This window comes from Bowdeniella nasicola, assembly GCF_001907295.1.
In the GTDB taxonomy this organism is placed as follows: Bacteria; Actinomycetota; Actinomycetes; order Actinomycetales; family Actinomycetaceae; genus Bowdeniella; species Bowdeniella nasicola.
Genome location: NZ_MQVR01000004.1, coordinates 1 through 57671, shown reverse-complemented (window position 1 = coordinate 57671; position 57671 = coordinate 1). Strand labels below are relative to the sequence as shown.

Here is a 57671-nt window from a genome sequence, read left to right as displayed (position 1 = left end):
ATCGTTACTTCACCCGGTAGCTCGCCGCTCCCTTCGTCGACGCCACGTCGAGTCCAGCGCTGAACACAAATGTCCCCGCGGGTACCTCGTATGCCTGGGTGGCGGTGTTCCATACGGACAGCTGCAGCGCCTCCACGCTCATCGTGAGCGTGCGCTCCTCACCGGGCGCGAGGGTGACCTTGTCGAACGCGACGAGCTCCTTCGCTGGGGTTTGCAGGCCCGCGCGCTCCGGCTTCTTCACATAGACCTGGGGCGCGACCGCGCCCGCCCGGTCGCCAGTGTTACGCACGGTCACGCTGACCTTGACGGGCTCGGTCGCCGAGCCGCTCGCGGCGGCAAGACTCGGTTCGGAGACGTCAAACGTGGTGTACGACAGCCCGAAGCCGAACGGGAACGCGGGCTTTTGGCCGAGCGTCTCGTACCAGCGGTAGCCCATCATGATGCCCTCGGTATAACGCGCCTCGAAGCCAGCCTTCGCGCCCGGGAACTGGGCTCGCGTATTGGCCGGGAACTGCGAGTTCGTCGCGGGGAAGGTCTGTGGCAGTCGGCCCGACGGGTTGACCTCGCCGGTCAGCAGTCGCGCGGTCGCCTCGCCCGCGGCCTGGCCGGGGTAGAAGACGTTGAGGACGCCGCGGACCTTGTCGAGCCACGGCATGAGCACGGGACCGCCCGCCTGCACGACGACGACAGTATTCGCATTGCCCTTCGCGGCCGCGCTCACCGCGTTATGGATGTGCGGCAGGAAATCGAGGTTCGGTCGGTCGATGAGCTCGGTCGAGATCTGGGTGGCAAAGACGATGACGTAATCCGCCTTCGCCGCCTCCCGCTTGATGCCGACCGGATCCCACTCCGAGTGGTAGGCGACCTCGATCTCGGGGCCGAGGCGCTTCTTCAGGGCATCGATCGCGGAGTCGGAAGCGACTGGGCTCGTGACATTGGAGGAGCCACCTCCCGACATCGGCTTCTTCGCGCCCGACCCGACGATGAGGACGCGCGAGACGGACTTGCCTTCGAGCGTCGTGCCGATCGGCAGCATGCCGTCGTTCTTCATGAGGACCGCGCCTTCTTCGACGGCACGCTGGGCGACCGCGTTGCCGCGCTCCGGCGGCACCTCCGTGATGGTGCGCGCGCGGTCGGCTTCCTTCTCGTCCCACGGGTGGTCGAACATCTTGAACCGGAACATCTGGACGAGGGTTTCCTTCACCCGGCCCCGAACGTCATCCCACGTCATCTGGCCCTTGGAGACGGCGCGGTTGATCTGGGACTTCGTGGTCCAAAAGGATCCGGGCAATTCGACGTTCAGGCCGTTCTTGATGTCGGTCGGGGACCAGGCGGCGGGGTAGTCGGTGACGACGAAACCACCGAAACCGTGCAGGTTGCGCAGGTCATCGATGAGAGTTTCCTTCGAGCCGCACGCGGTCTTGCCGTTGATCTTGTTGTACGCGCACATCACGGCCGCCGGCTCGGCCTGCTGGATCGCGATCCTAAACGGCATCTCGTAGATCTCGTGCAACGTGCGGTCATCGACCTGCGAGTTGTTCAGGGTGCGGTTGGTTTCCTGGTTGTTCGCGACGTAGTTCTTCAGCGTCGCCATGATGCCGGTATCTTGCAGGCCACGTGTATTCGCCGCCGCCATCGAACCGGCGAGGAACGGATCCTCCCCGAAGTACTCGAACGTGCGGCCTGCCTGCGGGTTGCGGGCGAGGTTGAAACCGGGCCCGAAGATCAGATCCTGGCCGCGGTCGGCTGCGTCCTGGCCGATCGTCTTGCCGTAGGCATAGGCGAGGTCCTTGTTGAACGACGCGGCTTGGGTGATCGGGGCCGGAAGGGCGGTCGCTTTCTCGCCGTTGCGCAGGCCCGACGGGCCATCGGACATCACGAGGGCCGGGATTCGCAGCTCTGGGATCGCGCGAATATAGCCGATCGACGGTGGGCCTCCGGGCTTTAGGCGCGTGCCGATGAGGGAGGAGTAGCCGTGCAGCATGTGGACGAGCTGGTCCTCGTTCATCGCATCGACCAGCAGCTGGGCTCGCTGTTCCGGAGTCTTCGATTGATCGAGCCACGGCCACGTGGCTATCTCCTCGGCGCTCGGCTGGTATGCCGCGGCTGACACCACCGCGGTGGGTGGGGCCGTGGGACTAGCGGCGGCGGACATACCAAGACCCCCAGTCGCGAGGAGCGCGACAACCGCGGCGGTCAGCACGCGTCGGAACTTGGGGGTCGTGGGGGAGTGGAACGGGCAACCGGGTGGCGTCATTGCCGGACCTCTTCATTGCTCGGGACACGGTTAGTCATATTCAACCAACACTTGTTGGTCACCGGCAATGGAATGGGAGATTAAATCCCGAGCGAACGTTGCACCGCGAGCAGGGCCTCCGCGCTCTTGTGGAACAGGGCGTCCTCGCGCTCATCGAAGGGGAATTCAATCGTGCGCTCTACGCCCTTGCGGCCGACGACCGAGGGGACCGAAAGCGCGACTCCGGAGATGCCGCGGTAGCCGTCGAGCATCGTCGAGACGGGCAGGACCGCGTGGTGGTCGCCGAAGAGTGCTTCGACGATCCGGGCGCCTGCGACGCCGATCGCGTAGTTCGTCGCACCCTTGCCCTTGATGATGCGGTAGGCGGCGTCGGTGACCTCGTGTTCGAGCTCGTCGAGGATTTCCGGGGTGAAGACCTTATTGCCGTCGTTATCGCACCACTGCAGCAGGGGCGCCTGCCCGATCGTGGCCGAGGACCACAGCGCGAACTCGGTATCGCCGTGCTCACCGATCATCATCGAGTGCACCGAACGCGGCGAGATGCCTACCTTACGGCCGACGAGCCATCGTAGGCGCGACGAGTCGAGAACGGTTCCCGAGGACAGTACGCGGCTGCGGGGCAGGCCAGAAATCTGTAGGGCCGCGGTCGTGAGGATGTCGCATGGGTTGGTCACGAGCATGTAGATCGCGTTCGGCGCCTGCTGCAACAGTTTGGGCAGCAGGTCGGACAGGATATCGATATTCGTCCCGGCGAGATCGATACGGGTCTGGCCAGGCTTTTGCCGCGCACCCGCGGTGATGACGACGACATCGGCATCTCGCACGCACTCGATATCGGCGCCGCCGCGGATATGTGCGGCCTGGAAGAACTGAGTTCCGTGGGACAGGTCGAGCACCTCGGCCTCAACCTTTTCCCGGTTCACGTCGTAGATCGCGACCGTATTGGCGGAGCCACGGATCGCGGCCGCGTAGGCGAGAGAGGTGCCGACGGATCCGGCACCGATGACTGCGAGCTTGGTGAGTGGTGAGAGCGTCATATCTCCATCTAACACCCTGCCGTAGACTAACCTTGTGACGTGGTGGCGGTGGTTAATAGCGGGTTTCGGCGATGTTGCGCCGCGTGCCTTGAATTATCAGGTGTTCGCGAAACTTCTCATGGCAGCGGTCATCGTCCCGCTCTATGGTGTCGCCGGCATCTAACTCGCGTCTTCCGAGGGCGCGGTCACCAACGCGACGATCGTCCAGTTCCTCTTCACCTGGCGTGGCATCGTCTTTGTGTGCCTGACCCTGTTCTTGCTGCTCGTCGGGTTCGTCATCGAGACCAACGGCTATATCGTCCTGACCGCCCGAGCCCGCCACGGCCGGCCGGAGACGAGTTACCGTGAGCTGCTGCGCTACGGGCTCGTGCGCTCGAAGAACCCGGGGGCCTCGGCGACGTGTTGCTGGTGTTCTACCTCGCGGTGATCGTGCGCCGATCTCGGGGGTGGGGTTTAACCTCAGCTTCCTGCAGGGCATCAAACTGCCCAATTTCATCTCCTCGTTCATCGAGTTCTCGACGCTGTATTCGCGGTCGTCGGGATCTTTGCCCTGATCGCGATCGCCGGTACCTTCACGCTTCACCTCATCGTGCTGCTCGACTTTAGGGTGTGGATGTCAAGGTCGCCTCGCACCGTGCGGGCGGCTTCGGCACGCCCGAAGCAGGCACTGGAGGTCTTCCAGGAAAACCTGGAGCTGACCGATACCGAGTGGTTCCAGCGGATCTTCTTCGACCGTTAGCTACCGGGCGCGATCTGCATGTCGTCGGCGGTGAGGGTACCGGCGGTCATCTTGGAGAAGAACTCGACCGCGCGCTCGGTATCGAGCTTGATCGCCTGGCCAATCTTGCCGGGGCGGAAGTTATAGTCGGCGATCGGCGGATGGCCAGTGAGGCCGCCCTCGCCGGAGGCGGCGCGGAAGTACCACGCGAGCCACGCAAGGTCGATAATGCCGGTTGACTGATCGACGGTGAGGGCCTTCGTACCGGCGCCGACCGTGGAGGTTTGGGAGAACGGGTTGATCACGAAGCCGGGCGTCGCCGCCTTCTTCACGACCGCGGAGATCACCTGGCGCTGGCGCTCTTGGCGGCCGATATCGCCCTTGGGGTCGGAGTAGCGCATGCGCGCAAACGCGAGGGCCGTCTTGCCGTCGGTGTCGTGGCAGCCGGCCTTCCAGACGAGTTCGGACTTCGGATCATCGACGTCGTAGTCGAGGCACAGGTTCACGCCGCCGACCGAATCGACGATTTGGCGCACGCCACCCATCCCGATCTCGACGTAGTGGTCGATCGTGACGCCCGTGAGCCCTTCGACCGTGGAGACGAGCAGGGGAGCGCCGCCGATGGCGTAGGCAGCGTTGAGCTTGTTCTTGCCGTGGCCGGGAATCGCGACGTAGGTATCGCGCGGCAGCGATACCATCGACGTCTGCCCGTTGGGCGCGCGGTGCAGCATGATGATCGTGTCGGTGCGCTGACCCTCGGTGTCGTCGGGGATCTCGCCGTCCGCGCGCGAATCCGAGCCCGCGAGCAGGTATGTCGTGCCATCCGTGGTGGCGGCGCCGGAGAGCGCATCGATCTTATTCAGCTTCGAGTTTGCCCAGATGAGTAGGCCGACCGGCCAGGCCAGCAGGAAGACGAGCAGGAGCGCAAGGATGATCGGGATCCGGCGTCGGCGGCGGCGCCGAACTGGACGCGGCGCGGGTGCCGGCTGCTGGGAGACGGGAGCACCCATCGCGGTCTCGTTGACCGGGCGCGCCACCTGCGGAGCCGGCTGCGGGGGTGCCTGGCGGGCAGGGGGTTTGCGGGCCGGTGGAATCGAGCGCGGCTGTTCGGACTGCTCGGAGTTGCCGAGCAGCGACTGCCGCTGCGGCGCATTCGGCCTGCGGACCGGCTTGAACCGGGGCTGGTCGCCCGTGCCGTTCGCGTCGACGCGGCGCGCACCGTCGGCGCCCGGCGCTTGTGATCGCTTCTTCGGTTGGAACCGGGGAGGCAGGTCACTCATTCGGTTGCGCATTCTCTCGGGTACACGTCGGGAACTCGTCGTCCTGTTCGGCCGTCTTGCCCGGCTCGGTGCTCGCGGACGGGCTCGGGGTCGCCTTCGTCGCTGTCGGGGACGGGGACGCCGATTCGCTCGGGGACTCGGACGGGGTTTCCGCATCCGGGTCGTAGTTCAACGGCCGATCGGCCTTGATGTTGTCCCAGACGCGCTGCGCATCGGCACCGATGTAGATCTGGTCGCCTGCCCAGCGCACGGGAGTCGTAAGGAACGTGACCGAAGCCGGATCGATATTGCGAATCGAGTAGGCGAGGCCGGCCATCGTCGTGAGCGATCCGATCTGCGGGCCGGCCGACAGGGACTTCGTCGCCGCATCCAGGAAGGAGTAAAGCGACGGCAGGTTCGTGAGCAGGTTCAGCTTCAATGCTTCGCGGATGATCGCGCCGACGAGGCGCTGCTGGCGTTCGATGCGGCTGAGGTCAGAGCCATCGCCCTGTGCGTAGCGCGAGCGCGCCGCGGCGAGGGCATCATGTCCGTCGAGCAGGCGGCAGCCGGCTTTGATGTGCAGGTCTGCGCGGCGGTCATCGACGTCCTTCGGGAAGTACAGCGGGACGCCGCCGAGGGCATCAACCATCGTCTGGAAGCCCTGGAAATCGACGACGACGTAGTCATCGATATAGACCCCGGTGAGGGATTCGACGGTCTTGATCGTGCAAGCGGCAGCCTCGGACACGTTGCCCTTGGCGCCACCGCGAGCGAACGCTTCGTTGAATTTGCGGTCCTTCGCGGCCCCGGTTTTCGTGCCGTCGTGCAGGTTGCAGGACGGGATGTTGATGCGTAGGTCGCGGGGGATAGAGACGACATCGACACGATCGCGTTTTGCGGAGACGTGGATGAGCATCGTGACATCGCCGCGCATGCCTTCGATCGACTTATCGGCGAAGTCGCCGTGGCGGACGTCGGAGCCGATGACGAGCAGGTTAATGGGGTGACCCGCGTTCGGGTCGAGCGGGGGCGGCGAGGTGCTCGCAGACGGGCGGTTATCAATAAGTTTATCGATACTGGTGACCGCGACATTGCCCTGCAGACGCCACCAGGCGAGCCCGAAAGAGGTGCCGAAAAACAGCACGATACCCAGGACGGATGCGAGCGCTACATGCCACCGCAGGCGGCCTTTTCGCGGGGTCCGCGAGTAGCGCGGAGGAGCTTTCCGTATCTGGGCATGACGATTTTTCTGCACGATATCCGATCATACGCGATACGACAAAAACCATCTCGCGGGTGGGCAGGGCGATCCGACCAGGGAACGAGGTAGGCATGCCAGACTTAGAGTGTGCTTACTGTCCTGACCGTCGCCGCGGTCGCCTTCCTTCCCGGCGCTCTCACGCTGAGGATCCTTCGGATCCCGTGGCCGTGGGCGCTGGGACTGGCCCCGGGAGTCAGCCTCCTGTTGTCTGAGGCCATTGCGACGGTCACGTATCTCGTCGGGCTCCCCTTCAACCTGGTGTCCGCGGCGGTAGGCCTCGTGATCGTCCTGGCGCTCGCGGCCCTTGCGCGACTCGTCGTCTCTGCGACTCCGCACTTTGTTGCTCTCAAGCGCTGGACTTACGCACCGATCGCCCTCGGCGTCGTTCTGCTCGCCCTGCCGCTCATATGGGGTATGGGCTCGCTTTCGACGCTGCTGCAGCAATGGGATGGTGTCTTCCATTTGTCGTCGATCCGAGCGATCCGCGATAACGAGACCGCGAGCTCGCTGTGGTCACTAGCCCCGCTCTATCAGCAGGGCGGCAGCCCCCGCTACTATCCGAGCGCGTTTAACGGCCTGATTTCGCTTGCCTATGGCGAGGGTGTGCAGGTCCTAAACGCCTCGATCTACGTGTACGGCGTTGCGGTGTGGGCAAGCGGCATGCTGCTCCTGGCCTGGCAGATCGAATCCCGCCTTGGCGAGACACTGCTCATCCGCCCGGGCATGCTCACGGCGTGGATCCTGCCGGTCTCGGCTGCCTTCGTCACCGTCCCCGCGGTACTCTTTCCGCTCCTGTCTGCCCTTCCGTACGCAGCGGCCGCAGTCATCTTGCCCGGCGTTATCGCTGGGCTCACCGACCGGAGGCTTTCGATCCGGTGTGCCGCCGCAGTCGCGACGTTCGGAATGGCACTTGCCCACCCGATCGCGGTCGCCTCGCTCGCCGCGGTTCTCGGACCGATCACCCTCGCCTGGCTGATCCACGTCGTCCCTAAGGCGTGGAACTCCGAGCGCGCGATGCTCGTGCGAGCGGGCGTAGTCGTGGGCGTCCTCGCGGCGATCGGTGTCGGCCTCGTCTACTGGAAACTGTCCGCGAGCGTGCGAGACTTCGAACGCGGTGCCGGAGCGAACCCCTTCGGAGAATTCGCTGCTGCCCTCATCGATTACACCTCGCTGTGGCGCGCCAATGACTGGTACCTCGGGGGAGCGCTCCTCGCGATCGGAACGATCGCCGGGCTGGTCTTCGTCTTCCGGCGACTGCCGCGCTGGGGCGCATTTGGTGTCACCGGCGCGCTCGTGTTGCCACTCGTGATCCGAGCGGTCGCGCGCGTCGATAATGTGTGGCCGCGGACCCTTGCGACGCCCTGGTATTCGCAGGCGGCCCGGATCGCCCCCGTCATCACCATGGTCATGGCGCTGCTCGTGACGCTCGCGATCGCCGTCATCCTCGGGGTAGCCAGCTGGCGCCGAGTCGCTGCAGTGTTCGTGATCGTCGCGGTGGCGACCGCCGGATTCCGTATCGTGCCGCGCACCCAGTTGGTTGCCGCGGCCTATCAGCCCGGCTCGATCGCCTACGGCACGATGGCGGACGAGGATGACCTCGCAGTCCTGCGGTGGCTGAAGAAGCACGGCCTGCCGCATGAAGGATCGATTATTGGGGATCCTGCAAACGGAGCGGCGTTCGCCTACGGCTATTCGGGTGTCGATTCTCGGGTCCGGCAGCTCACGCTCGCTGCCCAGCTGCCGACCGTCTGGTCCGCGATTAAGGGGCTGGCTGAGCGGCAAGGAGAACTGTGCCCCGAACTGCGCAAGCAGGGGATCCGGTATCTCTACCTTGACGAGGATACTAAGGTGCAGGGCGCCAAAGTGAGTATGGATTCTTCGGGCATGTATGGCGTCGACACGTCGGGCATGACCCGCGTGACGAAGGCAGGCAGCGTCAGCGTGTGGGAGCTTCCGGATCGATGTCCTCGTTCGGTCGCGTCGGCGGCTGCTGATGAATAGCCTCCGGTCCCGGGGCTCGAGAAATCGCGAGCTGACGCGATAGTTCGGTAATTCGACGTTCCATGGCAGCCACCCGCTTGAACGAGGTGGCCACGAAGCTGAAGAACGCAACAACGAGGGCATAGAGCAGTAGGTCCGCGCCACGACCAACCCCGACTATACGGGCGATCTGCGAGGCGGCGGACGGGAAGATGATGAAATACACCGCGACGGCCGCGAACAGGGCCATGAAGATTCGACGGATCGCCTGGTGGCGGGCTCCGGCCGAGGACCGGGTCAGGATGATACCCGCGATGACGACGCCAAGAATCAGCAGCAGCTGGATCCAAAACCGGTTCGTGGTGGCAAAGGACGTGAGCGAGGCTTCCGCGAGCACGAGCTGGGAATGAATCATCTGGGGCGTTCCCTTTCCTTGTGTCCCTACCGCATGATGAGGTCAACGAGGATGTTGACCGAGTTCAACAGGGACTGGCCCTTACTGCGTGAATAGTCGGTATAGCGGATATGTACGGGCATCTCGGTCCACGGCAGTTTCGTGCGCGCGAGCTGCGAGACGATCTCCGATGCGTGGGCCATGCCGTCCTGGCGGATCCGAATGGCCGAGAGGGCATCGCGCCGCAGGCAGCGCAGCCCATTGTGGGCATCGGTGAGCTTCAGACCCGTGGTCAGGCGTGTCATGAGGGTCGCGGTCTTGAGCACGATGCGCTTGAGCAGACCGGGCTTGGTCCGCTTGTCTAAGAATCGTGAGCCGTAGATGATGGCGAGATCATCGCGCTTGGCGCGCTCGACCATGGCGACGGCCTCGACCGGGTCGTGCTGGCCATCGGCGTCGAACGTCACAACGTACTGGCCGGTCGTTTTGATCAGAACGTAGTCGAATCCCGTCTGGAGGGCCGCCCCCTGTCCCAGGTTGATCGGATGCTGGACAACGATGGCGCCGGCCGACTGCGCGATCGCCGCGGAATCGTCGGCGGAGCCATCATCAATGCAGACGACGTGAGAGAAATACCGGAGCGCCTCGGTAATGACGTCGCCGATGACTGTCGCCTCGTTGTACAGAGGGACGACGAGCCAAGCGTCGTCTACGGGAGTGGGACTCATAGAAGGTATTGTTACAGGAGTTAGCGGTAATGTCCGCAACCCGGCCGCTTGCCCGAGGAGGATACATGGCCAGCAGAATCGTCGATTCCGCAGATGTCTCCGAGGAAGCCGTCATCGGCGACGGCACCTCTGTGTGGCACCTCGCACAAGTGCGAGAGGGGGTGACGATGGGGAAGAACTGCATCGTGGGACGCGGCGCCTATATCGGCACCGGTGTTCAGATGGGGGATAACTGCAAGGTCCAGAACTACGCGCTCGTTTACGAGCCCGCAGAACTGGCCGATGGTGTCTTTATTGGCCCCGCGGTCGTCCTCACCAATGATCACAATCCCCGTGCGATCAACCCCGACGGTTCGCTGAAGTCCGGCGAAGACTGGGAGCCCGTGGGCGTCACCATCAAGGAGGGCGCCGCGATCGGTGCTCGCGCCGTGTGTGTCGCACCCGTGACGATCGGGGCCTGGGCAACCGTGGCCGCCGGCGCCGTCGTCGTCAAGGATGTGCCCGACTTCGCACTGGTCGCAGGCGTTCCGGCGCGTCAGATCGGTTGGGTTTCCAAGTCAGGCGTCAAACTGGAAGAGGCCGCGCCTGGCATTTTCACCTGTCCGAAATCCGGTGTCCGCTACGAGCTCGTCAATGGCAAGTTGAAAGAAGAGAAGAGCAAATGAGCAAGGAATTCATCCCGCCCGCCAAACCGATTATCGGCGACGAAGAACGCGCCGCTGTCGATGAGGTCCTACGCTCCGGCATGGTCGCGCAGGGACCGCAAGTGGCCGCCTTCGAAAAGGAATTCTCCGGGCACATGGTCTCGGGCCGTGAATGCGTCGCCGTGAACTCCGGAACCTCGGGCCTGCACCTCGGCCTGCTGGCCGCGGGCATCGGCCCCGGCGATGAGGTCATCGTTCCTTCCTTCACGTTCGCCGCGACCGGTAACTCCGTGGCCCTCACGGGCGCGACCCCGGTCTTCGCAGACATCGAGCTCGACTACTTCTGCCTCGACCCGAAGAGCGTCGAAGCCGCCATCACCGACAAGACCAAGGCCATCATGCCGGTGCACCTGTACGGCCACCCGGCCAATATGCCGGCCCTGAAGGAGATCGCCGACAAGCACGGTCTCATGCTGTTCGAGGACGCCGCCCAGGCGCACAACGCCTCGCTCAACGGCGAGAAGGTCGGCACGTTCGGCACCTTCGCGATGTTCTCGCTATACCCGACGAAAAACATGACCTCCGGCGAAGGCGGCATGGTGTCGTGCGCCGATGAGGAAATCGCCCGCCGCGTGCGCCTGCTGCGCAACCAGGGCATGGAGCGTCAGTACGCAAACGAACTCGTGGGCCTGAACAACCGCATGACCGACATTCACGCCTCGATCGGCCGCGTGCAGCTGACCAAGGTCGACGCGTGGACCGAAAAGCGTCAGTCGAACGCCGCATTCTTGAACGAAAACCTCGAGGGCGTCATCGTCCCGCCGGTCGCCGCCGGCGCCGTGCACGTCTACCACCAGTACACGATCCGCGTCGATGGCCAGGACCGCGATGCCTTCGTGACTGCCCTGAAGGACGAATACCAGGTCGGCTCGGGCGTCTACTACCCGATCCCGAACCACCGCCTCGAATCGCTCACGCACTTCGCTCCGGGCCTCGACCTGCCCGTCACCGAGGAAGCGGCCAAGTCCGTGATCTCGCTGCCGGTGCACCCGTCGCTGACCGACGAGCACCTCGACCGCATCGTTGAGGCTGTCAACGCTGTCGCGAAGGCGGGTGCGTAGTCCATGGCTAACCTGCGCGTAGGCCTGCTCGGTGTCGGCTCGATGGGCCGCCACCACGCCCGCGTGATCCGCGAGACCGAGGGCATGGACCTCGTTGCGATCGCGGATCCCGGCGGCGATAAGTTCGGCGTTGCAAAGGATCTTGAGGTCCTGCCCGACGTCCACGCGATGATCGACCAGGGCCTCGATGCCGCGATGGTTGCTGTCCCGACGGTCTACCACGAGGAAGCCGCCCTGGCGCTCGCGGAAGCCGGCGTTCACACGATGGTCGAAAAGCCGATCGCTGCCGACGTCGAGTCGGGCCGCCGCGTGGCCGAAGCCTTCGAGAAGGCCGGCCTCGTCGGTGCTGTCGGCTACGTCGAGCGCTGCAACCCGGCTCTGCTGGAGATGCGTAAGCGCATCCAGGACGGCGAACTCGGCCAGATCTACCAGATTGTCACCCGCCGCCAGTCTCCGTTCCCGGCCCGCATCTCCGATGTGGGTGTGGTGAAGGACCTCGCGACGCACGATGTTGACCTGGCTGCCTGGGTCGCGGGCGCGACCTACGAAGTCGTCTTCGCCCAGACCGCCTACAAGTCGGGCCGCGAACACGAGGACATGGTGACCGTCTCGGGACGCATGGCTAACGGCGTGCTCGTCAACCACCTGGTGAACTGGCTGTCGCCGTTCAAGGACCGCACGACGATCGTCACCGGCGAGAAGGGAGCCCTCGTCGCGGATACCGCACTCGGCGATCTAACGTTGTACCGCAACGGCATCATCCCGATTGAGTGGACGCAGGTGGCGAACTTTCGGGGGGTCTCCGAAGGTGAGGTAACCCGGTTCGCCCTTGAAAAGCGCGAACCGTTGCGAGTGGAGCAAGAGAACTTCCGTGACGCCATTCTTGGCAAGCGCAACGATCACGTCTCGATGGCTGAGGGCGTTCGCACGCTCGAGGTCGTCGAAGCGATCCTGAAGTCCGCGGCCGACGGCGAGTCCGTCCGGCTCTAGTCTTCCTCCCCAGCTGAATCCGGCGTCGACCCTTCGGTCGGCGCCGGTTCGCGTATGAAGGAACTGCCACTAATCCACCTGAACGACGCGCGCGCCCTTGCTCCAGGCATCGGCAAGGAATGCCGATGTCCAGAAGCCAATGAGCTTGCGGCCGCGCATGAGGTCAAACGCGGTAACGGGCCTGGAACGGTCCGTAATGTAAACGTCGAGCGCGGTGCCATCATGAAGCGATGAATAGGTAGAGAACGCGCGGTTGGCGAGTGCCAGGAGCCCGGTAGCGGCGAGGATCTTCTTGATCTGATCACGGCGATGATCCTCGACGGCGATCGGCTGGTAGTACGGAGCGATCTCGGCACTGTCGCCGAGCGCGGCTTCGAATCGGGCAGTCACGTAATCGCGGTACCAGTCGCGCGTGAGGGATAGTTCCGGACTGGCCTTACGCCACGCGTCCCATACGGGCGCATCGATCATCGGAAGGGACCAACGAAGCCCGTAGTACTCGTAGGCGCGCATCGAGTTGTTGATGTACTTGGCTTGGCGTTCCCGCACGTTATAGGCCTCGAGCGCGTCCTGGACCGACTCGGCAGATCCGTCGTAGCCACCGCTGGCGATGAACTCGCGCAGCTTTGCCACGTAGGCGGGGTCGCCCTCAGGAGTGAGGCGTGGACCCTGAATGTCATAGTGGTGTCCCGCGATGAGCTGAGCGATCCGGCCGAGTGGCAGGGGAGCCTCATCAAGGGTGTCCTCGTCGTGCATGTTGCCGACGATCGTATGCCCGGGCACGACGATGTCGCCTTCGTGCGCGATCCCGCGGGCGAGGAGGTCCTCGAGGGCGTACCAATCCTGGATGTGGGGGAGTGAGACGCCGCCGTAGCAGAAGCGCAAGAACTCTTCAGTTTCCGGCGCGTGCCAACGCTCGAGCAGTTTTTGGGGATCGTATTCGACGAACTCCCACGGGTAATGTGCGGCGGTTGCGATCTGGCGGGAGATTTCGCTCTCGCGTGACCCTGCCACGCCGTAGGTAAATGTCACGACGTTCTTGATGTTGTGCGCGACCAGCCACGAGATGAGGAGGCGGGAATCGAGGCCGCCAGATAGCGGGATGAGGATGTTCGAGTCCTTCGCCTCTGCCACCAGACGGTTCATTGCCTGATCGAGAGCCTTATCGAAAACGGTGCCAAGCTCGTCCGGGTCGGTGATGCGATCGGTTTCAAAAAACCAGCGTCCCCAGTCGTCGACGGTGTGGGTGCCGGTAGCTAGGTCGATCGTCGTTGTCGTGCCCTGCATCGTCTGCTTTAGGCCCTCATATAGGGTGTCTTCCCCTGAGACGAAACCCATGCCTTCGAACTCGCGCGCCGATGCTGGGCTGATTGATAGCGGCCGGTGCCGTGCGATCGCGCGAGGGTCGTCACCGATGATGACAGGCGTCGACGCGGTGAAGAGCACGGGGAAGGAGCGAATCAGGTCCTGGTAGATGGTGACCGTCTCATTGGTGGCGACGATCAAAGCGCCGCCGTGATATCGGACGGCGTCGACGACAGCGGCAGAATCATGCAGATCCAGCTGCTCGAGGGAGTCGGTTATACGACCTCGAGAGTGGATGTTAAGTCCCTGATGATGAGTGGTGGACCAGGATTTATCCGAAAGCTCGAAGGTCGGTGTCATCGCTTCTCCTTGACTGTGGCGCAGTGATTCCCGGTGCGCTCTCACGGTAGGCTGGTAGGGATCTCGACTCGCCTGCACAGGGCATACTACTCGAAGGATGATCGATGCGCGTTGCGATAGTGACACCGTGGTTCCCGACGGCGAAGAACCCATCTTCCGGGGCATTTGTCGTCAAGGATGCGGCGGCGTTCCAGGCAGCGGGCCATGACATTCGCATCATCCATTTGGTGCCGTCTCACGAGGACGATGGCACTCGCCGCGTCTGGCATGAAGGGCTCCAGGTCATTCGCATCCCGATGGATACGAACAACCCCATCAGCATCCTGCGTGCTGCAAGCAAGATGACTGCGCTGCTCCACGGGGCCGACATCGTCCACACCCAGGCGCTTAGTGCAATCGAGCCGCTCGTATTCTCTCGCCCGACGATGCCGTGGGTCCACACCGAACACTGGTCGGCGATTACCTCGCCGGAGACGCTGCCTGCTCCGGCGCGCGCGATGCTGCCGATGCTGCTGCAGATGGAAAAGCTGCCCCATGTCGTCGTGGCGGTATGTGAATTCCTCGCGGCCCCGATTCGCGAGGTTCGTGGGCGCCGCGAGGTCGTCGTCATCCCGTGCCAGGTTCCATCACCGGCCACGCTCGCGGAACGCCCCGAGCAGGGCAAGACATTGAACCTCATCTCGACCGGCGCGCTCGTCGAGCGCAAGGACCCACTCCTTGCCGTACGCACGCTCAAGGTTCTCAAGGATCGCGGACACGACGCGTCGCTAACGTGGCTTGGCGATGGCCCCTTGCGGGAAGCGGCGATCGAGCTCGCGTCCGAGCTAGGTGTGAAGGCAGATTTCCCGGGCACGAAGAGCGCGCAGGAAGTGCGCGAATATATCGCTAAGGCCGACATGTTCTTTGGCCCGACTCGCGCCGATAACTTCTTCGTCGCTGCCGCTGAATCGATTGTCAACGGGCGCCCGCTCGTCGTCGGCGCCAACGGGGGGCAGGGTGAGTACATTGATCGTTCGGTAGGAATCACGGTCGATCAGCAGAATCCTGAAGCGTATGCTGAGGCGATTCTCGAATTGAACGCGCGAACGGCGGCACTCACCGCTGATGAGATCGCGGCAACGGTCGGGGACCGCTTCGAATCGACCTCAATCGCGCAGGCCTACACGGATCTGTACGAAAAGCTCGCGCGTCAGTGCTAACAGCGAATGGAGACCACAATGCCGACGATGATCTACCATGCCCCGTATCCGCTGAACCCCGACTCGGTCTCAGCTTCCGCGATTCGACCGATCAAGATGCTGCAGGCATTCGAAGATCTAGGCTTCGAAATCCTAGATATTACCGGGTATGCCGTCGAGCGAAAGCGTCGGTTTGCGGCGCTCCGGAAGCGCGTTGAAGCTGGTCAAAAGATCGACTTCATGTACTCAGAGAACGCGACCATCCCGCCGTCGGTGACGGAACGTAAGCACTTGCCTCCACATCCATTCCTCGATCTGGAGATTTTCCGGTTCGCCAAGTCTCGTGGCATACCTTCGGGCATCTTTTACCGCGATATCTACTGGAAATTCGAGGAGTACGACCAACGGGTCGGCCAACCACTGGCAGCTGTCATGAAGTTGCTGTACCGAGCTGAGCTTTTCACGTATCAGAAGTATTGTGACGTCATCTTCCTCCCGTCCATGGAGATGGGTGAGTACCTACCTGAGGTAACTAAGCCGCGCCATGAAGCGCTACCTCCCGGTGGTCAGATCGTAGAGTCCTCGGGGCCAAGGGAGGGCGTGTCGATTTTCTATGTCGGTGGTGTAGGCGACCACTATCGGATGCACAACCTGGTACGTGCCGTCAGCGAGATCGACGGTGCGCGGCTCACCATTTGCACTGAGGCGTCGCGTTGGCAGGCGGTTGCTCACGAATATCCTGAGGCCGGTTCGAATGGCATTCGTATCGTCCACGAGTCCGGCGAGGGCTTGAACAAACTGTACGAGGACGCGAACATCTGCTCCGTTGCATTCGAGCCACTCGAGTATCGCGAGTTCGCCTCGCCGTTCAAGTTCTATGAGTACATCGGCCGTGGCAAGCCCATCATCGGCACAAAGGGATCGCTGACCGGTAAGCGTATCGACGAGTTGGGGATCGGTTGGACGACCGATAACTCCGTATCCGAGATCAAGGACGTGCTCGTCCGGTTGCTGGACAATCCGGCAGAACTTGCAGAGGTAACGAGCCGGTGCGAGGCAGTAAGGCATAACCACAGTTGGCCGGCCCGTGCGAGACAGATCGCGGCATCATTGACCGGTGAGAGCGGAGGACGCTGATGCATGTCCTGTGGACACCATCCTGGTATCCAACCGAGAGCCAGCCCTTTAATGGAAGCTTCTTCGCGGAACAGGTTTCAATGCTGCGAAGTTCCGGCATCGAAGTGGGCGTCATCGCGCTTAACCCCACGACAGCGTGGAAAAAGCGGGAAACTGGGTTACGGCTAAACCGAGCTGAGCAAGTAATCCATCAGGATTTTCCCACGGTTCCACTGGGGATCGTTCCGGGTGATAGACAACTGATCGAACTGTTCAGCGCGCGGATCGCCAAAGTGTACGAGGAAGAGTTCGGGGTTCCGGATGTCATTCACTCGCATTCGGTTTTCCCTGGCATTCTCGTTGCTCAGGCCCTTTCGCGGCGTTGGGGGGTCCCGTACGGCATTACGGAGCACCGTCCGTCATCGCTTACACGGAATCCGAAGAGCTATCGCTATCGGATGATCCGGGACGCGGTGTGTGGAGCCAGTTTTCATTACGCAGTGTCGCCCGACTTCGCTGAGAAGCTGTCCGAGTATTACGGTTGCTCGACCTTTGGCGTGATGAGTCTGCCGGTTCCGGGCCGCTTCTTTGAGCAGCCCACTCATGTCCCGGACACGGACACCTTCACCTTCATGCACGTTTCGCATCTCGATAGAAACAAACGGGTAGAAGAGAGCCTCCTAGCTTTCGATGCGGTCTACGCTGAGTTTCCCCACACTCGTTTCCTCGTCATCGGTGGAGATCCGGAAAGAGTTCGAGAACTGCGGTCCTTTGCAGCCGATCTAAGATGCCGCGACGCCATTGAGTTCGCTGGTCGTGTCGGCCGCGACCAAATGCCCGGAGAAATGAATCGGGGCGACTGTCTCATCCTGTTCTCGGCTCGAGAGGCCGGTGGAACAGTCTATGCTGAAGCGCAGAGCATGGGCATCCCCTGTATTGCCACGGCAACCTCAGGTGGTCGACACATGGCGACTGACGGCATGGGGTGTGTCGTACCCATCGACGACACCAGCGCTTTCGCTCGCGCCATGAAAGAGATGGTCAGCGCATATGCCAACGGCCAAGGATTCTCTAACGGAGAGATTCGGCACCGCGCATGGGGAAGATCGTCGGCCAGCGTGTTCATTAACCGCCACCTAGTCGCATATCGGAAAGTGATCGATGCATACTCGCGCAAGAAGCGAGCGTTGGTCGTTTCTCGGATTCACATGCCGGAAGCTTCAGCAGCATCATTCAGGCTCGAAGCCGTGGAGAAAGCCTTGACGGCCCAAGGGGCCGACGTCCGGGTCATCACATCGAAGCCGCCTAGCTCCGCGCCCACGGTTTCCTTCGAGCCGAATATCGTACGGGTCCCGGTTCTACGCGACAAGAGTGACTACTTGCGCGGCTACTTGCCGTACATGTCGTTCGATTTGCAGGCGTCATTCCGGGCCCTCATTGGTTCGAAACCGGACGTGGCTCTCGTTGAGCCTCCACCGACAACCGGATCCTTCATGCGGCTCGTTTCGCTCCTTAGGCGGTTTCCTTACGTTTGGTACGCCGCGGACGTGTGGTCGGATGCTTCCGAAAATACGGGAGCTCCCAACGTGGTCGTGCGCGCTGTGAAGATGATGGAGAGTTTCGCGATCTCAGGAGCTTCTGGCGTCGTCGCTGTGTCCGATGGCGTCGCAAAGCGGGTACGTGAGCTCGGTGGACGAAACGTTCTGGTGCAGCCGAACGGTGCGGATACCGAACTCTTTAACCCCTCCGGCCGTCAGCTAACGACTGAGGAGCTAGCAGTCGCCGGGGTTAAGCATCCATATTTCATCTACGCGGGTACAGCCTCGGAGTGGCAAGGAGCCGAAATCTTCGTTGAGGCTTTCAGCAAGGTCCTTGATCAGTACCCGGACACCCAGATTGTCTTCCTCGCTCGCGGCTCGCAGGTTCCCCGCATCGAGGAGCAAGCAGCATCTCTTGCAACTGCGACCGGAATTACAAACCCGGTCGTCGTGTTAGAGCCCGTTGGGCCAGAAGAAGCCGCCGCGTGGCAAAGAGGGGCTATTGGCGCACTCGTGTCTATCGTCCCCGGGCTTGGGTACGACTTTGCCTATCCCACGAAGGTCTTAACGGCCCTCGCAAGCGGCACCCCGGTGGTGTACGCTGGCGCGGGACCTGCAACGGTCGATATCACCAACCATCAGCTTGGAGAAGTCGCAGAGTTCTCTGCGGACAAGGTCGCTTCCTCGATGCTCAAGGTGAGACGCTCCGCTGCCACTGATGCGGAACGAGAACGCCTTGCGGAATGGGTGCAGGACCATAAATCGATGTCGGCGATGGGTGAGGCAGTCGCGTCTTTCGTGCTGTCATGCGCCCGATCAGAAAGGTCATAACGGACTTTGCTGCTTTCGTGGATGAGGTATCTCCCTGAGATTTCCTCAATCGTCCTCATTACTTTCCTGCCGGGCCTGCTCCTCGTCCTCGCGGGGCGACCCGCGACCCGCCCGCTGCTAGCGGTTGCCCAGGCCCCTGCCTGGACCTTTGGGATCGTGGCGCTTCTGTCCGCGATACAGCCTCAGCTGCCCATACGGTGGGGCCTCATCCCGTTTATCATCGCCACCGTGGTCGCTGCCGCTGTAGCATTCGGGGTTCACGGGGTTATTACCCGTAAGTGGAGGCCAGACCTCTCGTTGTGGCGGAATCGTTATGACTGGCAGATGCTGGCTTTTGCCCTAGTGATATGGCTGATCGCCATTGCACCGATCGTCTTGACCTCCAACGCGTCAAACCCGGTCCAGGGTGGGGATTCGAACTACCACTACAACCAGCTGTGGCTGATGGAGCGGACAGGCAATGCTTCTCCGCTCGAGTCGAATGCCACGATGGCTGGAATTGACCCGCTTCCTTGGTATTATCCCAACGCCTGGCATGCGCTGCTTTCGCTGGTCACCGTTGGGCCGCAGGACACCCTTGCCGTGACCAATGCGTCGCTCGTCGTGACTCCGCTGATCTTCCTCCTCGGTGCGGCGGCTTTCGCAATGGTCGCTGCGAAGGAAGAGAAGGTTTACCCTTGGGGCCTGCTTGCGGCTTCGTTCGCGCCTCTCGCTCTGACTCGACTGGCGCTTGCGACGACATTGTGGCCATTCGTTTTAGCCTTTGCTGCGCTCCCCGGGTTGATTGGCGCGATCATCGACAATCTCGGCAAGACAAGCATCCGGCGAATAGTGCTCACGTTCGGGATCTTCTTGCTACCGCTCATCGGCGTATTCGCGGTCCATCCCTCGGTTTTCCTACCGCTGTCGATTCCGCTGTTTGCGCTCGTTGTCGCCTACCTCCTGTGGCGCGGCTGGCTGGATCTGCAGAACAAGCGATATGCGAGGGGGGTTGGCGTCGTCGCTCTTGCGGCGTTTTTCGTCGCCGCAGCCTACCTTTTCATGATCCTTCCGGGACCACAGCGATACTACTTCGCTCGCTTCCCAAAAGTTGAGTGGGACAACATTATCGCTAAGGTCTTTTTCTCGACGTCGATGTTCCTTCCGGGCGGGGGAGCCTACGCCGTCTTGTTCTACGCGGCCGTCTGCGTCCTTACGCTCGCTGCTATCTTCGTCGCCTGGCGCAAGCGCCGCCACGCGCTCGTCATCGCGTGGTTCTCCCAGTGGCTCATTGTCCTGGGAAGCTACCTGCCCATCGACGGCATTAGCCACCTAACCGCGCTGTACTACTCGAATCCCAACCGGGCAGAGTTTGCGGCGGCGATTTTCCTTGTTCCCATGCTAGGGATCCTGTTCTACGAAGCTGCCTCGTGGCTCGCAAAACGACAGTGGAAACTCACGGAGATTCCTCTCACGAGAACTCTTGGCGTCTGCACCGTCATTATGCTTGCCGTCACGGCGTACGGCTTCAAGGGTGTCGCCCACGACACCAAGACGACCTTTAATCCGAGTGAGGATAACGTCCGCTATCTCGCCACTCCTGAAGAAGTCGAGATGATCAAGTCTGCGGCGGACATCCTGCCGAAGGACGCCTACGTACTCGGGGATCCCGCTGCAGGTGCGGCGCTGCTCCAGCCGCTCTCCAACATTCGAGTGGTGTGGCCTTACCCGAACTATCCCCAGACCGGGCTTGACGCGTTCTTACTGCAGCGGTTCCGCCTAATCGATTCTGACCCATTCATCTGTAAGATCCTGAACGACCACGGGATCAAGTACTTCTACGATGACAAGGCGCGCTACTACAACGGTGGCTACACCGATGAACTGCGTCCGGGGCTCTACGGCGTCGACACGTCAAAGGGCTTCACCAAGCTTGCATCCGGGGGCAGCGCAACCCTGTACCGGATCGACGCTTGTAATAAGTAGCGGCTGTTAGGCCCGCAGTAACTCGGCGGCAACGCGCTCAGCCGCGTTGCCATCGCCGTAGGGCTGTTCGTCGGTGTCTTCGGGGCGCGGGCGCGTCGCGGCAGCCGTGAGCGCATCGCCCGGCTCCACCAAGACGTTCCAGCCGAGCTCAACGGTCTCAACCCATTCGGTTTCGGGCCGCACAGTCGTGGCGGGTACGCGCAGGAGGAAGGCTTCCTTCTGCAGACCACCAGAGTCAGTGACGATACCGCGAGCCTTCAAGCACGACGCGACGAGGTCGGGATAGGCAAGCGGAGCGTGTGAACGGAGGTTGCCTTGGTTGATGTCGAGGCCGTGGGCCTCGCATTTCGCGACCAGGCGCGGGTGCGCGAGCAGCACGACCGGGTGATCGACTCGCCCGAGAGATTCCAATACGGCCGCAAGACGCTGTGGGTCATCGGTGTTCTCCGCGCGGTGGATGGTTGCAACGGAGTATGTGCCGTCCTCGAGCCCGAGCTCAGCCCCGATCGGGGAAGGCTTATCGGCGACGGCATCGCGGACCTGATAGAGGACGTCGGTCATCACATCGCCGACGACGATCGTGCGCTCGGCGAGGCCTTCCCGCTCCAGATGCTCGGCCGCGACGGTTGTGGGAGCGAGCAGGAGGTCAGCGCAATGATCGGTTAGAACCCGGTTGTGTTCCTCGGGCATGCGACGGTTGAAGGAGCGCAGGCCTGCCTCGAGGTGGGCAACCTTGATGTGTTGTTTGACCGCAGCGAGGGCTGCCGCGACGGTCGAGTTGGTATCACCGTAGACCAGGACCCAGTCGGGCTCGTGCTCGGCGAGAACGTCATCCATTGCGGCGAGGATGCCACCTGTCTGCTTGCCGTGGCTCGCCGATCCGACACCGAGGTGCACATCGGGAGCGGGGATCCCCAGATCCTCGAAGAACACATCCGAGAGCATCGGGTCGTAGTGCTGGCCGGTATGGCAAATCACGTGGTCGACGCCGGCAGCGGCCATCGCTTTCGCGATCGGAGCGAGCTTCACAAACTGGGGGCGGGCACCGACGACTGACAGGATCTTCATGTTGTCTTCCTATTCAACTTCGTAGGTCTCTTCACCGTGATCGAAGCGGTGCGCGACCCAGAGGGTGAGTGCGGTCAAGCCGATGAGCATGATGCTCATCGTGGCGGAAATGAGCCACATCATGGCCACAATATCGAGCTTTGCGCCGAATAGAAAGATGAGCGAAAGCGGGATGAGAGCGTAGGCGATCGCGAACATGAGCATGTCCTGCTGGCGATTAACGACGACGAACACCGTCGAAATCGGCGAAGTCGCGACCATGATGAAGAGCCACGGGATCAACGCCTGGGAAATGACGCCCGCAAGTTCCCAAGTTGGGCCAAGGAACCAGGGGACAAGCCACGGAGCAATAACGAACAGGATGAGGAAGGGGATTGCCGCGGCTCCGATGGCGACGAGTACCGATAGGCGCACGAGCTTGTACAACTCGCCCCGCTTCGCCGTGGCAAAGCGCTGGTAGAAGACCTGGCTGATCGCGCCGGCGATGAGGGTTACGGGGGCTTGCATCAGGCCCCAGGACCTCCCGAACTGGCCGACGATGGCAGCGGAATAGGCCATGCCAAGCAACACGACGATTCCGTTAATCCGGAAGGCATCGACGAGCGCGTTCGGCGCGTTAAGCAGCGGCATCTTCTTATACCGGCTGAATAGCTCCTTGAGTGGCGTTGTGCAGCCGGAGGGTGTGAAGATCGCGTCCCGCGCTCGGTGCGCAAGCAGACCAATCGCTGCGCCCTGGGCGAGTATCTGACCCCAAACGAGGCCGAAGAGCCCGCCAAGTCCGACGTAGTGGGCGCCAATCTGGCCGCCAGCCTGGGCTCCGGCCATCAACATGCGGTTACGAGAGATGGTGCCGTACTCGAGCTGGCGATTGAGCCAGAACGTGATCGTCCCGATACCACCGAGAGTTGCGACGATCAGGCCGCTAATGGGCAGCCAGGGCGCGAGCTCGGGTGCATTGACCAGTTCAGAGATCGGAGTTCGGAATACCCACGTGACCAGTGTTGTAAGCAGCGAGAGGATGCCGATGATAGCGAGGGATGCTCGCAGCAGCCGACGGCTTTCACTCTCATCGGACGGCAACATGATCGCCATGTCGTAGCGCAGCGCGCCGACGGCGACCACGGTGAGGGGGATCGCGAGGAGGATAGCGTGCAGGCCGAACTGTTCTTCAGTGTAGATGCGCCCAAGGATTGGCTGGGTAAGAATGCCGATGAGCTGCGCCACCATCGTTCCCGACAGCAACGTGGAAATCGAGACGAGGATCGGATATTTCACCGTCAACGTCTTCCAGCGCTCGCGCACATCGTCTCCTTCTGCGATATTTTGCTGACTCGACCTTACCGCCACAGGCCCGGCTTTTCCGCAGTGCGCGAGTGTGATGGTTACACTGACTAGTGACCGTGCCAGGGGGCGTTGTCTGAAATTAAGGAGTAGCGCGCATGCGTATTGCAGTTGTCGCCATGGGAAAGATCGGCCTGCCGCTGGCCGTGCAGTTTGCCGACGCCGGACATGAAGTCATTGGCGTTGATGTAAACGAGCAGACCGTCGCTTCGATCAACGAGGCCAAGGAGCCGTTCCCCGGCGAAGCGCACCTGCAGGAAAAGCTCTCCGAGCTCGTGCCGGCGGGCAAGCTGCGTGCGACTACCGACTACTCCGAGGCGATTCCGGGTGCCGAAGCGATCGTGATCGTGGTGCCGCTGTTCGTCAACGACGAGACCTGGGAGCCGGACTTCGCCTGGATGGATGCGGCGACGCGTTCCTTCTCCAAACACATGAGCCCGGGCACGCTCATCTCGTATGAGACCACGCTGCCGGTCGGCACGACCCGCAACCGCTGGCGTCCGCTGATTGAGGAAGGCTCCGGCCTCAAGGAAGGCCACGACTTCCACCTCGTGTTCTCGCCCGAGCGCGTCCTCACCGGCCGCGTGTTCGAAGACCTTCGCAAGTACCCGAAGCTCGTTGGCGGCCTGAGCGAAGAAGGCACCAAGCGCGCGATTGAGTTCTACGAGGCAGTCCTGTCCTTCGACGAGCGCGACGACCTGCCGAAGCCGAACGGCGTGTGGGACATGGGTAGCGCCGAGGCGGCCGAAATGGCCAAGCTCGCCGAGACCACCTACCGCGATGTCAACATTGGTCTCGCGAACCAGTTCGCCGTCTACGCCGACAAGGTCGGCATCGACGTCAACAAGGTCATCGAGGCCTGCAACTCCCAGCCGTATTCGCACATCCACCTGCCCGGCATCGCCGTCGGTGGCCACTGCATCCCCGTCTACCCGCGCCTGTACCTGTCGACCGACCCCGACGCGTCCGTCGTGCGGACCGCGCGCCAGTTCAACGCCGAGATGCCTGTTTACGTCGTGCAGCGCGTCGAAGAGGTCCTCGGCGAGCTCAAGGACGCCAAGGTCGCGGTCTTGGGCGCGTCCTACCGAGGCAAGGTCAAGGAGACGGCGTTCTCCGGCGTCTTCCGCACGGTGACCGAACTCGCCGAGCGCGGCGCAAAGGTCGCCGTGCACGACCCGATGTATTCCGATGAGGAAATCGAAGGCTTCGGCTGGCAGCCCTACCACTTCGGTGAGGATGTCGACGCTGTCATCGTCCAGGCGGACCACCCCGAGTACGCCGAGATCAAGCCGGCCGATTTCCCCGGCATCAAGCTCCTGTTCGACGGCCGTCGCGTGACCTCGGCGGAGCTGTGGAAGGGAACGCCGCGCCTCGTCATCGGCGACGCCGCGAACTAACGGCCAGCCGTAAGGGATTCCATGACTTCCGTGATCGCTGTCGTCGTGGCGTACAACCGCCGCGACCTCCTCGCTCAGACACTCGACGGACTGGCGAGTCAGGACCGACCCGTTGACGGCGTTGTCGTGATCGACAATGCCTCGACCGATGACTCCGGTGAGCTCGCACGAGCCCACGATGTCGTCACCGAGGTCGTGACGATGACGGAAAACTTCGGGGGAGCGGGCGGCTTTGCGGCCGGAATGGCGCGGGCTGTTGTCCAGCACGACGCTGACCTCGTTTGGGTCATGGATGATGACACGATCCCCACGCCAACGGCGCTGTCGGCGCTGCTGAAGGCGCGCACGGACTATCCCGGCACGCCAGCGATCCTCGCGTCGCGGGCCGTATGGTCCGATGGCCGCGAGCACCCGATGAACACGCCGCGTAACAGACCTGGTGCCAGCCGCGAGCTCATCGCGGCGGCCCGCGCTATCGGTGCCCGTCAGATCCGTTCGGCTTCGTTCGTTTCGATCCTCATCGACGCGCGCGCGATCTGGGAAGATGGCCTGCCCGAGGCGGATTTCTTCTTGTGGAACGACGATTTCGAGTACACGGCCCGGCTGCTGCGCTACCGCGTGGGGCTGTTCGTCCCCGACTCGGTCGTCCACCATCTCACCCGCACGTTCGGAGCCTCCGAGACCGACCCGGGAGCCAGGTTCTACAACGAGGTCCGCAACAAGATCTGGTTGTTCACCCGCTCGGAAGCTTTCGGTCCGGTCGAGCGGCTCCTGTACGGCGGCCGCTCGGTCCTGCGTTGGGGCCAGACTGTCTACGCGTCGGGGCAGCGTGGCACTCTGTTGAAGCACGCGCGCCGCGGGATGAAGGACGCCGGGAAGGCACCTACGCCCGTCGAGGTCGTACTTGCGAACACTCCGGTCGCCGATGAGGTGCGAGTGATCCAGGCCCGCGCGGGGCGTATCCATGGCTAACCTCCCGCAGTTTTCCGTTCTCATGGCGGTCTACCGCGGAGACAACGCCGTCTTTTTAACCCGGGCGCTGCAGTCCGTCAGCGTTGACCAGGAACTCAAACCAGACCAGATCGTCATCGTGCGTGACGGTCCAGTGCCGACCGAGATTTCTCGCGTCCTTGCCCGCGCCGAAGAGATCACCGGCGGAATCCGCGTCGATGTCGTGCCGCTGCCAGACAACGTTGGCCTCGCCCGCGCACTGCGCGAAGGACTCAAACACTGCGAGCATGACGTTATCGCGCGTGCCGACGCCGATGACATCTGCCTCCCGAACCGATTCGCGGTCCAGATCCCGCTCATGACGGACCTCGATCTCCTCGGTGCGGGAATCGCGGAGTTCCAGGCCGATGAGTCCGAAACCGGACTTGTACGTCGACTGCCGATGACAGCCGAGGACATTCGCGATGTCCTGCCCCTGCGAGACCCGTTTAACCATCCGTCCGTTGTCTTCCGCGCCGCCGCCGTCAACGCGGCGGGGGGATATGACGACCTGACGAAGATGGAAGACTACTGGCTGTTCGCACGCATGGTGCACGCCGGAGCCCGCGTCGCGAACGTTCCCGATATCCTCGTGCGCTACCGCGTTGGGGCAGGCGCATACTCGCGTCGTGGCGGGCTCGACATGGTGCGTGCCGAAGTCCAGCTCCAGCGCGCGATGTTAGAAGCAGGCATCACCTCGCCGATGCAGTTCGTGCGCAACATCGCGGTCCGCGGCGGGTATCGACTCATCCCGGCAGGGATTAAGAAGGTGCTGTACCGCACCGCAATGAGCACGGGATGGAAACGGTAGCGATGACGATTGTGAGCAACTGGCTGGCAGCGATCCCGTCCTCACTGCTCGTGCTGGCCTGGCTCATTGGACCCGGTGCACTCGCACTCCTCGCGGCACGGGTACGTGGGCTCGCAGTCCTCGCATTTGCGCCCCTGATCTCTCTTGCCGCGATCGCGTGGGTGCCCGTCGTTTTCTCTTTCGCCGACGTCCCGTTCACGAAGCTCTCGTTCGGGCTCGTCGTCGCCATCGGTCTCATGTCCTTAGCCGGCGTCGCGTTGGTCCTGCAGAAGCGATGGCCCATCGTTCGCCCCATCTCGGCGCCCGCGTGGCCCGTGCTCCTCGGAACCGTGCTCGCGGCGCCGTTTGGGATCCTGCCGGCAATGAAGGCGATCGTCGACCCGAAACTTCCGCCCCAAACCTGGGACGGTGTTTTCCATATCAATGCAGTCCGTTACATCCTCGACACATCCAACGGATCGTCGACGGCTATCGGCGCGATCGCGAATGTCGATCTCAATGCGCAGTTCTATCCGGGCGGGTGGCATGACCTCGTCGCGCTGAGTTATACCTCCGACGTCGTCGTCGCGACGAATTCCGCGGCTGTCGTCCTCGGCAGCGTCCTGTTTCCGTTCAGCGTCGCGGTGCTGCTGTCGGTTTTGATGCCGACCTCGCGCTTTGCGCCGATTATCGGAGCGTTCGCCGCGATGAGCTTTTCCTCGCTGCCGGAACGTCCTGCCTCCTATGGAACGCTTTGGCCGGTCATGGCCGCCTATGTCGTGCTGCCGCTCGTGCTCGCGGCACTCGTCCGCTTCACCAAACGCGGCGATGGCGGTGGGCTGGTTGCCCTCGTAGCGGCAATCGTCGGGCTTGCTGGTCTCGGGTTGGTCCACCCTTCATCGATCTTTGCTGCCACCGCGGTTGGCTGGTGGATTCTGCTGTTCTTCCTCATCCGCGCCCGGCGAGAAGCAATCAGCGATCGCTGGCAACGCATCGTTGCCTGGCTGGGCCTCATCGGCACTCCGGCGATGCTATTCGTGATCTGGAAATCGCCGTTGTTCGAGGTTGTCAAAAGCTGGGAGCGGGATCCCGTCGGGACGATTGGTCGCGAGCTTTTTGGCGTCTTTGCAGACTCGCAACTGAGCGAACAGGGCTACGGTGATCCCGTCCCGGAGTGGGGTCTACTCGTCGGGCTCATCCTCGGCCTCATCGTGGCCGCGCGATCGCGGCAGGCCCGCTGGCTGATTCCCGCTTATGCGACCGCTGCCTATTTGTTCGTCCTGTCGTCCGTCGTGCATTTGCCGGGTTACCGTCTGCTCGCACCGTGGTATTTCGACCCGGTGCGCCTCGGCGCGATTGTGCCAGTAGTCGCTGCGCCCCTCGTCGGTCTCGGTATCGCTTGGGTCGTCGACATGTTCACCGCGAACCGCCCTGCCGTGCTCCGTACAGCCGCAGCCGTCGTGACGGTCGGTGCGCTTGGCCTCACCACGCATGGGTTCAACTACAACCAGGGCTACTGGCTGTTGAAGCTGAACTATGAGTTCAAGAATGAGGACGGCTACAACGCGCTGATCTCCCCAGAAGAGGTAGCGCTTCAGCACCGGCTGAAGGACAAGCTCCCGGCCAATGCCCGCGTCATCGGTGACCCTCGTACGGGTGCCGCCCTGCTCTATGGCATCGCCGATATCAACGTGCTGTACCACCACCTCGATGGCGCGTGGGGACAAAAGGGCTACGAGGTAGGTGCCTACTTCGACAAGCTCAACATGTCCCACCACATCTGTACGACGCTACAGTCGCTTGGAATCGACTACTACTACACCGATGAGCGGACATACTGGCCAGAAAACGAGGCGAAAAACAAGTACGAGGGCCTGCGCATCGGCCGACGCCACATCGACCGGTTTGAACTGGTCGACTCCGGCGGGGGAGCAGCGCTGTACAGGCTCTCGCTCTGCGACCAGCATCGGGACTAGAGCCCAAGCACGGCCTTCGCGATCAGGAAATACATGATGAGACCCGTGGCGTCACAAAACGTCGAGATGAATGGGTTGGAAAACACGGCCGGATCGGCGCCCACGGTTTTCGCGATGATCGGCATGACACCGCCGAGCGAGGCGGCCATGGTGCACACGCTCAGCAACGTCAGGCCAATGACCGCGCCGATCGAGGTGCCGTAGACGAGACTCGCGACGAGGAACCCGAGCGAGCCGAGCACCGCGCCCAGGGTGAAACCGATCCGCGCTTCGCGCCACAGGACGGCCAGCACATCCCGGCTCCACACGTCGCCGAGCGCGAGCGCGCGCGTCACCGTCGTCGCGGCCTGGTTTCCGGTATTGCCGCCCGTACCGGTCAACAGCGGGATGAAGAGGGCAAGCACGACGACTTCGGCGAGGGTCGCTTCAAAGATCTCGAGCACCTGAACCGTGAGGACGGCAGAGACAGCGAGCACGAGCAGCCAGACGATGCGGGATTTCACGACGCTGAGGACCGGTGTCGATAGGTAGGGTCGACGCAGCGGCTCGTGTCCGCCGTGCCGGGCCGCGTCTTCGGTATCGGCCGCCTCCGCGATCTCCAACGCGTCATCGACCGTGAGGACCCCAACGATGCGGTCTTCGGCGTCGACGATGGGCATGGCGATGCGGCCGACGGCAAGGAGCTCGCGGGCGACGCGTTCCTCGTCGTCGGTGGCGTATGCGCTGATGGGGGCGTTCATGAGATCGGCGACGGTGGTATCGGCGGGGGCGGTGAACAGGTCGCGCAGGGAGACAACGCCGACGAGCCGGCGCGTGTCGTCCATGACCGGGATCATGTACAGCGTTTCGTATTCGGCCTCCCGGTTCCGCAGCAGGTCGAGCGCATAGGCGGCGGTGCGGGAGGCTCGGACCGGGACGACCTCGGGCGACATGCGCCTGCCGATACTGCCCTTGGGGTAGCCGAGGAGAGCCGACGTGAGGTCGCGCTCCCGCCGGGTCAGTCCCCGCAGGAGCTTATCGGCCACCGACGCCGGGACTTCGTCCAGCAGGGCGGCACGATCATCGGGATCCATCTCGGTGAAGAACCCGGTGATCTCCTCATCCCGCAGCGCGGCCAGGAGGTCGGCCTGGTGGCCGGAGTCGAGCGCCTCAAAGACGTGGAGTGCGCGGTCCTTAGCCAGCAGCCGGAACATGAGAGCCCCGCGCTTCGCGGGCACGTGTTCGACGACGCGGATGAGATCAGGGATGGACACCTGTGCCGCGAGCGCGGCCAGCTCAGCGCTATCTGCGGGGGTGATGTCTTGAGTCAGCCGGTTTTCCAGTGCGGTCAGCACATCGGCCTCCAGTCTTGTCCACGGTGAGCCCCAGGGGCAATAATAGCAATAAAGAACCGGGACCCATCCTGTGGTGAGCCCCTCGGGGAGTCTACCCCGGTTGCCCTAACGCGGCGGCTAGACTGGGGTGACGCCCAACAGAAAGTGAGACCGACGTGGATATTGATCTTCTCGTCGTGGGGTCCGGGTTCTACGGATTGACCATGGCCGAACAGTGCGCAGAGAAACTGGGCATGAAGGTCGCCATCATCGAGTCCCGACACCACATTGGGGGCAACGCCTACTCCGAAATCGAACCTGAGACCGGAATCGAAGTCCACCGCTACGGTGCTCACCTCTTTCACACCTCCAATGAGCGGGTGTGGGATTACGTCACCCGCTTCACGTCGTTCACCGACTACCGCCACCACGTGCTGACCCGCGTCGGCGACCAGGTCTTCCAGATGCCGATCAACCTCGGCACGATTAACAGCTTCTTCAAGGCGGCGTACACGCCGGACGAGGCGCGAGCACTCATCGCGAACCAGTCCCAAGAGTTGGGCGATAAGGAACCAGAAAACCTGGAAGAAAAGGCGATCTCGCTGATCGGTCGCCCGCTGTATGAGGCGTTCATTAAGGGCTACACGGCCAAGCAGTGGGAGACGGATCCGGCGCTGCTGCCTCCCGGGATCATTTCCCGCCTGCCCGTGCGCTATAACTACAACGCGCGCTACTTCTCCGATACCTACGAGGGGCTCCCGGTCGACGGCTACACCGCGTGGCTGGAGAAGATGGCCGACCACAAGAACATCGAGGTACACCTCAACACGGACTTCTTCGACACTTCCCAGCCGTTCAACAAGGACTCGGCCGTCGGGCAACTCCCGATCGTCTACACCGGTCCCGTCGACCGCTACTTCGACTATGCCGAGGGGGACCTGTCCTGGCGCACGCTCGATTTCGAAAAGGAAGTCCTGCCGGTCGGCGACTTCCAGGGAACCTCCGTCATGAACTATGGCGACCAGGACGTACCCTTCACTCGGATCCACGAGTTTCGGCACTTCCACCCCGAGCGCAACTACCCGAAGGACAAGACGGTCATCATGCGGGAATATTCCCGCTTTGCCAACCGAAACGATGAGCCGTACTACCCGGTCAACACCACGAAGGACCGCGAACGTCTCGCGGCCTACCGCGAGGCGATGGCAGGGGAGAAGAACGTGCTCTTCGGCGGCCGCCTCGGCACCTATCAGTACCTCGACATGCATATGGCGATCGCGTCGGCGCTCACGGCATTCGACAACCGGATCACCCCGCATGTGAAGACCGGCGAAGATATCGCCGCCAAGAACGCATGAGCGTCCAAACCTCGCCGCTTGACCATCCCTGGCGAGAACCCGGCAAAGGCCGGGGGCTGGCCGAGATCGTCTACCGCTTCTACCTGCTGAAGCTCATCGTCCACAAGGACCTGCGGGTGCGTTACCGGGGCTCGATCCTCGGCATGCTGTGGAGCTACGTCAAGCCCGCCGTGCAGTTCGTCGTCTTCTACTTCGCGGTCGGTGAGTTCTTGCGGATGAACGATCGTGTCGATAACTACGCGATCTACCTGTTCTCCGGCATCGTCATCGTCAATTTCTTCACCGAGTCCTTCGGCAATGCGACGCGTTCGATCGCGGGCAACTACGCGCTGGTGAAAAAGATCTATCTGCCGCGCGAACTCTTCCCGGTCTCAGCGCTGTGGGTCGCGGCGATCCACTTCTTCCCGCAGCTCGTCGTCCTCATCATCGGTGCGCTGCTCTTCGGCTGGGCTCCGACGTTCTTGCAGCTGCTCGCCGCGGTCGGCGCGCTCATCATCCTCGCGATCTTCTGCCTCGGCCTTGGCCTGCTCTTCGGCGCGATCAACGTGCTGTTTCGGGACGCGGAGAACCTCGTCGACCTGTTCGTCATGGTCGCGACGTGGGCCTCGCCCGTGCTGTACACGTGGCAGCAGGTCTTTAGCGTGTCGGAAAAGAACGGCGGCTGGCTGTTCCCGATCTACATGCTCAACCCGATCACCCCGGTCGTCGAGGTCTTCCACTGGGCATTTTGGGAGCCGACGATCGGCGCGACGGGTGAATCCCTCCCGCCGAACATGGCGATGTGGATGGGGATCGCGACCGTCGTCTCGCTTGCCACGCTGGCGCTCGGTGAGTACGTCTTTCGTCGCCTCGATGGCCGTTTCGCGCAGGAGCTGTAATGAGCGATACCGATGTCATCCGCGTAGAGCACGCAGTCAAGAAGTTCACCCTCAAGCACACGCACTCTCTCAAAGAGTGGGTCGTGTGGAATTTCAAGGGCCGCCGCGGCGAACTCACCGAATCTTTCACTGCGCTGAACGACGTCTCGTTCTCCCTCAAGCAGGGCGAGACGGTCGCGCTCCTCGGGTTTAACGGCTCGGGCAAATCGACGATGCTCAAACTCATCTCGGGCGTCATGAGTACCGACGAGGGCGAGATCCGGGTGCGCGGCAAGATCGCGGGCCTCATCGAGGTCGGCGCGGGCTTCCACCCCGACCTCACGGGCCGCGAAAACATTTACCTCAACGGCGCGATCCTCGGCATGAGTGAAGACGAAATCAACGCCGCCTTCGACGACATCGTCGCGTTTTCCGAAATCGAGCAGTTCATCGACACCGAGGTGAAGTTCTACTCCTCGGGCATGTTCCTGCGCCTCGCCTTTTCCGTCGCGGTCCACACGAACCCCGACATCTTCTTGATCGACGAAATCCTCGCCGTCGGCGACGAGCCGTTCCAAAAGAAATGCCTGAAGCGCATCGAAGAGCTCAAGCTCGAAGGCAAGTCGCTCGTCATCGTCTCCCACGACCTCGACCTCGTCGCCAGCATGTGTGAACGCGGCATCCTGCTACGCAAGGGCGAACTGGTCTTCGACGGCAATGTCCACCAAGCGGTCGCGATGATGCGCGACGGGAAGGAACAGTAGTGGAGGTAGGAAGCACCCAGCGCGCCTTGGCCGAGGCCTTTAGCGACCACACGATCGAGCTGTCGCTGAGCGACGAAGCACGCGACGTGCTGGCCCGGCTCGATGAGCGCTGGCTCATCTCCGCGCTCAAGCCGCAGATCCTCACCTACCCCGACCGCACGATCATGCTGCGGCTGTTCCTGTGCGACACCCAGCCGCTCGAGGACCGCAATACGCTGCGCGATATCCGCCCCGCGGACGTCGTCATGCCGGAAGCCGACGGCATCCTCATCGCGACGCCCAAGTCGGGCAGCGGTGACGTGCCCCAGCAGCGCTTCTTACTGCTGCCCTCGCGTGCCGTCATGGACGGGGACGCGCCCTTCATCTTCGTGAAGCCCGATTCGCTCAAGGGCAAGGCGATGAGCCAGGTCTACCGGCGCCTGTACGGCAAGATGCCGATCGCGCTCGACCGCTACCGCCAGTCCCGCAACTCCGCCTACGACCAGCGCTGGCAGCTGACCGCGCCGACGGTCGACTCCGCGAGCCCGCTCTCGCGTACGGAGGACGGTAAGCCGTGGATGTGGATCGCGATGCACTGGCTGGAAAACGGTGGCGCCGAAGAATGGGCGTTCCGCCAGGCCGAGCTCGCTCGCGATGCGGGCTACCGCATCCTCATCACCGTCGACCGCGGCGCGCCGCAGCGCCTGCTGGGCCGTGCTTACGGCATCGCCGAGGAAGTGTTCTTGTGCGCCCAGACGTTCGGTCAGGTCGAACGCACCCCGTTCGTCGATAAGCTCCTGCGGACCTACCAGCCCGCGGCGATCCACATCCACCACTCGGTGCTCGCCTACGAAAATCTCGGCCTCGTGCGCACGCTGCTGCCCGATACGCGCATCGAGGACTCGGTCCACATCGTCGAGCATCGCGGCGGCGGTTATGTCGCCGACTCGGTGCGCGCCTCGCGCCTGATCGACCTGCACCACGTCATCAGCCCGCAGCTGCGCGAGATCTACACGCGCGAGGCCGGCATCGATCAGGGCAAGGTCGCCTACTATCCGCTCACGGGCCTCACCGCACGCGCGAGCGCGAGCGCTCCTGCCGAGATCGCGCCGCGCCCGGGAAAGAAGCTCCGCGTCGGGTTCCTTGGCCGGATGAGCCTGCAAAAGCGCCCGTTCCTCTTCGTCGATGTCGCCCGCAAGCTGCACGCCGCCCAGCCGGAGGCGTTCGAGTTCGTCATGCAGGGCAGCGGTGAGCTCGCCAGCTACACGCGCGACCACCTGGCCCGCGCGGGCCTCGCCGATGTCGTCGCGACGCGCGAGTGGGGACCGGTCACAGACTTCTTATCCGAGATCGATGTCTTGCTCATCACCTCCGATAATGAGGGCCTGACGCTCACCTCCCTCGAGGCTACCGGCGCCGGCGTACTCGTCGTGAGCGCCGACGTTGGCTCTCAGCTGACCGTCGTCGCGCCCGGCGCGCTGCTGCCGCGCGAGCCCAAGAGCTTCCTCGCCCACGCCGTCGCGCTGCTGAAGCGCCTCGCCTCCGATGACGCCGAGCGTCGCTCGCTCATGTCGCGTCAGATGTCGCTCGTTGCCGACCTCGCCTCGCGCACCTCGGCCGAAGATTTTTATGCCGACCACTACCGCACGCTCGCGGGAAAGACTACGAAGGAGTAATCATGCGCGTCGCTGCCGTCGTCGTGACCTACAACCGGGCCGACATGCTCGAAAAAACCCTGGCCGGCCTAGAAGCCCAGTCGCGCCCGGTCGACCGCATCATCGTCGTCGATAATGCCTCCACCGACCGCACGCCCGAAATGCTCGCCGCGCGCAAGGCGGCGGTCCCGACCACGATCACGCGGCTGAAGCGCAACACCGGCGGTGCAGGCGGCTTCGCCCACGGCATCCAGGCAGCCTACGGCGCGGGCTATGACGCCTACTGGATCATGGACGATGACACCGTCCCGCGGCCCGATGCGCTGAAGGCGTTGCTCGGCGGTATCGACCAGTTCGAAGAGCGCACCGGCGATCAGCCGAGCTTCGCGTGCTCGATGGTGTTGTGGACCGACGGCGAACTGTGCGAGATGAACACGCCGGACCCGACGTGGGACTGGCCGCGCCACATGGCGCATAACGAGCCCTACCAGCTCGTGAAGTCCTGCTCGTTCGTCTCCTGCCTCATCACCAAGGACGCGGTGCGCGAATGCGGCCTGCCGTATCGCGAGTACTTCATCTGGTACGACGATGCTGAGTACACGATGCGCCTGAGCAAATTCCGGCCCGGCATTTTCGTCGCCGATTCCAAGGTCGACCACCTGCTGGGGGAGAACCGCGGCGTGAACTTCGGTGACGTTACCGACAAGAACATCTGGAAGTTCGAATACGGCGTGCGCAACCAGGTCTCGGCCGCGTTCTCGCTGCGTTCGCCGACGATCGCCGTCCAGCTCGCCGAGAACATGCTCAAGCAGCTGCACGGCTCGGGGGTCTCAGCCAAGCTGCGCTTAAGGCTCATCAAGGCGGGCCTGAAGGGCCTCGTCTTCCACCCGAAGAAGCGCTACGCCCGCGTCGTCCGCTAGGACATCGTCCCTAGGTGGCCTTACCGACAGGCGCCGCGCAGCGGGAGGGCTGCCTCCTGGGCTGCCACGGACTGGCAGTTCATCGTCTCATCGCTCGGATCGATGACGACGATCGAACCGCCCGCAAGCAGCTGGGAGCTCACGGTCCGCACGAGTTCTTGGTTGTTCGCCGGGCGCACCATGATGCGGTCCGATGTGCCACCCACGAGCAACTCGTCGAGGTCCCCAAAGCGCAGGTTCGGGCCGGCGACGGCCACGGCCTGCGGGTCTAGCGGCGGCATGGGGCCGAGTTGGTCGGCGGCGGCCATGACATCGGCGTTCGCATCGGCGATCATGGGCGGCAATTCCCACTCGAATTCACGCGCGAGGGCGGGCAGAGCGACCGCGAGCACATCGGCGGGGGAGGTAGTGAAGTCTTCCGGCCGGTCGGTCACGATGACGTCGACGTCATCAATCTCACGGAACGCGACGCCGGCGCCGGCGAGCCACGTGCCGAATACCCATATGGGCGAGCGCCAGGAAACCGGCAGGTCGATGAATACGGTGGCGCCGGGCTCGATGGCCACGTCGGTGACCAGGTAGTTCGCGGTCTTTGCGATCCACTGAGCGAGGACAGCGCCGGTGAGCTCGACACGTTCAGCCTCGGAGTACCACGTGAGGGCGGGACCGGGACAGGCGGCGATCGCGGCGAGGATCGACGCGGGATTATGGCGTGGGGGCATAGTAGCCATCATACGGCGGAGAACGTATATCACCGATTCACTTGACGAATGCGAGTGACACGCGTGTAATTTAGAGACAGACATTGATCGACCGAACGGAGAGCGACCGTGTGGAACATCCTGGGTGACGGACCAATCTCCGCTCAGAACCCGCAAACCGAGCATCGTATGCTCGACCCCTACGAGAGCGTCGAATACGGCACCCCGGCATGGTACGAGCTGGCGCTGTGCGCCCAGACTGATCCGGAAGCGTTCTTCCCCGAAAAGGGCGGTAGCACGCGGGAAGCCAAGCGGGTGTGCGCGTCGTGTCCGGTAGCCAAGCGCTGCCTGGAATATGCGCTGGAAAACGATGAGCGATTCGGTATTTGGGGCGGGCTGTCCGAACGCGAACGTCGTAAGTTGAAGCGTCGCATCAGCTAACCCCGCCATAGATGACGCCTAAGGCTCACCCCGACCAAGATGTCACCGCCGTCGTTGTGACGTGCGGTGACACTCCATATCTCAAGCGAACGCTGAGCGGCATCGGTGCCCAGGAGCACCTACCCGATCGGCTCGTTGTCATCGACGTCGCGGCCCCCGGCCGCTCGCTAGGTTCCGGTAGGCCCATCCAGGAAGTCGTCGCCGAATCCCTCGACGATCACGCCCTGCCCACGCGCGTCATCAATATCCCCGGAGCTGAGAATTTCGGCGACGCGGTGCGCCAGGGCCTTGCCGAACACCAAGAACTGCTCACGCGCGCGGCCCAACGCCGCGAGGCCCGCACCGGCGAGATCCCTGCCGTGCGCGAAGGGGCGGTGGCCTGGCTGTGGCTGTTGCACGACGATTCCGCGCCCGAGGAGCGGGCCCTTGCTGAACTGCTGCGCGAGGTCGAACTCGCCACCTCGATCGGGCTCGCGGGCTGTAAGGAGCGCGACTGGGCGAAACCCGACCGCCTCCTCGCCGCGGGCATCAACGCGACCTCGACGACCCGCCGCTTCATCGAAACCGACGTCGACGAGATCGACCAGGGCCAGCTCGATCACCGCAGCGATGTCCTGGGCGTGTCCATCGCGGGCGCGCTCATCCGCCGCGATATCTGGACGAGCCTCGGCGGCACCGACCCGCACCTCGGCCCCTTCAACGACGGGCTGGAGCTCTCGCGCCGCGTGCGCCTTGCGGGCTACCGCGTCGTCGTCGTGCCATCCGCCATCGTCTTTCACGCCCAGGCGTCCTATCAGGGCCTGCGCTCCGATGAGGAGCAGGCACCCGATGTGCGCCGCTCCTTCGGCGATCGGCGCGCCGCCCAGCTCCACACGTGGATTTCCGGCGTGCCCGGCTGGCAGGTGCCGCTCGTCTACCTCGCGATCCTTATCCTCACCCCGCTGCGGGCGCTGTGGCGCCTGGCGCGCAAGGACTTCGACCTGCTCACCGCCGAGCTGCGCGCGGGCGCGCATGTCCTGTCCTCGCCGCAGCAGTGGCTGGCGACGCGCAAGAGCACCGAGGTGAGCCGTCGGGTCGCGCGCTCGACGCTCGAGCGGATCTATACCCCGCGTTCGGTCATCGCGGCAAAGAAACGCGAACTGCGGCGCTCCCATAAGGACGCGGCCAAGGCCGCCGCGGCCCCGAGCGAACTCGAACTCGCCGAACTCGCGCGCCTGGCCCGGCGCCGCCGCGCGGTCCTCACCCTGCTCGCGCTCGCCCTGCTCGGCATCGGCATCTGGCTGATCCGTCCGCCGATGACCGCCGGCATCTATGAGGGCGGCGCGCTCCAGCGCGCGACCGGGTCTCTCCTGGAGACCTACCGGGCCGCAACGTCCGGTTGGCTCGACGTCGGGCTCGGCCACCCCGGACCGCCCGATGCCTTCTTGTGGACGCTGCTGCCCGGCCTGCTGTTGACGGGCAACCTCTCCGCGCTCGTGCCGCTGACCTATCGGCTCGCCGTCCCACTCGCGGGCGTCGGCGCCTGGTTCGCGGCCGGCGCGGGCACCCGCTCCATCCTCATCCGTGCCTGGGTTGCGATCACCTGGGCGCTGGCCCCGAGCTTCATCCCGGCGCTGCACGCCGGTGAGCTCGGCCCGGCCCTGGCCCATATGACGCTGCCGTGGATGATCCTCGGACTCACGCGGGCCGTCGCCGCCGAGCGGCACGACGTTGTCGAGTCCGGCATGGTCGGCGCGCAGCGCGTCGACCGCGAAGCCCTCGCCGCCCGCCTTCACAGCGACGAACCTGCCCCGAGCACGCCGGAGGTCACCACCGACGAGGCGCCCGCGCCGCTGCGAGCGATGCGCAGCAAGACGAACGTCGCCGCGGCCGCCGGTGCGGCGATCGCGTTCGCGATCATCACGGCAGGCGCGCCTGTCCTGCTGCTACCGGGCATCGTGCTGCTGTGGGCCTCCCAGCTCGTCATCGCGCACCACCGACTCGCCTTCCTGCTCATTCCGATCCCCACGCTCGTCTTGCATGCGCCGCGCCTCGTCGCGATGGTGCGCGAGGGGCTGTGGCAGCTCGCGGTGACGAGCCCGGGCCTGCCGCAAAACACCTCCAGTGGCGATATCCGCACGGCGCTACTCGGCTGGTCCGCACCTTTGCCGACCGGCTCGCTCGGCCCCATCCCGCTCGCCCCGCTGGCGATCGGCGCGGGCACCGTCCTGCTCGTCGCGGCCCTCGCCGCGCTCGGGCGCCGCGGCGGTACCGGTCTTGCGGTGCGCCTCGGCTGGTTCGTCGTCCTCATCGCCGCCGCGAGCTTCATCGTCGTGCGCGATATCATCATCGCCCACGTCGCGGGCGAGGCCGTCACGGCCAATACCGCGCCGCTCGTTACGCTCCTGGTCGCGGGCCTGCTGATCGCCGCCGTCGCCGGGGTAACGGGCACGCGCGAATATTTCGCCGACGCGACATTCGGCTGGCGCCACGCGGTCGCGATCGCGACCGCCGTCCTTGCCATCGCGGTGCCGCTGTCCTGGGCGCTGATCATCGGGCCGCAGGCCGCGCAGCGTATGCAGGTCAAGGCCACGTCCGCACTGCCGACGCCGGCCCTCGCGCAGCAGCTGGCCGCGGGCGTCGGACAGGAACGCACGCTCATCCTGACCCCCGAAGCCGACGAGGGCCTGCGCGCCGACGTCGTGCGCACCGACGGCCAGACGATGCTGACCTCGGCGTCCGTCATCGCCGTGCGCTCGCTGCACGACACCGCAGACGCCGCGGCCGAATCCTTCCGCGCCTCCGTCGCGAACCTCGCTGCCAGCAACTCCGATACCGGGGCCGCCGAACTCGGCGCGGCCGGTATCGGCGTCATCGTCGTGCCGCCCGTCGACGAGCTCGCGAGCGACGTGAACCAGTCCGCCCACGCCCGCCTCGTCGCGGCACTCGACGCGACGCCCGGCGTCTCGCGCGTCACTGTCAACCGCTCGGGCACGATCTGGCGCGTCGACGCCGGCAGTGAGTCCGGCACCGTGACATCCCGCGCCCGCATCGCAGATGGCGACGAGCTGCAGGCGATCGCCTCGGAGGGCAACGGCGTACGCACCCAGGTCGCGGAAGGCTCCGCGACGCGCACCCTCGTCCTTGCCGAGCGCGCCGATTCCGGCTGGCAGGCCCGCTACAACGGGGCCTCGCTCGGCGCGAGCGACCACGGCTGGCAGCAGGCCTTCGACCTGCCCGCCCACGCGGGCGAGCTGACCGTGCGTTACCAGCCCGTCTACCAGCCCTACTGGCTCATCGCCGGCGCGATTACCGCGCTCATCACCGCCCTGCTCGCCATCCCGCGTCCCCGCCGGGAGGTCCGCCCGTGAATGCTCTCCGCTTAACCAAGACCGCGCTGTCGATCGTGCTCGCCATCGTCATGGTCGGCGCAGTCGTCGCCGTCGCCGTAACCAGCCCGCGCGTCACGCTGCCGCAGCCTCCGGAGCCGAGCGCCGCGAGCGCCGTCGAGCTCCCGCCCTCGGAGGTCCGCCAGGCGTGCCTCGCGGGCCCGTATGCCGAAGGCAAACAGGAAGGCGACGAGGAATTCGGTGAGCGCACCGCGGCGAGCCGTACCCTCACCTCGCTCACCGTCCTGCCGCGCCAATCCGCCGCGGGCAGCGCCGCCTACACGCGGCAGACCGACGGCCAGCGCTTCGACTTTTCCGGCACCCCGGCCGCTATCCTGTCCCTCGATAACGAACACGAGCCCGGCATCGTCGCGGCCCAGCCCTCCGGCGGCGCCCGCCCCGCGCTCGTCGGCGGCACCGCCACGATCAACACCGCCGGCGACTTGCGCGGCCTGACCGCGATGACGTGCGCATCGCCCATCACCGACGCCTGGCTGCTCGGCGGCGCCACGACCGTCGGCGCGAGCGCCGAACTCGTGCTCACCAACCCCGGACAGACGGTCGCGACGGCGACGATCGAGGCCTATAGCGAACGCGGCGCGCTGCCCGAAGGCTCGGTCGCGAGGACCTCCGTCGCCCCCGGCAAGACGGAAAAGATCCTGCTCGAATCCTCCATCTCCGAAATCGAGCGCCTCGCCCTGCACATCAAGGTCGACGGCGGCGCGCTCGTCCCCGCGATCGTCACGCACCGCCTCGATGGCATCATCGCCAAGGGCAGCGCGATCGTCTCGCCCGGCGCGGGCGCGGAGCGCACCCAGCTCGTCTCTGGCGTCCACCTCGCGGGCGGCAGCGGCGACGTGCTGCGCCTCGTTAACCCCGGCGACGAGGTCGCGACGGTGAAGGTCACGATGCTCTCGGCCGAGGGCGCGACGACCCTGCCCGGCGCCGAGTCCCTCGCGATCGATGCGGGCGCGGTCCAAGACATCGACCTCGCGGCGCTCGCGGAGGGCGACTACTCGATCGAGGTCGAATCCAACCAGCCCGTGCTCGCGGCGGCGGCGACGCACCGGGACGGCGAGGGCGGCGTGTCCTCGACGGCGTGGATCCCCTCGGCCACGGCGGGCCGCGAGCTCTACGTTCCGGGCATCGCCGAGGCGGGCATCACCGCGCACGTCGCGATCACGGCCCCCTCGACGTCGGGCGCGAGCGTGACGTATCGTCCGGTCGCGGCTAATGGCGCGGTCGGGGAGGAAGCCCGACTCGAGATCCCGGCCGGGAGCGTGCGCGTCCCGTCGCTGCCGGAAGGCACGCGCGCCGTGCAGCTCTCGGCCAACGTGCCGATCAGTGCCGCGAGCATCCTCGACGTCGCGGGCGAGGGCGGCACGATGTCCGCGGCCCTGCCGGCGATCGTCGACTCGGATGTGCGCCGGACGGTGACAGTCCGGCTCGGCGACTTCGACTAGCGGCCCAGCGCCTCACCAAGCGCGCCCAGGACGAGCGCGACGGTCGCCGGACTCGCGTTCGGCCCCATGAGCCCGATGCGCCACACGCTCGACGCATACTCGCCGACGCCCGCACCGATCTCGAGCGAATAGTGCTCGAGTAGGTGGCGACGCACCGCCGCCGAATCGACGCCCTCGGGCACGCGCACGGTGGTCAGCTGCGGCAGCCGCGCGCCCTCGGCGGCGAACAGCTCGAGGCCCATGTCGACCAGTCCCTGCTGCAGCGCCGCCCCCGCGGCCTCGTGGCGGGCGATCGCGGTATCGAGGCTCTCGGCAAGGATGCGCGTGAGCGCGGCGTGCAGGGAGACGACCATGCCCGTGGGTGCGGTGTGGTGGTAGGTGCGCTGCCGGCCGGCGCTGCCGCCGACGTAGCCGCCGAGCAGGCCGAGGTCGAAATACCAGGACGACGGCCGCCCGACACGGCGTTTAAATGCCCGCTCGGAGATGGTGAACGGGGCGAGCCCCGGTGCGACGCCGAGGCACTTTTGGGTGCCCGCATACGCGATATCGACGCCCCAGTCATCGACGCTCACCTCGCTGCCGCCGATCGCGGTGACGTGGTCGGTCAGCAGCAGCGCATTGCCCTTGATCTCGCCGAGCGCGGCGATGTCATTGCGTACGCCCGTGGAGGTTTCGGCGTGGACGGCCGCGATGATGTCCGGGTTGGGGTGCGCCCGGCGCACCGCGTGGATATCGATCGGTTCGCCCCACGGGCTGTCGACGGGCACGACGCGCGCGTGCAGCCGTGAGGCGACCTCGCACATGCGCTGCCCGAACAGGCCGTTGACGGCCACGACGACGACGTCGCCCTTGTGGACCGTGTTGACGAAGGCGGCCTCCATGCCGCCCGAACCGGTCGCCGATAGCGGCAGCGTGCGCGGGTTTTCCGTGCCCCACACCGTGCGCAGCATCTCGCAGGTCTCGTCCATGATCCGCAAAAACTCTGGGTCGAGATGCCCGAGCAGGGGGCGGGTGAGGGCCACCTGGGCCTCAGCGTACGGGTTGCAGGGGCCGGGGCCACACAACTTCCGCTCAATCAGGGGTGCGCTGATCATAACTGTGACGTTAGCACCGGGGCGCGCCCTACAGGGGGAAGTCCGGATCGAGATCAGTGACGGCGACGCCGAGGATGTCGGCGCACTGTTCGATTAGGACGTAATGCGTGAGCTCGTCGATCTCCTTATCGCTCGTGCAGCGCGTCGCGATCGGCAGGCGGTAGAGCACGACGCGGTAGCGCAGCCCGTGGGTGCGGTCGGCCGCAAACGTGCGCGCCAGGGTGATGCCGTGCGCCTCGAACCGCGACGGATTCGACGGCGGAACCTCCTCGACAGCGAACTCGACATTGCGTAGCTTCGGGTTCTCGCGCACGAGATCGCGCACGTTATCGCTGACGATATCGTCGAAGATTTCCCGCCGCGTGCGCCAGCCCGGCAGCGCCGGCGGAATCAATGGACCGCGGATGCCGCGACCGTGCCGATCGCGGCGGCGTCCGGAGCGGCGGGTGGGGATCGAAGGGAGAAAGGGCACGCTCTATAGCCTAGGCGAAAGCGGGTACCATCGAAGGGTGAAACCCGTCCGTCCCTGCATCCGTCCTGGCTGCTCGCGCAGCGCCGTCGCGACCCTGACGTACGTGTACGAGGACTCCTCGATGATCGTCGGTCCGCTGTCGGTGAAGGCGGAGCCGCACGCCTATGACCTGTGCGAGGAGCACGCCCAATCTCTCACGGCCCCGCGCGGCTGGGACGTTGTGCGGTTGCAGGTGAACTACCAGGTCGCGGAGCCCTCCAGCGATGATCTGACGGCGCTCGCCGACGCGGTCCTGGAGGCGTCCAAGCGTCCGAAGCCCTATGTGCCGCCGGCGGAGCGTTCCCCGGCGCGCGATATCACGCAGGCGCCGGCGGGACGCCCGCAGCTGCGGGTCATTTCAAACGAAGGAGACCTCGATGACTGACCTGCCGGCCTGGGTAAGCGAGGCCCTGATCTGCCCCGTGACGGGCGAAAAACTGCACTACAGCGAACAGGGCGGCGGCTGCTTTGTCACGCGCGGCGTGCGCCCCGAATATCGCTATCCGATCCGCGACGGGATCCCCGTCCTGCTCGCGGACGAGGCGATCGTTACCGAACAGCCTCGCGATGGCGCAGCAGCGAGAGGTACTCCTCATTGCGCCGCCGCACGAGCACCGCGGCCATAAACCGTTCGGGATGCGTGCCGGCCGGCGACGGGGGAGAGACAAAGCCCTCGAGCTCGGCCGCGAGCGATTCGGCGTGCGTCTGGCGCGCCTGCGGGCTCATCGTCGCCGAGCGCGTGAGGAAAATGCGGGCCCGGTTCGACAGGTTTGAGGGAATCGGCGCAATATCGGCCGTGCGAACCCATTCCGTGAGCTCGGGCGGCAGCACGAGCGGGTACGGATCGGATTCGACGTCGCGCATCCGCACGCAGTACGTTCCCGCGAGCAGATCACCGAGCCGGCGGCCGCGCGCATTGGCCAGCGAAACAACGGTGGCGAGCGCCCCGAACGTCGCCCAGTTTTCGACCACGCCGACGAGGGCCCGCACGAACACGTGGCGCAGACGCACCGGCCCGCCGTCTTCGCGCAATACCCGGATGCCGACGACGGTCTTGCCGAGCGACCTACCACCGGTCAGCCACTCGATCAGGAACGGGATCCCGAACGTGAGAGCCGCGATCCCGAGGATGAGCAGCGTTTGGGCCTGAGCGGGATTGAGCACGGGCCCGAAGCGCGTATACATGAGCATTGCGAAGATCCCCGTCGCGACCCACAGCCCGGCATCGATGATTCCCGCGAGCGCGCGCAGCGGCCCTGACGCGGGCCGAACCTCAAGTTCGATGGCCTCGCCAGTGATGATCGATTCATTGCCTAGCGGCGCTGAAGAGGAGACTGCGGTGGTCATATATGGCACATTACAGGGGTGGACACCGATGCATACAGCGCCTTTCACGCGAACAAGTGGAAACGCCTCGATGAGCTCGCCGCGCGCCGTGCCTTAAGCGGCGAGGAGATCGACGAGCTCGGGACGCTCTACCATTCGACGTCGCGCGACCTATCGGTCATCCGCACTTCCGCGCCCGACCCGTCGCTCGTGTCTCGGCTGTCCATCACGGTCGCTCGCGCCCGCGCGCGACTGACCGAGACGGAAAACTTTTCGCTGCCCGGCATCGCGAAATTCTTCACGATCACGCTCCCGCTCGCGTTCTACCGCGTCCGCTGGCACACCGTGGGTGCGATGGTGTTGTTCATCGCGATCGGGATCGCCTACGGCTGGGCGTTTTATCAATCGCCCGCGATGCAGTCGGCCGTGGGGACGCCCTCGCAACTGAAGCAGTACGCCGAAGAGGCCTTCGTCGCGTACTACACGAACTATCCGGCCCCCGATTTCGCCGCTCAGGTGTGGTCGAATAATGCGTGGATCGCTGCGATCATGGTCGGCTCCGGGATCAGCGGCGCGCTGCCGGCCTACATCCTGTACAACAACGCGGTCGCCGTCGGTCAGGCGGGCGCCGTCTTGGCGCTGCACGATCACCTCGACGTCTTCTTCTACTCGATCCTGCCGCACGGCCTGCTCGAGCTCACCGCGATCTTCATCGCCGCGGGCGCCGGCTTCCGGCTGTTTTGGGCGTGGGTCTCGCCCGGGCATCGCAGCCGCACGCGCGCGCTCGCCGAAGACGGGCGCACGCTCGCGATCGTCGCGATCGGACTCGTGTTCGTCCTCGGCGTTTCCGGCATCATCGAAGGCTTCGTCACCGGCAGCGAGCTGCCGACCGCGGCCAAGATCGCGATCGGCGCGATTGCGCTCGCGGGGTACTGGCTCTACACGCTCATCGTCGGCGGCCGCGCCGCGCGCCTCGGACTCGACGGCGACCTTTCCCAAGACGACGCAGGCTACCGACAACTCGAAGGCACGTTGCGCTAGTAGCTTCATTGCATCCTTAGCAACATCGGTTGACACAGGCCTCCTTAGCAACATATGTTGACGCTATGTTGTCGTGACAGGTAGTAGATATCGCATCTGATCACAGCGATCCCAGAGCCGGTCTCCGCGCTATTGCGTCGTTGCGCTCGCTCACGGAACGACTCGAGCTTTCACAAGTCGAGGCAGCGCTTCGCGCTGGAATGAGTTGGCAAGAGATCGCCGCAGCTCTCGGGGTCTCCCGTCAGGTCGTGCACCGGAAATACGCCAAGAGAATCGACCCGTCGATTCCTGTCCCTAGGAGGAACCGATGACCAAGAACACCACCGCACTCGCGGCTGTTCATACCCTTTCCCTTGCCGCGATAGAGGAAGCCTCTCGACGCGGAGAGCATGCCGTAGGAGTCGAGCATCTCTTCTTAGCGCTCGTTCTCAACGGCCAGGCCGCGGGCCAGACCCTGCGCAGCTTCGGGATCACTTTGGAGCTGGCACGCGCAGCCGTGGATGCGCAGCATGCTGACCAGCTTTCATTGCTCGGGATTCACACTCAGATGCCTGCTCCGGGCCCGGTGACGATCCATAAAACCAGCGGATACGAATGGTCGCCTGGTGCCCTCGAGGTGATCAAGCGGGCAGGCAAAGGTGAGGCACGCGGGGCAACACCACCGACGTGCTCCGCGAACTGCTGGTGGAGCCAAGTGGCCTGATTCAGGCGATCTTGCAGCGTCTCGGGGTCACGCCAGACGCGATACGTGTTCGTCTGGCAGAAGTCGAGTACGTCGCCCCTCGTGAGACTGCGGAATTCGATTCGGCGATCGTGAGCCGTTCCGTCGACGCCTTCATCCCCGCACCTCTTACAAAGGTGTGGCAACTGCTCTCCGATCCGACGAGGATGGCCGAGTGGGAACCCGGGATCGGATCGGTTGATGATGTCCCCGAAAGTGTGAGAAAAGGGTCGTCTTGGACCGCATATGCGCCGCTCAACCATCCGGACGGCAAACCTCTTCGCATTGCGCCGGAACGGCAAAAGATCCGGGTGGAAGTGACACGATGCGAGGAGCCATACCTCCTCGAATGGCGATATTCCTGGCCCGAGATGCCCTCGTCTAACGAGCGGGCCATTCGTATCACGATTGCCCCGGCCGCCGGGGGAACGCAGCTTGTCATCGCAGGCGCGTGGATCCGCAACACCGCAGTATCCCGGCGTCGGGCGTCGTGGCTCCTGCGTCCCGTTCATCGGTATATGACATGGGTCCAGCTTTCCAACCTGGCCGCGTCCATCAGCCGCGTATTCCAGTAGGCTGTCCTTTCATGCGCGACTCCGACCCCGGCAGCGAGGCTGAAGACACCGAAAGCGAGCCGCGGGTGCCGCTGCGCGGCGGGATCCCGCTGCTGTGGTCCTATGTCCGCCCGCACCGAAAAACGCTCGTCGCGGGCCTCGTGCTCGGGCTCGCCGCGACGGGGATCACGCTCGCGACGCCGCTCGTCGTGAAGTGGGTCCTCGACTCCCTTGCGATCTCGCTCGACCTCACCTGGCCGGTGACGGCACTCGTGATCCTGCTCGTCGTCGGGTCGGTCGCGAACCTGTCACAAAGCGTTCTCATGGGTCGGCTCGCGGAGACGATCGTGCTCGACGCCCGCCGCAGCCTGATTCGCCGGTTCTTGCGAGCCAAGCTCGAACCGGTCCAGCGATTCCGATCCGGCGAGCTCATCACGCGCGTCACGAGCGATACGTCGCTGTTGCGCGAGGCAACGACGACGAGCATCGTCGAGCTCATCAACGGCGTCATCTCGATCGTCGGCACCATCATCCTCATGGCGGTCCTCGACCTGCCACTGCTCGTGACGACACTGCTCTCACTGCTCGTCATCGTTTTAGCGTTCGTCATCCTCGTACCAAAGATCGGGCAGGCCGATAAGCGCTCCCAGGACGAAATGGGGGAGCTCGGCGCAATGCTCGAAGGGAGTTTTCGTGCCCTGCGGACGGTGAAATCGAGCCAGGCGGAAAGCCGCGAGATCGCCCGCGTGAACGCGAAGGCCGAAGAATCCACCCGCCACTCGATCCGCTCGGTTTGGTACGTCGCGCTGGTGGGCACGGTTGCGGTCAGCGGCGTGCAGCTCGCGACGATCATTATCCTGGCCATCGGCGCCGGCCGCGTCGCGACCGGCGGGCTGGACGTGTCAACGCTCGTGGCGTTCCTGCTGTACGCCTTCAACATCGTCGAGCCGATCAGCCTGCTGGCCGGGGCCGTCTCCTCCGTCCAGTCCGGCCTCGCCGCGGCCGCGCGGATCCGGGAGACCGAACACCTCCAAGAAGAAAACACCACCGCCGTGCCCGCGGGAGCGGCGCCCGCGCCGCGCGGGGAGCCGAGCGCGGCCCCGGTGCTGGCGCTGCGCGACGTGACCGCGCGCTATCACGACGCGACGAACCCTGCCCTTGCCGGGGTCACGCTCGAGATTCCGCGCACCGGACACGTCGCGCTCGTCGGGCCCTCGGGAGCCGGAAAGACGACCATCTTCTCGCTGATCTTGCGGTTCATCGAGCCGGCCTCCGGCACCCTCGAGCTCGACGGCGTCCCCTACGATCACCTCGCGATCGCCGACGTGCGCTCGCGGATCGCCTACGTCGAGCAGGAAACGCCCGTTATCCCCGGAACCGTGCGCGATAACGTGCTGTTCCGCATCGCCGATGACCCGAGCGACGAGGAAGCCTGGCAGGCCCTGGCCGCGGTTCGGCTGGACGACAAGATCCGCAGCCTCGATGGTGGGTTCGACGCGGACGTGTCCGAGACGCGGCTGTCCGGGGGAGAGCGCCAGCGCCTCGCGATCGCGCGCGTCCTCGTCCGCCAGCCCGACATCCTGCTGCTCGACGAGGCGACCGCCCAACTCGATGGCACGACCGAAGCCGCGATCCAGGACGTTATCGCGAAGGCCTCGAAGTCGGGCGTCGTCGTGACGATCGCCCACCGGCTGTCGACCGTGCTCGATGCCGACCAGATCGTCGTGTTTGAGGCCGGGCGGATCCGGGATGCGGGCACCCACCACGAGCTGCTCGACCGCGACGAGCTCTACCAGGAGTTCATCGCGGCGTTGCGGATCTACGACGAGCGCGCTCGCTAGAGCTTGCCGGTGGCTTTCAGCTGCAGGTACATGTCCGCCAGGCGCGGCGGCAACTCGGATGCGGGCGCCTGGACGACGAAGGCGCCGGCGCGCGAGAGCGAGGCGATGGCCTCCTGGCCGCTGAGCAGCGAGCGCTCGGCGGCGGCCGCGATATAGACCTGGGAGAGCTCCTCGCGGTCCGCGGCGAGCTCGGCGAGTTCGGTATCGACGGCTCCCGCGACGACGACGGTGTGCTGGGTCGCAAGCGCGCCGATTGCCTGGCGCATCGCGCCGGAAATGACCGCGGCATCGAGGGCCGTGACCACGACGACGAGGCTGCGCTGGCTGACGGTGCGGCGCACGAGGGCGGCCGCGAGCGACCAGTCGGTCTCCCCAAGGTTCGGCTCCACGTCTGCGAGCGCGACGGCGAGCTGATGCATGATCGTCGTCGCCGAATTCGACCGCACATGCGCGCGCACCTGCGTATCGAGCGCGAGGACGTCGATCCGGTCCCCGGCGTGGGCGGACAGGGCCGCGAGCAGGAGCGTCGCTTCGATCGACGCATCGAGGCGCATCTCGTTACCGAGGCGCACGGCGGCGAGGCGGCCGGTATCGATGATGACGACGACGCGGCGGTCACGCTCGGGCCGCCAGGTGCGCACCATGACGTCCTGGGCGCGGGCGGTCGCGCGCCAGTCGATGGCACGCACATCATCGCCGACGACGTATTCGCGCAGCGAGTCAAACTCCGTGCCCTGGCCGCGGATGTTCACCGAGGACTGGCCGTCCATCTCGCGCAGGCGCGCGAGCCGCGAGGGTAGGTGCTGGCGCGCGTGGAACGGCGGCAGGACGAGCAGCGAGCCTTCGACCTGGCGCGTCTGGGTGCGGTAGGCGAGGCGCAGCGGGCCGGCCACGCGCAGCGCGACGGCCTGGGCGCGGCGCTTGCCGCGGCGCACGGGGCTCAGCTCGCCGAGCGTGCGGCGCCGCTCGCCGGGCGGGATCGACAGGACGGAAGTCTCGGGCTCGATGCGGGCGGTCGGCTGCCACACGTCGCGCACGGCGACGCGCACCGGGCGCGATCCGGTGTTGAACACGGCGAGCGTCGTGCTCGCCGCCCCGCCCAGGCGCACCGTCGAGGGCTGGACCTGGCGGGTGATCGTCAGCGTGGCCGGGCGCGGGGCGAGGAAGAAATCGATCCCGACGACAACGAGGCACGCGAGCGCCCACCACAGCACAGTGGAGGCGGCAGGGCGCAACGCCACGGGGATGATTCCGGCCCCCGCGAGCGCGAGTGCCCGAGCTGAGATCGCCATGGTTAGCGCGGGACCGTCACGTTCGACAGGACGGAGGAGATCACCTGCTGGGCCGTGATGCCTTCAAGTTCTGCCTCCGGCCGCAGCGAGACACGGTGACGCAGCGTCGGCAGCGCGAGGGCCTTGACGTCGTCGGGGGTGACGAAGTTGCGGCCCGACAGCCACGCCCAGGCGCGCGAGGCCGTGAGCAGCGCGGTCGCGCCACGCGGGGAGACGCCGAGCTTGAGCGAGGGGGAGACGCGGGTCGCGCGCACGATGTCGACGACATAGCCGAGGACGGCCTCATCGACGTCGACCTGGGCGACCTCGGCACGCGCCGCGGCGAGATCCTCGGGCGAGGCGACCGGGCGCAGGCCCGCGCCGTGCAGGTCGCGCGGATTGAACTGGTGCGCGTGGCGGCGCATGACCTCGATCTCGTCCTCGCGCGGCGGGACGGGGAGCACGAGCTTGAGCAGGAAGCGGTCGAGCTGCGCCTCGGGCAGGGGATAGGTGCCCTCGTATTCGACCGGGTTCTGGGTCGCGACGACCATGAACGGATCCGGCAGCGGGCGCGGCGTCCCGTCGACGGACACCTGGCGCTCTTCCATCGCCTCGAGCAGCGAGGCCTGCGTCTTCGGCGGGGTGCGGTTGATCTCGTCGGCGAGCAGCAGGTTCGTGAAGACCGGGCCCTCGCGGAACTCGAACGCCGAGGACTGCGCGTCGTAGATCATCGATCCGGTGACGTCACCGGGCATGAGGTCCGGAGTGAACTGGACGCGCGTCGTCTTCACATCCAGCGCGGCCGCGAGCGAGCGCACGAGCAGCGTCTTGGCGACGCCGGGCACGCCCTCGAGCAGGACGTGGCCCTGCGCGAGCATCGCGATGACGAGGCCCGTGATCGCACTGTCCTGGCCGACGACGGCCTTGCCGATCTCGGTGCGGACCGCGGCGAGGCGCGAGCGCGCCGGCGAGGAGGCCGGCGGCGTCGGAGCCGGGGCCTCGGCCGGGGCCGCATAGGACTCGGGCGCGCTTTGCGCGTTCTCGGTCGGGGGCTCGCTTTGCTCAGGCGCAAACTCGGGGTAGTCACTCATGACAGGTGGACCTCACTTTCCAGGCGGGTGAGTTCGGTGGCGAGCTCCTGCAGGGCGTTGCCCGTGGTGGGCGGATCGCCGTACAACAGGGCCCGCAGGTCGGCTGCGGATCGATTCGTTGCCGCGCTCAGGGCGGCGATGGTGGCGGCCTCGCCCGCGTCGCGGGACAGGCCGAGGTGGGACGAGAGGCGCGCGATCGTACCTTCGCGCAGGGACTGGGCGGCGTGTGCGCTGGAGCGGCGGGAGGCGTACAGACGCCCGACCCCGCGCACGATCTCGCCGCCGCGTACGACGACGGGCAGGCGTTCGGTTGCGACCGGCCCGAACCGCGGCGCCCAATAGGCGATCGCGGCGAGGGTGAAGAAGAGCGCGAACCACATGAGGGAGCGGAACCACGTGGGCGCGTAAACGATCGTCTGGCTGGCGTCCTCATAGGTCGGCAGGTACCACACGAGCGTCGGGTTCTTGCCCAGCGCGCGCATCGCGAGCGCGGCGTTCCCGTCGTCGCCGAGCTTCGCGTTGGACAGCAACGTGCCGTCGGCAATCGCGCGGCGCGCGTTGCCGCTGTGATCCCACACGGCATAGGCGCCGCCCCCTTCGACGGGGAAGCACAGCGTGACCGACGGGTCATTCGAGGTGAACGACCCGAGGAAGGCCGAGATGCGGGAGGCCGCCGTCGCATCGGGGTCGGAACACTGCGCAGTGACGGCAACGTCGGAGCCCTCGGGCGCGGTGTCGATCGCGCTCGCAGTCTTCTCGAGCCCGGAGTACGGGTTGCCGATGAGGACGACATCGGCGTTGAGGTCGTGGATGATCTGCTGCTGCGATTCGGACAGGTTGTCGGTCTTGGCGACGAAGATCGTCGTGCCCGGGCGGGCCTGGGCCTGCACGTCGGCGATCCGCGTCGCCGTCACCACCTGGACGCCCTCGGCGCGCAGCAACTCGGCGAGGGCGCGGGCACCCGTCGGGGTCGTGACATCGGGGCTGAGTTCGCCTGACGTGCCCTGTTCACGCAGCGCGGCAAAGATGACAAGCAGTACCACGCCGAGCGCGAAGAGCACGGTGATGATGCGGCCCGTGCGCGAGGCTCGACGCTGTTTACTTCCGGTCATCCCGACATATTCGGGGGCGAAGAGATCGCTCATGACCGCCCCTTACCGCCTGGGCTCGGCTCACCAGTGTCGACGAGGGGGCTCATCGCAGCGAGTCGCGGGCGCAGCAGGTTGATGAGGCTCATGAGGGCCTCGTAGTGCTGCGAGGTGAGGAAGAGGTCGCCGTAGCTGGCCGCGTCGAACAGGTCCGCCTGGGAGCGGACCGACGTCGCATAGTCGTGATCGAGCTGGGCGAGCGCGGTTGCCGCCTCCTGCGCGGTCATCCCGGGCTGGTCGGCGATGAGCGCGCGTTCGTCGGCGAAGCGAATGAGGAAGCGGAACTGCTCGCGGAACGCCTCGGTGAAGTTTCCGGCCGACGCGAACTGGGCGGCGCGCGCCGCCAGCGTCGCGCTGTCGGCATTGTCGGCAAAGAGCGTCGCCGACTTGGCCCGATCGGCAAGGGCTCGCCGGTTCGAGCGGATCCACGTGAAGAAGACCAGCGAGATCAGCAGCGCAACGATGAGCAGACCGAGCACGATGACCGAGAGCCACGGACTGGTCGATGTCGGCGAGATATTGAACAGCTCGGCAAGGCGATCCGAGAGCCAACGCATGACACGCGAGATGACTCCCGGCTGGTGATTGTAGATCGCCTTTGATAACTCCTCGCGGGCAGCCCGACGCGCCTCTTCGGCATCCGGGCTGACGGGAATTTCAAAGACGAGCATCGAGCGTGGGCCTACGAGTTTTGGGCGGCGGCTCGCTGCAGCAGGAGGTCGAGGCCTTCCTTACGCATCCGAGTGTCGGTGTAGACCAGCGTGATGACGGCGGCGAGGAACGGGGTGAAGATCAATTCGAGTAGCGAATTGATGACGGCGGAAATGACCGACGACCAGGAGAACAGGTCGGCCGGATTATCGGTCGCGCCGGATGTCGCGAGGCCGAAGCTCATGATGCCGCCGAACAGCGAGGACACGATGCCCACCATGATGCTCATGAGCAGGAGCGTGAGGAAAAGGATCCCAGCGATGCGCCAGAAGTAGCCGCGCGTGAGCGCAAAGGACCGCTTGATCGAAGCGAAGACGCCCGCCTTTTCTGCCATGAGCACCGGGGTCGCGAGCGCGGTCTTGACATAGAACCACAACACTGCGACGAGGGTGCCCACGACCCCGACGGCGACGAAGAGCACCATGGCGATCACGGAGCCGGTTGATTCGGGCTGGACGAACGAGCCAATTCCAAGGAGGAACGCGATAAAGACGAGGATCATGACGATCGTCATGACGACGACGATGGTGGTGATGACTAGCGTGAGTCCGAACAGCGGCAGGATGCGGCCCTTGGACTGCTGCCACACATCCGACAGGGTGACTCGGCGGCCGAGGATCGACTGGGTGACGCACTGGATCAGCAAACCGGTGAGGATCGTCGACGCAATAAAGGACACGAGGCTCGAGGCGAGCACCGACAAGAGGAACGTCAGGGCCTGCTGGTCCGAGATCGCCGGGCTGTTCGCCTGGGCGCCCGCGATGATATCGCCGAACGTCTGGAAAACCGTGAAGGAGAGCAGTAGTTCGATGAGCAGCGACGTGAAGATGACAATCGCCGCCACGCCGAGCATCACGCCCGGGTTGAAACGGATCGCGGAGAATCCGCCGTCGAAGAATTCTCCGAGCTTGAGCGGCCGCAGCGGAATAATGCCGGGGCGCACTTCACCGAAATTGCCGCCGACCGGGATCGGGGCGTAGCCGCCCGCCGGGGGCGGGCCGGACGGGGTGGGGTTCGGGGTCGAGAATCGCCGCTCGCCGTAGCCGGCCTCATTGGGCGTTGATGGGGAGTCGTGCTCGACTTGCGGAACGTTATCCCAGGACCACTGGGTGCTGTCATCGCGGCTTCCGCCATCATGCGGTGGTGTTGTCACGGCCCCTCCTTATTCGTTTCCCTATCGTGCCACAGCGCTTTACCCCGATGCATCCACGCGACGCCGCTGGACCAAATTTGCGACAATAGCGTTATGACGTTCAAAATCCTCGTGGTTGATGATGATACGGCCCTGGCAGAGATGATCGGTATCGTCCTGTCGGCGGGGGGATTTGAGCCCACCTTTTGCGCCGACGGCGCGCAGGCCGTGAGCGCATTCCGGGAAACCGAGCCCGACCTCGTGCTGCTCGACCTCATGCTCCCCGGGATGGGCGGCATCGAGATCTGTCGCATCATTCGCGAAGAATCCGGGGTTCCCATCGTCATGCTGACCGCCAAATCCGATACGACGGATATCGTCACCGGTCTGGAGGCAGGCGCCGACGACTATATTCCGAAGCCGTTTAAACCGAAGGAACTCGTCGCCCGCGTGCGCGCACGTCTCCGCCGGAAGGACGATGAGGACTCCGAGCGCCTGTCGATCGGCGACCTCGAAATCGACGTCTCCGCGCACGAAGTGAAGCGCGATGGCGAACTCATCGCGCTCACCCCGCTGGAATTCGACCTGCTGGTCGCGCTCGCGCGCAAACCGTGGCAGGTGTTCTCCCGCGAGGTCCTGCTCCAGGACGTGTGGGGCTACCGCCACCAGGCCGACACGCGCCTCGTCAACGTTCACGTCCAGCGGCTGCGCGCCAAGGTCGAACGCGACCCGGAGCGCCCCGAAATCATCCTCACGGTGCGTGGCGTCGGATATCGGGCGGGTAATCCCGCGTCGTGATGGACGCGATACCGAGCTGGCGGGGGTCACTGCGGCGCCACCTCAGCGCCCTGCCGCGACGCTGGCGGGCCTCGCTCGCTGTCCGGGTGGCGACGACGATCGTGCTGGCGGGCGCCATCGCGCTCGCGATCGTGGGCGCGTTCGTCTCGACCTCGATCCGCGACGGCGTCTTTAACGACCGCGTCGACCAATTGCTCTCCGATGCGCTGTGGCGCGCGAACCATGCGCAGGCCGCGGTCGATAGCGCGAACGTGCAATCCACCGCCCAGATCCAGCGCGTCGTCTACGACATCATCTACGAACAGCGCCTCACCAGCACCGAAACCGTCGGCGTCATGCTGCTGCCGAAATCCGGGCAGAGCCCGACGGCCGGCTATTACGTCACCGACCGTTCACTCGTCGACCTCGTGACCGATGAGCTCCGCACGAAGCTCGACTCCTCGGCGCCGCAGCTGTGGCAGTCCGTGCGCGTGCCGACCGCGAACGGCAGCTCGCCCGGGATTATCGTCGGCCAACGCATCACGCTGCCGTTGGCAGGGCCGTATGAGTTCTATACCGTCTATTCGCTCGCCGCCGAGCAGCAGAGCGTCAACCTCGTCATGCGGATTTTGAACATCGGCGCCTTCTCGCTCATCGCGGTGCTCGCGGTCCTCACCTGGGCGTCGACGTTCCAGATCCTCAAGCCCGTACGGCAGGCAGCGCTCACGGCCGAACGCATCGCGGCCGGTGTCCTAGATGAGCGCATGGACGTGAAGGGTCGCGACGAGCTCGCGACCCTTGGGGCCTCGTTCAACATGATGGCGGCCTCCTTGCAAGAACAGATCGTCGCTCTCGAAGAACTCTCCCGCGTCCAGCGCCGCTTCGTCTCCGACGTCTCCCACGAGCTACGCACGCCGCTGACGACCATCCGCATGGCCGCCGAAGTCCTGCACGACGCACGCGCCGACTTCGATCCCGTGACCAAACGCAGCGCGGAGTTGCTGTATAACCAGCTCGACCGCTTCGAGTCGATGCTGTCCGACCTGCTGGAGATCTCCCGCTTCGATGCCGGCGCCGCCGTCCTGTCCCTCGAAGACACCGACCTACGCCACGTCATCACCAACGTCGTCGAGATGGCGACACCACTCGCTGGCGCCCGTGGCGTCACGCTGCGCACCAACATGCCCGAGCGGCCCGTCGCGGCCGATATCGACCCGCGGCGCATCGAGCGGATCGTGCGCAACCTCGTCATCAACGCGATCGAACACTCGGAAAACGCGCCCGTCGACATCTCGCTCGCCGCCGACGAGACGACCGCCGCGATCCGCGTCCTCGACCACGGCGTCGGCATGAGCGAGGACACCGCCGCGCACGTCTTCGACCGGTTCTGGCGCGCTGACACCTCCCGCGCCCGCACGATCGGCGGCTCCGGCCTCGGGCTTGCGATCTCGCTGGAAGACGCGCGCCTGCACGGCGGTGACCTGCAGGCCTGGGGCGAAGAACAGGTCGGCGCCGCCTTCCTCCTCACCCTGCCGCGCCGCAGCGGAGAGCCCATGGGGCCCTCGCCGCTCGCGCTGCACGTCTTGGAGGAAAAAGTATGAGACGCTCCCGTCGGCTCCTCGCCGCCCTCGCCGCCCTCGCGCTCGCGGGCTGCACGGCGCTGCCCGATTCCGGCCCGGTCTACACCTCAAACCCGCGCCTGCCGGAACGCAGTGAGGTCGACGTCCTGTATTCGGGGCCGACGAACAACGCCGAACCCCGCGAGATCATCGAAGGTTTCCTCGCCGCCTCCGCCGCCGGCTACTCCGACGAATTCGCCGCCGCGAAGCTCTACCTCACCGAAACCGCGGCGCTGTCGTGGGACCCGTACGCCGGCGTCGACGTCATCGACTCGGCCGAACCCATCCCGCCCGAGGAAGTCGAATCCGGCGGCGTGCGCGTCACGTCGATGTCGCTCGCCGAGGTCGACTCCCGAGGCCGCTACACGGTGCGCCGCCAGCCCGTCGAGGTCGTGCGCACGTTCTCCCTCATCAAAAACGCCGCCGGCCAGTGGCGCATCGCGACCCTGCCCAACGGGATCGCGATCCCCGACGTGCGCTTCGAGCAGATCTTCGACCGCGTGCCCCTCTACTTCATTACGCCCGACACCGAAGTCCTCGTCCCCGAGGCCCGCTGGTTCCCGCGGCCCCACCTCGTTTCTGGGGCGCTCGCGGCCCTCCTGTCCGGCCCGAGTTCCTGGCTGCAGCCGGGTGTGCGCACCGCTGTTCCCGACGGCACTCGCATCAACGGCAATATCGCGACGACGAACGACGCCGTCACCGTCGACCTCACCGTGCCAGGGGAGCGGCCCGATGCTAATCAGCTCCAACTGATCTACACCCAGATCCAGCGCACCATCGCCGGCAGCGGCACCGTCCAATCGGTGCAGTTGCGCATCAACGGCACGCAAGTGATCCCCGTCGCCGCGGCGCCCGTGATCGAGGCACCCAACCCCGCGAGCCAGCCGCTAGCGATCTCGGCCGGCAATCTCGTGCGCTGGAACGGCCGTGACCTCGTGCCGGTGCCGAACCCCGCGGGCGTCGAGGGTCCGCTCGCCTCGCCGTCGGCCCCATTCGACGGCAGCGCGGGCCCGATCGTCGTCCTCGATGCCACCGGTTCCGTCCGCACCATCCCCGCCGGCCAAGGCCCCTCGGAGGTCCTCATCGAAGGGCCCGACCTCATCCCACCGAGCGTCGACCGCCTCGGCTGGGTCTGGAGCGGGCCGCGCCAAGCCCGCGGCTCGCTGACCGTGACGCAACATGCGGGACAGAGCCAGCAGGTCGACGCGCCCTGGCTCGACGGTCCCGAAGTCATGCGCGCCCGGATCTCGGCCGACGGCGCCCGCGCCCTCATCCTCATGCGAGTCGGCACGACCGTCGTCGTGCGCGTCGCCACCGTCATCCGCGACGAGAACGGCACCCCGACGGGCCTCGCGAGCCCCGAAGACATCGTCCTGCCCACCGGCAGCGTGCTCGACGCCGACTGGGTTGGCGGCTCCGACGTCGCGATCCTCGTGCGCGACCAGCTCGCCTCCGACCCCGCGGTCACGATCGCGACGCTCGGCGGCCCACGCACCACGCTGCCCCCGATCCCAGGCGCCACCCAGATCGCCTCCGGCAACTCGGACCGCTCCATCGTTGTCGCAACGGAAATCGGTGACCTCTACGTGCGCGCGGGCGCCGGCTGGAGCCTTGCCGCCAGCGGCGTGACCGATCCGAACTACGCCGGCTAGCGAAAACCATTTGGGGGACCTAAGTGGCTCTTCACAATCGAGGGTGTAGTCGGGGTTTGAATCCGCCGGCCTCGAGGAGGCTGCGGGCGATGTAGTGGGTCAGGTTCCGGAAGCCCAGG

51 protein-coding genes are annotated in these 57671 nt (G+C 65.0%); 31 read left to right on the top strand and 20 right to left on the bottom strand.

Annotation, left to right across the window (positions count from 1 at the left end; all coding sequences use genetic code 11):
- Positions 1–4: 4 nt before the first annotated feature.
- The 3 genes from BSZ39_RS01485 to BSZ39_RS01475 all read right to left on the bottom strand — a co-directional run bounded on the left by BSZ39_RS01485 (position 5) and on the right by BSZ39_RS01475 (position 3877).
- Positions 5–2257 (bottom strand): beta-glucosidase, encoded by a 2253-nt coding sequence (locus BSZ39_RS01485; protein WP_073715628.1) that lies wholly within the window; start codon positions 2255–2257, stop codon positions 5–7.
- Between the two features lie 80 nt (positions 2258–2337).
- Complete coding sequence (locus tag BSZ39_RS01480; protein WP_073715627.1) at positions 2338–3294, bottom strand: L-lactate dehydrogenase; 957 nt, start codon at positions 3292–3294, stop codon at positions 2338–2340.
- Positions 3295–3346: 52 nt separating this feature from the next.
- The gene (locus BSZ39_RS01475; RefSeq protein WP_073715626.1) at positions 3347–3877 is read right to left on the bottom strand and encodes a hypothetical protein; all 531 of its coding nucleotides are present in this window, start codon (positions 3875–3877) and stop codon (positions 3347–3349) included.
- Between the two features lie 30 nt (positions 3878–3907).
- Between BSZ39_RS01475 and BSZ39_RS14780 the strand changes: the two genes are divergently transcribed.
- Positions 3908–4033, top strand: a complete 126-nt coding sequence (locus tag BSZ39_RS14780; protein WP_281247106.1) for a hypothetical protein — start codon at positions 3908–3910, stop codon at positions 4031–4033.
- Here BSZ39_RS14780 and BSZ39_RS01470 read toward each other — a convergent pair.
- Complete coding sequence (locus BSZ39_RS01470) at positions 4030–5292, bottom strand: LCP family protein (protein WP_245792395.1); 1263 nt, start codon at positions 5290–5292, stop codon at positions 4030–4032. The genes BSZ39_RS14780 and BSZ39_RS01470 overlap by 4 nt on opposite strands.
- Positions 5285–6415, bottom strand: coding sequence for an LCP family protein (locus BSZ39_RS01465; RefSeq protein WP_083602844.1), 1131 nt, complete (start codon positions 6413–6415; stop codon positions 5285–5287). Before BSZ39_RS01465 ends, BSZ39_RS01470 begins: the two co-directional genes overlap by 8 nt.
- A 204-nt stretch (positions 6416–6619) precedes the next feature.
- Here BSZ39_RS01465 and BSZ39_RS01460 point away from each other — a divergent pair, with 204 nt between their 5' ends.
- Entirely contained in the window at positions 6620–8533 is a 1914-nt protein-coding gene (locus tag BSZ39_RS01460) for a DUF6541 family protein (RefSeq protein WP_073715625.1), read from the top strand.
- On the opposite strand, the gene BSZ39_RS01455 is transcribed toward BSZ39_RS01460, so the two are convergent.
- Together BSZ39_RS01455 and BSZ39_RS01450 are read right to left on the bottom strand one after the other, a co-directional pair.
- Entirely contained in the window at positions 8469–8927 is a 459-nt protein-coding gene (locus BSZ39_RS01455) for a DUF2304 domain-containing protein (RefSeq protein WP_083602843.1), read from the bottom strand. The two genes, BSZ39_RS01460 and BSZ39_RS01455, sit on opposite strands and share 65 nt — an antisense overlap.
- 26 nt (positions 8928–8953) lie before the next feature.
- Entirely contained in the window at positions 8954–9634 is a 681-nt protein-coding gene (locus BSZ39_RS01450; protein ID WP_073715624.1) for a glycosyltransferase family 2 protein, read from the bottom strand.
- A 65-nt stretch (positions 9635–9699) separates the two neighbouring features.
- On the opposite strand from BSZ39_RS01450, the gene BSZ39_RS01445 reads away from it, so the two are divergent.
- Genes BSZ39_RS01445 through BSZ39_RS01435 form a run of 3 tightly spaced genes read left to right on the top strand, consistent with a single transcriptional unit; the run spans position 9700 to position 12389 of the window.
- A complete protein-coding gene (locus BSZ39_RS01445) occupies positions 9700–10299 on the top strand; it encodes an acyltransferase (RefSeq protein WP_073715623.1) in 600 nt (199 codons plus the stop codon).
- Positions 10296–11399 (top strand): DegT/DnrJ/EryC1/StrS family aminotransferase, encoded by a 1104-nt coding sequence (locus BSZ39_RS01440; protein WP_073715622.1) that lies wholly within the window; start codon positions 10296–10298, stop codon positions 11397–11399. Before BSZ39_RS01445 ends, BSZ39_RS01440 begins: the two co-directional genes overlap by 4 nt.
- 3 nt (positions 11400–11402) lie before the next feature.
- Positions 11403–12389, top strand: coding sequence for a Gfo/Idh/MocA family protein (locus BSZ39_RS01435; protein WP_073715621.1), 987 nt, complete (start codon positions 11403–11405; stop codon positions 12387–12389).
- Between the two features lie 69 nt (positions 12390–12458).
- Here BSZ39_RS01435 and BSZ39_RS01430 read toward each other — a convergent pair whose 3' ends face one another.
- On the bottom strand, positions 12459–14054 hold the full coding sequence (locus tag BSZ39_RS01430) for an asparagine synthase-related protein (RefSeq protein WP_073715620.1): 1596 nt from the start codon (positions 14052–14054) through the stop codon (positions 12459–12461).
- A 104-nt stretch (positions 14055–14158) separates the two neighbouring features.
- On the opposite strand from BSZ39_RS01430, the gene BSZ39_RS01425 reads away from it, so the two are divergent.
- Genes BSZ39_RS01425 through BSZ39_RS01400 form a run of 4 tightly spaced genes read left to right on the top strand, consistent with a single transcriptional unit; the run spans position 14159 to position 20682 of the window.
- Positions 14159–15253 carry a glycosyltransferase family 4 protein gene (locus tag BSZ39_RS01425; protein ID WP_073715619.1) on the top strand — a complete coding sequence of 365 codons (1095 nt, stop codon included), beginning with the start codon at positions 14159–14161 and terminating at the stop codon, positions 15251–15253.
- An 18-nt stretch (positions 15254–15271) separates the two neighbouring features.
- Positions 15272–16369, top strand: coding sequence for a glycosyltransferase family protein (locus BSZ39_RS01420; RefSeq protein ID WP_073715618.1), 1098 nt, complete (start codon positions 15272–15274; stop codon positions 16367–16369).
- Complete coding sequence (locus BSZ39_RS13125; RefSeq protein WP_083602842.1) at positions 16369–18717, top strand: glycosyltransferase; 2349 nt, start codon at positions 16369–16371, stop codon at positions 18715–18717. The genes BSZ39_RS01420 and BSZ39_RS13125 overlap by 1 nt, the downstream gene beginning before the upstream one ends.
- 21 nt (positions 18718–18738) lie before the next feature.
- On the top strand, positions 18739–20682 hold the full coding sequence (locus tag BSZ39_RS01400; RefSeq protein WP_073715617.1) for a DUF6541 family protein: 1944 nt from the start codon (positions 18739–18741) through the stop codon (positions 20680–20682).
- 6 nt (positions 20683–20688) lie between these two features.
- Here BSZ39_RS01400 and wecB read toward each other — a convergent pair whose 3' ends face one another.
- Together wecB and BSZ39_RS01390 are read right to left on the bottom strand one after the other, a co-directional pair.
- A complete protein-coding gene (gene wecB, locus BSZ39_RS01395; RefSeq protein WP_073715616.1) occupies positions 20689–21750 on the bottom strand; it encodes a non-hydrolyzing UDP-N-acetylglucosamine 2-epimerase in 1062 nt (353 codons plus the stop codon).
- Between the two features lie 9 nt (positions 21751–21759).
- On the bottom strand, positions 21760–23052 hold the full coding sequence (locus BSZ39_RS01390) for an oligosaccharide flippase family protein (RefSeq protein ID WP_073715615.1): 1293 nt from the start codon (positions 23050–23052) through the stop codon (positions 21760–21762).
- Between the two features lie 137 nt (positions 23053–23189).
- Here BSZ39_RS01390 and BSZ39_RS01385 point away from each other — a divergent pair, with 137 nt between their 5' ends.
- Genes BSZ39_RS01385 through BSZ39_RS01370 form a run of 4 tightly spaced genes read left to right on the top strand, consistent with a single transcriptional unit; the run spans position 23190 to position 28244 of the window.
- Positions 23190–24488: a nucleotide sugar dehydrogenase gene (locus BSZ39_RS01385; protein ID WP_073715614.1), complete on the top strand. Its 1299-nt coding sequence runs from the start codon at positions 23190–23192 to the stop codon at positions 24486–24488.
- 21 nt (positions 24489–24509) lie between these two features.
- Positions 24510–25460, top strand: a complete 951-nt coding sequence (locus BSZ39_RS01380) for a glycosyltransferase (protein WP_073715613.1) — start codon at positions 24510–24512, stop codon at positions 25458–25460.
- Positions 25453–26289 (top strand): glycosyltransferase, encoded by an 837-nt coding sequence (locus tag BSZ39_RS01375; protein ID WP_073715612.1) that lies wholly within the window; start codon positions 25453–25455, stop codon positions 26287–26289. Before BSZ39_RS01380 ends, BSZ39_RS01375 begins: the two co-directional genes overlap by 8 nt.
- Before the next feature lie 2 nt (positions 26290–26291).
- On the top strand, positions 26292–28244 hold the full coding sequence (locus BSZ39_RS01370) for a DUF6541 family protein (RefSeq protein WP_143180314.1): 1953 nt from the start codon (positions 26292–26294) through the stop codon (positions 28242–28244).
- Here the strand turns inward: BSZ39_RS01370 and mgtE are convergent.
- A complete protein-coding gene (gene mgtE / locus BSZ39_RS01365; RefSeq protein WP_222842829.1) occupies positions 28241–29578 on the bottom strand; it encodes a magnesium transporter in 1338 nt (445 codons plus the stop codon). The genes BSZ39_RS01370 and mgtE overlap by 4 nt on opposite strands.
- 155 nt (positions 29579–29733) lie before the next feature.
- Between mgtE and glf the strand changes: the two genes are divergently transcribed.
- Genes glf through BSZ39_RS01340 form a run of 5 tightly spaced genes read left to right on the top strand, consistent with a single transcriptional unit; the run spans position 29734 to position 35090 of the window.
- Complete coding sequence (gene glf / locus BSZ39_RS01360) at positions 29734–30915, top strand: UDP-galactopyranose mutase (protein ID WP_073715609.1); 1182 nt, start codon at positions 29734–29736, stop codon at positions 30913–30915.
- Positions 30912–31793, top strand: a complete 882-nt coding sequence (locus tag BSZ39_RS01355) for an ABC transporter permease (RefSeq protein WP_073715608.1) — start codon at positions 30912–30914, stop codon at positions 31791–31793. The genes glf and BSZ39_RS01355 overlap by 4 nt, the downstream gene beginning before the upstream one ends.
- On the top strand, positions 31793–32536 hold the full coding sequence (locus BSZ39_RS01350; protein ID WP_073715607.1) for an ABC transporter ATP-binding protein: 744 nt from the start codon (positions 31793–31795) through the stop codon (positions 32534–32536). The genes BSZ39_RS01355 and BSZ39_RS01350 overlap by 1 nt, the downstream gene beginning before the upstream one ends.
- Positions 32536–34191, top strand: coding sequence for a glycosyltransferase (locus BSZ39_RS01345; protein ID WP_073715606.1), 1656 nt, complete (start codon positions 32536–32538; stop codon positions 34189–34191). The genes BSZ39_RS01350 and BSZ39_RS01345 overlap by 1 nt, the downstream gene beginning before the upstream one ends.
- 2 nt (positions 34192–34193) lie before the next feature.
- Positions 34194–35090, top strand: a complete 897-nt coding sequence (locus BSZ39_RS01340; protein WP_083602841.1) for a glycosyltransferase family 2 protein — start codon at positions 34194–34196, stop codon at positions 35088–35090.
- Between the two features lie 20 nt (positions 35091–35110).
- On the opposite strand, the gene BSZ39_RS01335 is transcribed toward BSZ39_RS01340, so the two are convergent.
- Positions 35111–35812, bottom strand: a complete 702-nt coding sequence (locus BSZ39_RS01335) for a TIGR03089 family protein (protein WP_073715604.1) — start codon at positions 35810–35812, stop codon at positions 35111–35113.
- A gap of 168 nt (positions 35813–35980) precedes the next feature.
- On the opposite strand from BSZ39_RS01335, the gene BSZ39_RS01330 reads away from it, so the two are divergent.
- From BSZ39_RS01330 to BSZ39_RS01320, 3 genes are read left to right on the top strand one after another with little or no spacing between them, the layout of a single operon-like run.
- Complete coding sequence (locus BSZ39_RS01330; RefSeq protein WP_143180319.1) at positions 35981–36232, top strand: WhiB family transcriptional regulator; 252 nt, start codon at positions 35981–35983, stop codon at positions 36230–36232.
- An 11-nt stretch (positions 36233–36243) separates the two neighbouring features.
- Positions 36244–39582: a glycosyltransferase gene (locus BSZ39_RS01325; RefSeq protein ID WP_073715602.1), complete on the top strand. Its 3339-nt coding sequence runs from the start codon at positions 36244–36246 to the stop codon at positions 39580–39582.
- Positions 39579–41063: a DUF5719 family protein gene (locus tag BSZ39_RS01320; RefSeq protein ID WP_073715601.1), complete on the top strand. Its 1485-nt coding sequence runs from the start codon at positions 39579–39581 to the stop codon at positions 41061–41063. Before BSZ39_RS01325 ends, BSZ39_RS01320 begins: the two co-directional genes overlap by 4 nt.
- Here BSZ39_RS01320 and BSZ39_RS01315 read toward each other — a convergent pair.
- Positions 41060–42157 (bottom strand): pyridoxal-phosphate-dependent aminotransferase family protein, encoded by a 1098-nt coding sequence (locus tag BSZ39_RS01315; RefSeq protein ID WP_073715600.1) that lies wholly within the window; start codon positions 42155–42157, stop codon positions 41060–41062. The genes BSZ39_RS01320 and BSZ39_RS01315 overlap by 4 nt on opposite strands.
- A 28-nt stretch (positions 42158–42185) precedes the next feature.
- Positions 42186–42629 carry a metallopeptidase family protein gene (locus tag BSZ39_RS01310; RefSeq protein ID WP_073715599.1) on the bottom strand — a complete coding sequence of 148 codons (444 nt, stop codon included), beginning with the start codon at positions 42627–42629 and terminating at the stop codon, positions 42186–42188.
- A 37-nt stretch (positions 42630–42666) separates the two neighbouring features.
- On the opposite strand from BSZ39_RS01310, the gene BSZ39_RS01305 reads away from it, so the two are divergent.
- A complete protein-coding gene (locus BSZ39_RS01305; protein ID WP_073715598.1) occupies positions 42667–43053 on the top strand; it encodes a DUF3499 domain-containing protein in 387 nt (128 codons plus the stop codon).
- Positions 43046–43294: a Trm112 family protein gene (locus BSZ39_RS13345; RefSeq protein WP_143180313.1), complete on the top strand. Its 249-nt coding sequence runs from the start codon at positions 43046–43048 to the stop codon at positions 43292–43294. Before BSZ39_RS01305 ends, BSZ39_RS13345 begins: the two co-directional genes overlap by 8 nt.
- Here BSZ39_RS13345 and BSZ39_RS01300 read toward each other — a convergent pair.
- Positions 43218–44015 (bottom strand): RDD family protein, encoded by a 798-nt coding sequence (locus BSZ39_RS01300; protein WP_073715597.1) that lies wholly within the window; start codon positions 44013–44015, stop codon positions 43218–43220. The two genes, BSZ39_RS13345 and BSZ39_RS01300, sit on opposite strands and share 77 nt — an antisense overlap.
- An 18-nt stretch (positions 44016–44033) precedes the next feature.
- Here BSZ39_RS01300 and BSZ39_RS01295 point away from each other — a divergent pair, with 18 nt between their 5' ends.
- The 5 genes from BSZ39_RS01295 to BSZ39_RS01275 all read left to right on the top strand — a co-directional run bounded on the left by BSZ39_RS01295 (position 44034) and on the right by BSZ39_RS01275 (position 48151).
- On the top strand, positions 44034–45035 hold the full coding sequence (locus BSZ39_RS01295) for a stage II sporulation protein M (protein WP_073715596.1): 1002 nt from the start codon (positions 44034–44036) through the stop codon (positions 45033–45035).
- A 140-nt stretch (positions 45036–45175) separates the two neighbouring features.
- A complete protein-coding gene (locus BSZ39_RS14890; protein WP_425425661.1) occupies positions 45176–45346 on the top strand; it encodes a helix-turn-helix domain-containing protein in 171 nt (56 codons plus the stop codon).
- Positions 45343–45738: a Clp protease N-terminal domain-containing protein gene (locus BSZ39_RS01285; protein WP_073715595.1), complete on the top strand. Its 396-nt coding sequence runs from the start codon at positions 45343–45345 to the stop codon at positions 45736–45738. The genes BSZ39_RS14890 and BSZ39_RS01285 overlap by 4 nt, the downstream gene beginning before the upstream one ends.
- Entirely contained in the window at positions 45702–46331 is a 630-nt protein-coding gene (locus tag BSZ39_RS01280; RefSeq protein WP_073715594.1) for an SRPBCC family protein, read from the top strand. Before BSZ39_RS01285 ends, BSZ39_RS01280 begins: the two co-directional genes overlap by 37 nt.
- An 11-nt stretch (positions 46332–46342) precedes the next feature.
- Positions 46343–48151: an ABC transporter ATP-binding protein gene (locus tag BSZ39_RS01275; protein WP_083602840.1), complete on the top strand. Its 1809-nt coding sequence runs from the start codon at positions 46343–46345 to the stop codon at positions 48149–48151.
- On the opposite strand, the gene BSZ39_RS01270 is transcribed toward BSZ39_RS01275, so the two are convergent.
- Genes BSZ39_RS01270 through BSZ39_RS01250 form a run of 5 tightly spaced genes read right to left on the bottom strand, consistent with a single transcriptional unit; the run spans position 48148 to position 53525 of the window.
- On the bottom strand, positions 48148–49443 hold the full coding sequence (locus tag BSZ39_RS01270) for a DUF58 domain-containing protein (RefSeq protein ID WP_073715593.1): 1296 nt from the start codon (positions 49441–49443) through the stop codon (positions 48148–48150). The genes BSZ39_RS01275 and BSZ39_RS01270 overlap by 4 nt on opposite strands.
- Positions 49444–49445: 2 nt before the next feature.
- Positions 49446–50513 carry an AAA family ATPase gene (locus BSZ39_RS01265; RefSeq protein WP_073715592.1) on the bottom strand — a complete coding sequence of 356 codons (1068 nt, stop codon included), beginning with the start codon at positions 50511–50513 and terminating at the stop codon, positions 49446–49448.
- Positions 50510–51658, bottom strand: a complete 1149-nt coding sequence (locus BSZ39_RS01260) for a DUF4350 domain-containing protein (protein WP_073715591.1) — start codon at positions 51656–51658, stop codon at positions 50510–50512. Before BSZ39_RS01260 ends, BSZ39_RS01265 begins: the two co-directional genes overlap by 4 nt.
- Complete coding sequence (locus BSZ39_RS01255) at positions 51655–52332, bottom strand: DUF4129 domain-containing protein (protein WP_073715590.1); 678 nt, start codon at positions 52330–52332, stop codon at positions 51655–51657. Before BSZ39_RS01255 ends, BSZ39_RS01260 begins: the two co-directional genes overlap by 4 nt.
- Positions 52333–52343: 11 nt before the next feature.
- Positions 52344–53525, bottom strand: coding sequence for a DUF7847 domain-containing protein (locus BSZ39_RS01250; protein ID WP_073715589.1), 1182 nt, complete (start codon positions 53523–53525; stop codon positions 52344–52346).
- Between the two features lie 93 nt (positions 53526–53618).
- On the opposite strand from BSZ39_RS01250, the gene mtrA reads away from it, so the two are divergent.
- The 3 genes from mtrA to BSZ39_RS01235 are packed head-to-tail and all read left to right on the top strand — an operon-like array spanning position 53619 to position 57552.
- A complete protein-coding gene (gene mtrA, locus BSZ39_RS01245; protein WP_073715588.1) occupies positions 53619–54302 on the top strand; it encodes an MtrAB system response regulator MtrA in 684 nt (227 codons plus the stop codon).
- Positions 54302–55882, top strand: a complete 1581-nt coding sequence (gene mtrB / locus BSZ39_RS01240; RefSeq protein ID WP_083602839.1) for an MtrAB system histidine kinase MtrB — start codon at positions 54302–54304, stop codon at positions 55880–55882. Before mtrA ends, mtrB begins: the two co-directional genes overlap by 1 nt.
- Positions 55879–57552: an LpqB family beta-propeller domain-containing protein gene (locus BSZ39_RS01235; RefSeq protein WP_073715586.1), complete on the top strand. Its 1674-nt coding sequence runs from the start codon at positions 55879–55881 to the stop codon at positions 57550–57552. Before mtrB ends, BSZ39_RS01235 begins: the two co-directional genes overlap by 4 nt.
- Positions 57553–57671: the final 119 nt, after the last annotated feature.

Excerpts from the sequence above, each read along its gene's own strand:
- BSZ39_RS01485 (WP_073715628.1), bottom strand. The coding sequence starts at position 2,257 with ATGACGCCACCCGGTTGCCCGTTCCACTCCCCCACGACCCCCAAGTTC.
- BSZ39_RS01480 (WP_073715627.1), bottom strand. The coding sequence starts at position 3,294 with ATGACGCTCTCACCACTCACCAAGCTCGCAGTCATCGGTGCCGGATCC.
- BSZ39_RS14780 (WP_281247106.1), top strand. The coding sequence starts at position 3,908 with ATGTCAAGGTCGCCTCGCACCGTGCGGGCGGCTTCGGCACGCCCGAAG.
- BSZ39_RS01470 (WP_245792395.1), bottom strand. The coding sequence starts at position 5,292 with ATGAGTGACCTGCCTCCCCGGTTCCAACCGAAGAAGCGATCACAAGCG.
- BSZ39_RS01455 (WP_083602843.1), bottom strand. The coding sequence starts at position 8,927 with ATGATTCATTCCCAGCTCGTGCTCGCGGAAGCCTCGCTCACGTCCTTT.
- BSZ39_RS01450 (WP_073715624.1), bottom strand. The coding sequence starts at position 9,634 with ATGAGTCCCACTCCCGTAGACGACGCTTGGCTCGTCGTCCCTCTGTAC.
- BSZ39_RS01445 (WP_073715623.1), top strand. The coding sequence starts at position 9,700 with ATGGCCAGCAGAATCGTCGATTCCGCAGATGTCTCCGAGGAAGCCGTC.
- BSZ39_RS01440 (WP_073715622.1), top strand. The coding sequence starts at position 10,296 with ATGAGCAAGGAATTCATCCCGCCCGCCAAACCGATTATCGGCGACGAA.
- BSZ39_RS01435 (WP_073715621.1), top strand. The coding sequence starts at position 11,403 with ATGGCTAACCTGCGCGTAGGCCTGCTCGGTGTCGGCTCGATGGGCCGC.
- BSZ39_RS01430 (WP_073715620.1), bottom strand. The coding sequence starts at position 14,054 with ATGACACCGACCTTCGAGCTTTCGGATAAATCCTGGTCCACCACTCAT.
- BSZ39_RS01425 (WP_073715619.1), top strand. The coding sequence starts at position 14,159 with ATGCGCGTTGCGATAGTGACACCGTGGTTCCCGACGGCGAAGAACCCA.
- BSZ39_RS01420 (WP_073715618.1), top strand. The coding sequence starts at position 15,272 with ATGCCGACGATGATCTACCATGCCCCGTATCCGCTGAACCCCGACTCG.
- BSZ39_RS13125 (WP_083602842.1), top strand. The coding sequence starts at position 16,369 with ATGCATGTCCTGTGGACACCATCCTGGTATCCAACCGAGAGCCAGCCC.
- BSZ39_RS01400 (WP_073715617.1), top strand. The coding sequence starts at position 18,739 with ATGAGGTATCTCCCTGAGATTTCCTCAATCGTCCTCATTACTTTCCTG.
- wecB (WP_073715616.1), bottom strand. The coding sequence starts at position 21,750 with ATGAAGATCCTGTCAGTCGTCGGTGCCCGCCCCCAGTTTGTGAAGCTC.
- BSZ39_RS01385 (WP_073715614.1), top strand. The coding sequence starts at position 23,190 with ATGCGTATTGCAGTTGTCGCCATGGGAAAGATCGGCCTGCCGCTGGCC.
- BSZ39_RS01380 (WP_073715613.1), top strand. The coding sequence starts at position 24,510 with ATGACTTCCGTGATCGCTGTCGTCGTGGCGTACAACCGCCGCGACCTC.
- BSZ39_RS01375 (WP_073715612.1), top strand. The coding sequence starts at position 25,453 with ATGGCTAACCTCCCGCAGTTTTCCGTTCTCATGGCGGTCTACCGCGGA.
- BSZ39_RS01370 (WP_143180314.1), top strand. The coding sequence starts at position 26,292 with ATGACGATTGTGAGCAACTGGCTGGCAGCGATCCCGTCCTCACTGCTC.
- BSZ39_RS01355 (WP_073715608.1), top strand. The coding sequence starts at position 30,912 with ATGAGCGTCCAAACCTCGCCGCTTGACCATCCCTGGCGAGAACCCGGC.
- BSZ39_RS01350 (WP_073715607.1), top strand. The coding sequence starts at position 31,793 with ATGAGCGATACCGATGTCATCCGCGTAGAGCACGCAGTCAAGAAGTTC.
- BSZ39_RS01340 (WP_083602841.1), top strand. The coding sequence starts at position 34,194 with ATGCGCGTCGCTGCCGTCGTCGTGACCTACAACCGGGCCGACATGCTC.
- BSZ39_RS01335 (WP_073715604.1), bottom strand. The coding sequence starts at position 35,812 with ATGCCCCCACGCCATAATCCCGCGTCGATCCTCGCCGCGATCGCCGCC.
- BSZ39_RS01330 (WP_143180319.1), top strand. The coding sequence starts at position 35,981 with ATGCTCGACCCCTACGAGAGCGTCGAATACGGCACCCCGGCATGGTAC.
- BSZ39_RS01325 (WP_073715602.1), top strand. The coding sequence starts at position 36,244 with ATGACGCCTAAGGCTCACCCCGACCAAGATGTCACCGCCGTCGTTGTG.
- BSZ39_RS01315 (WP_073715600.1), bottom strand. The coding sequence starts at position 42,157 with ATGATCAGCGCACCCCTGATTGAGCGGAAGTTGTGTGGCCCCGGCCCC.
- BSZ39_RS13345 (WP_143180313.1), top strand. The coding sequence starts at position 43,046 with ATGACTGACCTGCCGGCCTGGGTAAGCGAGGCCCTGATCTGCCCCGTG.
- BSZ39_RS01300 (WP_073715597.1), bottom strand. The coding sequence starts at position 44,015 with ATGACCACCGCAGTCTCCTCTTCAGCGCCGCTAGGCAATGAATCGATC.
- BSZ39_RS01285 (WP_073715595.1), top strand. The coding sequence starts at position 45,343 with ATGACCAAGAACACCACCGCACTCGCGGCTGTTCATACCCTTTCCCTT.
- BSZ39_RS01275 (WP_083602840.1), top strand. The coding sequence starts at position 46,343 with ATGCGCGACTCCGACCCCGGCAGCGAGGCTGAAGACACCGAAAGCGAG.
- BSZ39_RS01270 (WP_073715593.1), bottom strand. The coding sequence starts at position 49,443 with ATGGCGATCTCAGCTCGGGCACTCGCGCTCGCGGGGGCCGGAATCATC.
- BSZ39_RS01265 (WP_073715592.1), bottom strand. The coding sequence starts at position 50,513 with ATGAGTGACTACCCCGAGTTTGCGCCTGAGCAAAGCGAGCCCCCGACC.
- BSZ39_RS01260 (WP_073715591.1), bottom strand. The coding sequence starts at position 51,658 with ATGAGCGATCTCTTCGCCCCCGAATATGTCGGGATGACCGGAAGTAAA.
- BSZ39_RS01255 (WP_073715590.1), bottom strand. The coding sequence starts at position 52,332 with ATGCTCGTCTTTGAAATTCCCGTCAGCCCGGATGCCGAAGAGGCGCGT.
- mtrA (WP_073715588.1), top strand. The coding sequence starts at position 53,619 with ATGACGTTCAAAATCCTCGTGGTTGATGATGATACGGCCCTGGCAGAG.
- mtrB (WP_083602839.1), top strand. The coding sequence starts at position 54,302 with ATGGACGCGATACCGAGCTGGCGGGGGTCACTGCGGCGCCACCTCAGC.
- BSZ39_RS01235 (WP_073715586.1), top strand. The coding sequence starts at position 55,879 with ATGAGACGCTCCCGTCGGCTCCTCGCCGCCCTCGCCGCCCTCGCGCTC.